Annotated in this window: 63 protein-coding genes, 1 tRNA gene and 1 pseudogene (2 of these 65 only partly in view); 43 read left to right on the top strand and 22 right to left on the bottom strand. The window is 61.6% G+C overall.

All coding sequences use genetic code 11. The annotated features are described in order from the left end of the window. The 4 genes from U1763_RS17320 to U1763_RS17335 all read left to right on the top strand — a co-directional run. A protein-coding gene (locus U1763_RS17320; protein ID WP_332756167.1) for a spore photoproduct lyase family protein crosses the window boundary here: on the top strand, positions 1–71 show its 3' end. Its footprint begins 988 nt before the window's first position; the window shows 71 of its 1,059 coding nt (coding positions 989–1,059); the start codon falls outside the window, past its left edge; the stop codon is at positions 69–71. A 76-nt stretch (positions 72–147) separates the two neighbouring features. Then, positions 148–942, top strand: a complete 795-nt coding sequence (locus U1763_RS17325) for a DODA-type extradiol aromatic ring-opening family dioxygenase (protein WP_332756168.1) — start codon at positions 148–150, stop codon at positions 940–942. 10 nt (positions 943–952) lie between these two features. Then, positions 953–1,525 (top strand): NADPH-dependent FMN reductase, encoded by a 573-nt coding sequence (locus tag U1763_RS17330; protein WP_332756169.1) that lies wholly within the window; start codon positions 953–955, stop codon positions 1,523–1,525. Between the two features lies 1 nt (position 1,526). Beyond that, on the top strand, positions 1,527–2,381 hold the full coding sequence (locus tag U1763_RS17335; RefSeq protein ID WP_332756170.1) for a pirin family protein: 855 nt from the start codon (positions 1,527–1,529) through the stop codon (positions 2,379–2,381). Here the strand turns inward: U1763_RS17335 and U1763_RS17340 are convergent. Continuing rightward, a complete protein-coding gene (locus U1763_RS17340) occupies positions 2,378–3,247 on the bottom strand; it encodes a peptidylprolyl isomerase (protein ID WP_332756171.1) in 870 nt (289 codons plus the stop codon). The two genes, U1763_RS17335 and U1763_RS17340, sit on opposite strands and share 4 nt — an antisense overlap. An 88-nt stretch (positions 3,248–3,335) precedes the next feature. Here U1763_RS17340 and U1763_RS17345 point away from each other — a divergent pair. The 5 genes from U1763_RS17345 (at position 3,336) to U1763_RS17365 (ending at position 6,896) form a co-directional block, all read left to right on the top strand. Then, positions 3,336–3,426: transfer RNA gene (locus tag U1763_RS17345), tRNA-Ser, on the top strand. Positions 3,427–3,590: 164 nt separating this feature from the next. Continuing rightward, complete coding sequence (locus tag U1763_RS17350; protein WP_332756172.1) at positions 3,591–5,015, top strand: tyrosine-type recombinase/integrase; 1,425 nt, start codon at positions 3,591–3,593, stop codon at positions 5,013–5,015. Between the two features lie 73 nt (positions 5,016–5,088). Next, positions 5,089–5,874, top strand: a complete 786-nt coding sequence (locus tag U1763_RS17355) for a hypothetical protein (protein ID WP_332756173.1) — start codon at positions 5,089–5,091, stop codon at positions 5,872–5,874. An 11-nt stretch (positions 5,875–5,885) separates the two neighbouring features. Continuing rightward, a complete protein-coding gene (locus tag U1763_RS17360) occupies positions 5,886–6,431 on the top strand; it encodes a hypothetical protein (protein ID WP_332756174.1) in 546 nt (181 codons plus the stop codon). Positions 6,432–6,449: 18 nt separating this feature from the next. Then, entirely contained in the window at positions 6,450–6,896 is a 447-nt protein-coding gene (locus tag U1763_RS17365) for a hypothetical protein (protein WP_332756175.1), read from the top strand. Between the two features lie 124 nt (positions 6,897–7,020). On the opposite strand, the gene U1763_RS17370 is transcribed toward U1763_RS17365, so the two are convergent. Beyond that, positions 7,021–7,230 carry a helix-turn-helix transcriptional regulator gene (locus U1763_RS17370; RefSeq protein WP_332756176.1) on the bottom strand — a complete coding sequence of 70 codons (210 nt, stop codon included), beginning with the start codon at positions 7,228–7,230 and terminating at the stop codon, positions 7,021–7,023. A gap of 221 nt (positions 7,231–7,451) precedes the next feature. On the opposite strand from U1763_RS17370, the gene U1763_RS17375 reads away from it, so the two are divergent. Further along, positions 7,452–7,703 (top strand): hypothetical protein, encoded by a 252-nt coding sequence (locus U1763_RS17375; protein WP_332756177.1) that lies wholly within the window; start codon positions 7,452–7,454, stop codon positions 7,701–7,703. Between the two features lie 306 nt (positions 7,704–8,009). Here U1763_RS17375 and U1763_RS17380 read toward each other — a convergent pair whose 3' ends face one another. The 6 genes and pseudogenes from U1763_RS17380 to U1763_RS21115 form a co-directional block, all read right to left on the bottom strand. Beyond that, positions 8,010–8,258, bottom strand: coding sequence for a hypothetical protein (locus U1763_RS17380; protein ID WP_332756178.1), 249 nt, complete (start codon positions 8,256–8,258; stop codon positions 8,010–8,012). Then, positions 8,255–8,623 carry a hypothetical protein gene (locus tag U1763_RS17385; RefSeq protein WP_332756179.1) on the bottom strand — a complete coding sequence of 123 codons (369 nt, stop codon included), beginning with the start codon at positions 8,621–8,623 and terminating at the stop codon, positions 8,255–8,257. Before U1763_RS17385 ends, U1763_RS17380 begins: the two co-directional genes overlap by 4 nt. Beyond that, positions 8,620–9,159, bottom strand: coding sequence for a hypothetical protein (locus U1763_RS17390; protein WP_332756180.1), 540 nt, complete (start codon positions 9,157–9,159; stop codon positions 8,620–8,622). Before U1763_RS17390 ends, U1763_RS17385 begins: the two co-directional genes overlap by 4 nt. Further along, the gene (locus U1763_RS17395) at positions 9,156–10,646 is read right to left on the bottom strand and encodes a hypothetical protein (protein ID WP_332756181.1); all 1,491 of its coding nucleotides are present in this window, start codon (positions 10,644–10,646) and stop codon (positions 9,156–9,158) included. The genes U1763_RS17390 and U1763_RS17395 overlap by 4 nt, the downstream gene beginning before the upstream one ends. Positions 10,647–10,787: 141 nt before the next feature. Further along, positions 10,788–11,276, bottom strand: coding sequence for a S24 family peptidase (locus U1763_RS17400; RefSeq protein ID WP_332756182.1), 489 nt, complete (start codon positions 11,274–11,276; stop codon positions 10,788–10,790). Continuing rightward, positions 11,277–11,453: pseudogene (locus tag U1763_RS21115) on the bottom strand (helix-turn-helix domain-containing protein); the annotation flags it as partial. 44 nt (positions 11,454–11,497) lie between these two features. Between U1763_RS21115 and U1763_RS21120 the strand changes: the two are divergent. Further along, positions 11,498–11,764: a YdaS family helix-turn-helix protein gene (locus U1763_RS21120; protein WP_443026933.1), complete on the top strand. Its 267-nt coding sequence runs from the start codon at positions 11,498–11,500 to the stop codon at positions 11,762–11,764. A gap of 83 nt (positions 11,765–11,847) precedes the next feature. Here the strand turns inward: U1763_RS21120 and U1763_RS17405 are convergent, their stop codons facing one another. After that, the gene (locus U1763_RS17405) at positions 11,848–12,108 is read right to left on the bottom strand and encodes a hypothetical protein (RefSeq protein ID WP_332756183.1); all 261 of its coding nucleotides are present in this window, start codon (positions 12,106–12,108) and stop codon (positions 11,848–11,850) included. 90 nt (positions 12,109–12,198) lie between these two features. After that, a complete protein-coding gene (locus U1763_RS17410) occupies positions 12,199–12,429 on the bottom strand; it encodes a hypothetical protein (protein ID WP_332756184.1) in 231 nt (76 codons plus the stop codon). Between the two features lie 20 nt (positions 12,430–12,449). On the opposite strand from U1763_RS17410, the gene U1763_RS17415 reads away from it, so the two are divergent. The 4 genes from U1763_RS17415 to U1763_RS17430 are packed head-to-tail and all read left to right on the top strand — an operon-like array spanning position 12,450 to position 16,214. After that, positions 12,450–12,920, top strand: coding sequence for a hypothetical protein (locus U1763_RS17415; protein ID WP_332756185.1), 471 nt, complete (start codon positions 12,450–12,452; stop codon positions 12,918–12,920). Further along, on the top strand, positions 12,917–13,912 hold the full coding sequence (locus U1763_RS17420; RefSeq protein ID WP_332756186.1) for a DUF7146 domain-containing protein: 996 nt from the start codon (positions 12,917–12,919) through the stop codon (positions 13,910–13,912). Before U1763_RS17415 ends, U1763_RS17420 begins: the two co-directional genes overlap by 4 nt. After that, complete coding sequence (locus U1763_RS17425; protein WP_332756187.1) at positions 13,909–15,333, top strand: replicative DNA helicase; 1,425 nt, start codon at positions 13,909–13,911, stop codon at positions 15,331–15,333. The genes U1763_RS17420 and U1763_RS17425 overlap by 4 nt, the downstream gene beginning before the upstream one ends. Beyond that, complete coding sequence (locus tag U1763_RS17430) at positions 15,333–16,214, top strand: hypothetical protein (RefSeq protein ID WP_332756188.1); 882 nt, start codon at positions 15,333–15,335, stop codon at positions 16,212–16,214. Before U1763_RS17425 ends, U1763_RS17430 begins: the two co-directional genes overlap by 1 nt. 23 nt (positions 16,215–16,237) lie before the next feature. On the opposite strand, the gene U1763_RS17435 is transcribed toward U1763_RS17430, so the two are convergent. Next, the gene (locus U1763_RS17435; protein ID WP_332756189.1) at positions 16,238–16,579 is read right to left on the bottom strand and encodes a hypothetical protein; all 342 of its coding nucleotides are present in this window, start codon (positions 16,577–16,579) and stop codon (positions 16,238–16,240) included. 205 nt (positions 16,580–16,784) lie between these two features. On the opposite strand from U1763_RS17435, the gene nusG reads away from it, so the two are divergent. The 13 genes from nusG to U1763_RS17500 all read left to right on the top strand — a co-directional run bounded on the left by nusG (position 16,785) and on the right by U1763_RS17500 (position 28,137). Next, entirely contained in the window at positions 16,785–17,225 is a 441-nt protein-coding gene (nusG, locus tag U1763_RS17440) for a transcription termination/antitermination protein NusG (protein ID WP_332756190.1), read from the top strand. A 236-nt stretch (positions 17,226–17,461) separates the two neighbouring features. Next, the gene (locus U1763_RS17445) at positions 17,462–18,112 is read left to right on the top strand and encodes a hypothetical protein (RefSeq protein WP_332756191.1); all 651 of its coding nucleotides are present in this window, start codon (positions 17,462–17,464) and stop codon (positions 18,110–18,112) included. Positions 18,113–18,295: 183 nt separating this feature from the next. Further along, positions 18,296–18,913: a hypothetical protein gene (locus U1763_RS17450; protein ID WP_332756192.1), complete on the top strand. Its 618-nt coding sequence runs from the start codon at positions 18,296–18,298 to the stop codon at positions 18,911–18,913. 34 nt (positions 18,914–18,947) lie between these two features. Then, the gene (locus U1763_RS17455; protein ID WP_332756193.1) at positions 18,948–21,020 is read left to right on the top strand and encodes a phage terminase large subunit family protein; all 2,073 of its coding nucleotides are present in this window, start codon (positions 18,948–18,950) and stop codon (positions 21,018–21,020) included. 2 nt (positions 21,021–21,022) lie between these two features. Continuing rightward, positions 21,023–21,247, top strand: coding sequence for a hypothetical protein (locus tag U1763_RS17460; protein WP_332756194.1), 225 nt, complete (start codon positions 21,023–21,025; stop codon positions 21,245–21,247). A gap of 2 nt (positions 21,248–21,249) precedes the next feature. Continuing rightward, positions 21,250–21,867, top strand: a complete 618-nt coding sequence (locus U1763_RS17465) for a phage portal protein (RefSeq protein ID WP_332756195.1) — start codon at positions 21,250–21,252, stop codon at positions 21,865–21,867. After that, positions 21,839–22,186, top strand: coding sequence for a hypothetical protein (locus tag U1763_RS17470; RefSeq protein WP_332756196.1), 348 nt, complete (start codon positions 21,839–21,841; stop codon positions 22,184–22,186). The genes U1763_RS17465 and U1763_RS17470 overlap by 29 nt, the downstream gene beginning before the upstream one ends. Continuing rightward, positions 22,183–22,602, top strand: a complete 420-nt coding sequence (locus tag U1763_RS17475) for a DUF6950 family protein (RefSeq protein ID WP_332756197.1) — start codon at positions 22,183–22,185, stop codon at positions 22,600–22,602. The genes U1763_RS17470 and U1763_RS17475 overlap by 4 nt, the downstream gene beginning before the upstream one ends. A gap of 2 nt (positions 22,603–22,604) precedes the next feature. Then, complete coding sequence (locus U1763_RS17480) at positions 22,605–24,305, top strand: phage tail protein (RefSeq protein ID WP_332756198.1); 1,701 nt, start codon at positions 22,605–22,607, stop codon at positions 24,303–24,305. 17 nt (positions 24,306–24,322) lie between these two features. Beyond that, positions 24,323–26,113, top strand: a complete 1,791-nt coding sequence (locus U1763_RS17485; RefSeq protein WP_332756199.1) for a hypothetical protein — start codon at positions 24,323–24,325, stop codon at positions 26,111–26,113. Continuing rightward, entirely contained in the window at positions 26,113–26,646 is a 534-nt protein-coding gene (locus U1763_RS17490; protein WP_332756200.1) for a hypothetical protein, read from the top strand. Before U1763_RS17485 ends, U1763_RS17490 begins: the two co-directional genes overlap by 1 nt. A gap of 35 nt (positions 26,647–26,681) precedes the next feature. Then, positions 26,682–27,077 (top strand): hypothetical protein, encoded by a 396-nt coding sequence (locus tag U1763_RS17495; protein ID WP_332756201.1) that lies wholly within the window; start codon positions 26,682–26,684, stop codon positions 27,075–27,077. A 439-nt stretch (positions 27,078–27,516) separates the two neighbouring features. Next, positions 27,517–28,137 carry a hypothetical protein gene (locus tag U1763_RS17500; RefSeq protein WP_332756202.1) on the top strand — a complete coding sequence of 207 codons (621 nt, stop codon included), beginning with the start codon at positions 27,517–27,519 and terminating at the stop codon, positions 28,135–28,137. 50 nt (positions 28,138–28,187) lie between these two features. Here the strand turns inward: U1763_RS17500 and U1763_RS17505 are convergent, their stop codons facing one another. Further along, complete coding sequence (locus U1763_RS17505) at positions 28,188–28,325, bottom strand: hypothetical protein (RefSeq protein ID WP_332756203.1); 138 nt, start codon at positions 28,323–28,325, stop codon at positions 28,188–28,190. Between the two features lie 98 nt (positions 28,326–28,423). On the opposite strand from U1763_RS17505, the gene U1763_RS17510 reads away from it, so the two are divergent. The 3 genes from U1763_RS17510 (at position 28,424) to opgC (ending at position 31,774) form a co-directional block, all read left to right on the top strand. Continuing rightward, on the top strand, positions 28,424–28,690 hold the full coding sequence (locus U1763_RS17510; protein ID WP_332756204.1) for a hypothetical protein: 267 nt from the start codon (positions 28,424–28,426) through the stop codon (positions 28,688–28,690). Positions 28,691–28,706: 16 nt separating this feature from the next. Then, entirely contained in the window at positions 28,707–30,317 is a 1,611-nt protein-coding gene (locus U1763_RS17515; protein WP_332756205.1) for a hypothetical protein, read from the top strand. Between the two features lie 299 nt (positions 30,318–30,616). Next, positions 30,617–31,774, top strand: a complete 1,158-nt coding sequence (gene opgC / locus U1763_RS17520; protein ID WP_332756206.1) for an OpgC domain-containing protein — start codon at positions 30,617–30,619, stop codon at positions 31,772–31,774. Between the two features lie 83 nt (positions 31,775–31,857). Here opgC and U1763_RS17525 read toward each other — a convergent pair whose 3' ends face one another. Further along, positions 31,858–33,144 carry a glycosyltransferase family 4 protein gene (locus U1763_RS17525; protein ID WP_332756207.1) on the bottom strand — a complete coding sequence of 429 codons (1,287 nt, stop codon included), beginning with the start codon at positions 33,142–33,144 and terminating at the stop codon, positions 31,858–31,860. Between the two features lie 719 nt (positions 33,145–33,863). Between U1763_RS17525 and U1763_RS17530 the strand changes: the two genes are divergently transcribed. Continuing rightward, positions 33,864–35,144 (top strand): hypothetical protein, encoded by a 1,281-nt coding sequence (locus U1763_RS17530; RefSeq protein WP_332756208.1) that lies wholly within the window; start codon positions 33,864–33,866, stop codon positions 35,142–35,144. 314 nt (positions 35,145–35,458) lie between these two features. Here the strand turns inward: U1763_RS17530 and U1763_RS17535 are convergent, their stop codons facing one another. Further along, positions 35,459–35,689, bottom strand: a complete 231-nt coding sequence (locus tag U1763_RS17535) for a hypothetical protein (RefSeq protein ID WP_332756209.1) — start codon at positions 35,687–35,689, stop codon at positions 35,459–35,461. A gap of 6 nt (positions 35,690–35,695) precedes the next feature. Here U1763_RS17535 and U1763_RS17540 point away from each other — a divergent pair, with 6 nt between their 5' ends. Beyond that, positions 35,696–35,992 carry a hypothetical protein gene (locus U1763_RS17540; protein WP_332756210.1) on the top strand — a complete coding sequence of 99 codons (297 nt, stop codon included), beginning with the start codon at positions 35,696–35,698 and terminating at the stop codon, positions 35,990–35,992. Positions 35,993–36,259: 267 nt separating this feature from the next. Here U1763_RS17540 and U1763_RS17545 read toward each other — a convergent pair whose 3' ends face one another. From U1763_RS17545 to U1763_RS17555, 3 genes are all read right to left on the bottom strand, one after another. Further along, complete coding sequence (locus U1763_RS17545; RefSeq protein ID WP_332756211.1) at positions 36,260–37,435, bottom strand: acyltransferase family protein; 1,176 nt, start codon at positions 37,433–37,435, stop codon at positions 36,260–36,262. Between the two features lie 295 nt (positions 37,436–37,730). Then, positions 37,731–38,030 (bottom strand): helix-turn-helix domain-containing protein, encoded by a 300-nt coding sequence (locus U1763_RS17550; protein WP_332756212.1) that lies wholly within the window; start codon positions 38,028–38,030, stop codon positions 37,731–37,733. A gap of 1,604 nt (positions 38,031–39,634) precedes the next feature. Beyond that, positions 39,635–39,934 carry a helix-turn-helix domain-containing protein gene (locus tag U1763_RS17555; protein ID WP_332756213.1) on the bottom strand — a complete coding sequence of 100 codons (300 nt, stop codon included), beginning with the start codon at positions 39,932–39,934 and terminating at the stop codon, positions 39,635–39,637. Positions 39,935–40,966: 1,032 nt separating this feature from the next. Here U1763_RS17555 and U1763_RS17560 point away from each other — a divergent pair. Beyond that, positions 40,967–41,176, top strand: coding sequence for a hypothetical protein (locus tag U1763_RS17560; RefSeq protein WP_332756214.1), 210 nt, complete (start codon positions 40,967–40,969; stop codon positions 41,174–41,176). 75 nt (positions 41,177–41,251) lie between these two features. On the opposite strand, the gene U1763_RS17565 is transcribed toward U1763_RS17560, so the two are convergent. After that, positions 41,252–41,428: a hypothetical protein gene (locus U1763_RS17565; protein WP_332756215.1), complete on the bottom strand. Its 177-nt coding sequence runs from the start codon at positions 41,426–41,428 to the stop codon at positions 41,252–41,254. A gap of 106 nt (positions 41,429–41,534) precedes the next feature. Between U1763_RS17565 and U1763_RS17570 the strand changes: the two genes are divergently transcribed. Continuing rightward, the gene (locus U1763_RS17570) at positions 41,535–41,696 is read left to right on the top strand and encodes a hypothetical protein (RefSeq protein ID WP_332756216.1); all 162 of its coding nucleotides are present in this window, start codon (positions 41,535–41,537) and stop codon (positions 41,694–41,696) included. A gap of 50 nt (positions 41,697–41,746) precedes the next feature. On the opposite strand, the gene U1763_RS21125 is transcribed toward U1763_RS17570, so the two are convergent. Continuing rightward, positions 41,747–42,082: a PilZ domain-containing protein gene (locus U1763_RS21125; protein WP_443026934.1), complete on the bottom strand. Its 336-nt coding sequence runs from the start codon at positions 42,080–42,082 to the stop codon at positions 41,747–41,749. 1,328 nt (positions 42,083–43,410) lie between these two features. Here U1763_RS21125 and U1763_RS17575 point away from each other — a divergent pair. The 7 genes from U1763_RS17575 (at position 43,411) to U1763_RS17605 (ending at position 50,074) form a co-directional block, all read left to right on the top strand. After that, a complete protein-coding gene (locus tag U1763_RS17575) occupies positions 43,411–43,641 on the top strand; it encodes a Rossmann-fold NAD(P)-binding domain-containing protein (RefSeq protein WP_332756217.1) in 231 nt (76 codons plus the stop codon). 64 nt (positions 43,642–43,705) lie between these two features. Continuing rightward, entirely contained in the window at positions 43,706–43,930 is a 225-nt protein-coding gene (locus U1763_RS17580) for a hypothetical protein (protein ID WP_277982844.1), read from the top strand. Positions 43,931–44,115: 185 nt separating this feature from the next. After that, a complete protein-coding gene (locus tag U1763_RS17585; protein WP_332756218.1) occupies positions 44,116–44,679 on the top strand; it encodes an RNA polymerase sigma factor in 564 nt (187 codons plus the stop codon). After that, positions 44,676–45,530: a FecR family protein gene (locus U1763_RS17590; protein ID WP_332756219.1), complete on the top strand. Its 855-nt coding sequence runs from the start codon at positions 44,676–44,678 to the stop codon at positions 45,528–45,530. Before U1763_RS17585 ends, U1763_RS17590 begins: the two co-directional genes overlap by 4 nt. Positions 45,531–45,611: 81 nt before the next feature. Further along, on the top strand, positions 45,612–48,605 hold the full coding sequence (locus U1763_RS17595) for a TonB-dependent receptor (protein ID WP_332756220.1): 2,994 nt from the start codon (positions 45,612–45,614) through the stop codon (positions 48,603–48,605). A gap of 76 nt (positions 48,606–48,681) precedes the next feature. Continuing rightward, positions 48,682–49,530 (top strand): NPP1 family protein, encoded by an 849-nt coding sequence (locus U1763_RS17600; RefSeq protein ID WP_332756221.1) that lies wholly within the window; start codon positions 48,682–48,684, stop codon positions 49,528–49,530. 61 nt (positions 49,531–49,591) lie between these two features. After that, positions 49,592–50,074: a hypothetical protein gene (locus U1763_RS17605; protein ID WP_332756222.1), complete on the top strand. Its 483-nt coding sequence runs from the start codon at positions 49,592–49,594 to the stop codon at positions 50,072–50,074. Here the strand turns inward: U1763_RS17605 and U1763_RS17610 are convergent. Genes U1763_RS17610 through U1763_RS17620 form a run of 3 tightly spaced genes read right to left on the bottom strand, consistent with a single transcriptional unit; the run spans position 50,065 to position 54,397 of the window. Beyond that, entirely contained in the window at positions 50,065–50,805 is a 741-nt protein-coding gene (locus tag U1763_RS17610) for an acid phosphatase (RefSeq protein ID WP_332756223.1), read from the bottom strand. The genes U1763_RS17605 and U1763_RS17610 overlap by 10 nt on opposite strands. Further along, positions 50,802–51,875 (bottom strand): phosphatidylinositol-specific phospholipase C1-like protein, encoded by a 1,074-nt coding sequence (locus tag U1763_RS17615; RefSeq protein ID WP_332756224.1) that lies wholly within the window; start codon positions 51,873–51,875, stop codon positions 50,802–50,804. Before U1763_RS17615 ends, U1763_RS17610 begins: the two co-directional genes overlap by 4 nt. Before the next feature lie 14 nt (positions 51,876–51,889). Continuing rightward, positions 51,890–54,397 carry a TonB-dependent receptor gene (locus U1763_RS17620; RefSeq protein WP_332756225.1) on the bottom strand — a complete coding sequence of 836 codons (2,508 nt, stop codon included), beginning with the start codon at positions 54,395–54,397 and terminating at the stop codon, positions 51,890–51,892. Between the two features lie 269 nt (positions 54,398–54,666). Between U1763_RS17620 and U1763_RS17625 the strand changes: the two genes are divergently transcribed. Then, a protein-coding gene (locus tag U1763_RS17625; protein ID WP_332756226.1) for an alkaline phosphatase crosses the window boundary here: on the top strand, positions 54,667–55,372 show its 5' portion. Its footprint extends 449 nt past the window's final position; the window shows 706 of its 1,155 coding nt (coding positions 1–706); its start codon is at positions 54,667–54,669; the stop codon falls past the right edge of the window.

A 55,372-nucleotide genomic window follows, 5' to 3' on the forward strand; every position in this document is an offset into this window, starting at 1 on the left:
CGCTCCGCAGCTTCTTCCAGGACGAGATCGCCGCCAAGCTCCCGGAGGCTCGGATCCTCTACTGGACCTGACCGCCAAGCCAACCGGCAACGCAGCGTTGCCATTCGCGGCCTTCCGATTGCCGCCACCGCCGCCTACCTCGAAACCATGACACACACCCGCCAGCCAAGCCTCTTCATCCCGCACGGTGGCGGGCCCTGTTTCTTCATGGACGACCCCGCCGGCAACTGGACCGGCATGGCCGCGTACCTCCGGTCAATCGCCGCCTCGCTGCCCGAAAAGCCCAAGGCGATCCTCGTCGTCTCCGGCCACTGGGAAACGCGCGGCTTCGCGTTCACCGGCGCCGCAACGCCGCCGCTGATCTACGATTACGGCGGCTTCCCCGCGCATACCTACGAGTTGCGCTACGACGCGCCCGGCGATCCTGCCTTGGCCACCCGCGCCGCCGGCCTGCTCGGCGAAGCCGGCCAGACCGCCACCGTGGACCCAACCCGCGGCCTCGACCACGGCGTCTTCATCCCGATGAAGGTCGCGTTCCCCGACGCCGACATCCCGGTCGTCGAGATGTCCGTCGACCGCGATCTCGACCCTGCTTTGCACGCCGCTGCCGGCCGCGCACTCGCCCCCTTACGCGACGAAGGCGTCCTGATCATCGGCTCGGGCATGAGCTTCCACAACATGCGCGGCTACGGCGACCCGCGTTTCACCGCGCCGTCCGAAGCCTTCGACCAATGGCTGACCGCCGCAGTCGAGTCCGAACCGACCGCCCGGACGGCAGCACTAGCCGGCTGGGCCGAAGCCCCCGCCGGCCGCCTCTCGCACCCCCGCGAGGAGCATCTCCTGCCGCTAATGGTCGCTGCCGGCGCCTCCGATCACCCCGGTACGCAGGTCTACAGCGAGCGCGTGCTGCAAACCGCAATCTCCGGCTACCGCTTCAACTAAAGGAATTCCCATGGCTCTTCCCGTCCTGCTCGCTATCTCAGGCAGCCTGCGCCGCGGCTCGTACAATACGGCGATCCTGACCACGCTTGGCAAAGCGATTGCCGACAAGGCTGAACTCACGGTCTTCGCGCTGAACGACGTCCCGCTCTACGACCAAGACGCCGACACCGACACGCCCCCCGCCGCCGTCGCAGCCCTGCGTGCGGCAATCGGCGGCGCCGACGGGATCGTCATCGCCTCCCCCGAATATAATCACGGCATGTCCGGCGTCCTGAAGAACGCGCTCGACTGGGCCTCACGCCCGCACGGCAAGGCGACGCTCACGGGCAAGCCGGTCTTCACGCTAACCTCGTCACCCGGTGCGGTAGGCGGCGCGCGTGCGCACGCGCAACTCAACGAGACGCTGGCGTCGATCGGCGCCCGCACCGTCCTGCGTCCGCAAGCCGTCGTCGGCGCCGTGCACGAGAAGATCGTCGATGGTCGCCTCACCGATCAGCGCACCCTCGACTTCCTGAAAGGCGGCGTAGATGACCTGCTCGCAGACATCGCGCGCCCGACCGCTGCCGACCGCGAGGCGTCCTGACATGCGCCACGTTCTCAACCAGTATCCCGCCCAGCGCGACGACATCGCCGACCTGGTGACCCGACGCCCGCTGCCGGGGCCCGGCCTGTCGCAGGTCGATCCGTTCCTGTTCCTCAACCATCACGGTCCGCAGACCTATCGCCCCGGCAACAACGGCCTCCCGTTCGGCCCGCATCCGCACTGCGGGTTCGAGACGGTCAGCTTCATCCTCGAAGGCGAGATGGCGCATCTCGACAGCGGTGGCCACGAAAGCGTCATCCGCGCGGGCGGCGTCCAGTGGATGACCGCAGGCTCGGGCCTGATCCACGCCGAAATCTCACCCGCCTCGTTCAAGCGCGACGGCGGTCCGCTGGAGATCCTGCAACTCTGGGTCAACCTCCCCGGCCGGCTCAAAATGGCCAAGCCCGCCTATACCGGCCTCCAGCGCGAGGACATTCCCGCCATCCCGGTCGAAGGTGGCACCGTGAACCTGATCTCGGGCAGCTTCGGCGATGATCGCGGCCCGATCGAATCACTGACCGGTGTGGCGATGATGACCGTCGAACTCGAAGCCGGCGCCAAGATCGACCTGCCAGCCCCCAGTGGTCGCGCGGTCTTCTTCTACGTCGTCGCCGGCGCGCCCTCGGCGAACGGCACACCGATCAAGCCGCATCATCTCGCCACGTTCGGCAGCGATGGCGACACGATCACCGTCGAAACCGAAACTCCCGCGACGATCCTCTACGGCCACGCCGACCCGATCGGCGAGCCCGTTGTCTCACACGGCCCGTTCGTCATGAACACGCGCGAAGAGATCGTGCAGGCGATCGAAGACTATAACGCAGGCCTGTTCGGCAAGCCGCCCGTCATCCGCTAGGGCGCTTTACGCACCGGTGGCAGCGCGGCGCAGATGTCCGCGCCGCCCGCCGGTACCGTGAAGAACGGCCCCGCCCGATTCTCCCGCGACGCGATCCAGACGGTAAACCGCACATTGTCCGCCCCGCGATACTGGAAATGCGGGCGCTCGGCGGCGGGCAGGTCGCTTGCAAGGCGAGCGGACACGATCGGGCTACGCTCCCCCTCGGTCTTGTAGAACCCCAGGTCTCCCGTCCCGCGCGGCAGCGACGACAGCCACTCGACCCCGTCGATCACGCGTCCGACCACCGCGATGTTCCGGTCGAGCGCACGCGGCGAATGCCCGATCACGGTATACAGCTCCGCGCCACTCCCCGTGCTCGGCGCCAGATCACGCGCGACGCCCACCATCCCATAGCAATGCGGCACCCACTCGGTGGCACCGTTGCCCGCCAGCGGCCACCCGTCGCGGCTATACCCCGCCCATTCGGCATAGGGATCGCGCTGCGCCAACCGCGCCACGGTGGTCGGCCCGGCGTGCGAGTATTCCGCCGGCGGATTGGCAACGACGCCAGCGACAAGCGGCTTCTTCTCGGTCGCATCGCCCCATTGCGCGACGTAATTATCCTGCACCCGGTAGACGCTGGTCCCCGCATCCCACCAATGCGCGGCGGCGAGCCGGCGGATGTTGGCGACGTGAACGGGCGCGTATCGCGGCGCCAGCCGCACCGTGAAGCGATGCCCGTTGGCCAGCGTAAACACGAGTAGTTCGTCGTCCGGCACCGCCTTCCAGTCAGCCGGCAACGGATCCGAGGGAAGTGTCGCGGCGGCCGGGGCTGGTGCAGCAACGGCCTGCGCGAGCGCGGCGGCAAGAAGGAGATTCAACATCCCCGAAGACTGCCCGAGTGCATCACCGCACGCAATCGCTTGCGCACACGCGAAACCCGCACTAGCAGACCCCCTTCCAGAGCAATGCGGAGCGGTGGCCGAGTGGTCGAAGGCGCTCGCCTGGAAAGTGAGTATACGTCAAAAGCGTATCGTGGGTTCGAATCCCACCCGCTCCGCCAACACTCCATATTTTGCTGTTCTTTGCCGGCCTCCGGGGCCAGTTTTTGGCAGATTTGCGCCGTTTTTGGGTGATTGGTTGTTCGCTGCTGTGCGCTAGCGTCCGCACATCGGTATGGCACCTCGTATGGTATGAACTTCGCAATGTATGGTATGGTTCGCCATCATGCTCAACGATGCCAAGGTCAAAGCCGCGAAGGCGAGGGACACCGCTTACAAGCTGGGCGATTCCGGACAGCTTTATCTCTACGTCACGCCAGCCGGCGGCCGTCATTGGCGGATGAATTATTCGTACGGCGAGCCGACCAAGCCCGGCGGTCGCATGCCCCAGAAGACGCTGTCGCTCGGCTCATACCCTGCGCTGACCCTCAACGATGCCAGGCGGAAGCGCGACGAGGCTAAGGCCATGCTCGCAGACGGACGAGATCCTGCCCTCGAGCGCAAGATCAGCGCTAAGGCTCGTGCGTTTGCTGACGGCAACACGTTCGAGATTGTGGCGCGCCGCTGGCATACGCTGCGCAAGCCTAACTGGTCGACCGTCCACGCGGCCGACGTAATCGAAAGCCTGGAGAAAGACATCTTTCCCGCGATCGGCGACCTGCCCATTCGGCTGGTCCTTGCGCCGAAGCTGCTTGAGGTGCTGAACAAGGTCGAGCACCGCGGCGCGATCGAAACGGCTCACCACCTCCGCCAGCGGGTATCGTCTATCTATGTGTACGGTATCGCGGCCGGTCTCTGCGATACCGACCCAGCGGCAAGCTTGGGCAAGGCGCTGAAGAAGAAACCCCGCGCGACGAAGCAGCCCTCGATAATCGATGGCATTGAGGAACAGGACGAGCGGATCGCCGCTGTCCGCTCTGTGCTGGTGGACTGTGATAACGAGCGCTGCCGTGCGCTGACAAAGTTCGCGCTCCGATTCCTGGCGTTGACGGCGGTCCGGCCGAACGAGGTTCACGGAGCTCGCTGGGACGAGATTGAGGGCATCGACTGGGCAAAGCCTAACGCTCCCGCGCCGGCGGCCCTCTGGCGGATCGCTGCGGCGCGCATGAAGGGCGACGAGGATCGTAAGGCGGACAAGGCTGGCGACCATCTCGTCCCGCTCGCGCCCGAAGCGGTCGACCTGTTGCGCGTGGTTCGGCGGCTGTCGGGCGACCTGCCGATCATCTTCCCCGGCGAGCGTCATGCGCACCGGCCGATGTCAGAGAACACGCTGAACGCGCTGCTCAAGCGGGCAGGGTACCATGCTCGCCACGTGCCCCACGGCTTCCGTGCAGCGTTCTCGACAGTGATGAATGAGCGCGCCGATCGCGAGTGGCGCGAGGCGGGGCACAAGGGCGCGTCGCCGGATCGCGCGATTATTGATCTCATGCTCGCGCACGTTCCGAAGGATAAGGTCGAGGGCGCCTATAACCGGGCTGCCTACATGCCCCGGCGGCGCGAGCTGGCGTGCGAGTGGGCGGAGATTATCGCGGCCGACCTCAGCGCCCCCGAGGCGCATCTCGGCCAGCCGATCCGGTGGGCTGACACGTCGCCGAAGGGGCGACGCCGAGATCGTCTTGACGCGATCGATCAGATCGGAACGGCGGAGTAATGCGTGGGAGCAAGGACTCTGTTAACGGTTTGATTGGCACTGGTGTGCAATTGACACCGCCCACCGGTTGAATATGAAAGAAGCGATGGCAGAGCTATCCGCAGAAAAGGCCCCAGTAGTCCAGCTGCTGCTGACAGCCTCGTTCTCCCCATCGCTCGATTTTTTATCGATCATCGACCTCGCCGACTTGTACGCACTATTCCGCGAAGATTACCCTGTGTTTCGGCAGATTAGCCGCGCAGCCCCTATGACAGCTGACCCGTTTCAAGTTCGAGTCGAGAGTATTCAAGTTGGGGCTCTGCCCCGACTTTCATTTACCGCTGCCGATCCTTCACGGCACATGATGTTCCAAAGCGACCGATTTTCGTTTGGCTGGGCAAGGGTCTCAGACCTTAGCGAGCCCTCGGATTATCCGGGCTTTGATGCATTATATGCGCTTTTCCGTGAGTATCTCGAGCGTGTGCAGGGTTGGGTATTGGCCCGCGGCATTGAGATTTCCCCTCAGGTTGGTGAAATCGTTTACACCGATGCCTTCATGGTCGGGGAAAATGGTATCGTGGCAGGGGCGCCAGCGGCTGATATTTTCACTATCATCAATCCAGAGATACGATTTCCTGTCACCAGCATCGATTGCACATGGGTCGAACCGCTAACGGGCGGCATCGGTGGGTTTGTGCGATCGACCGCGTCGGGGCCGGCGTTATCACCGTCAGGATCGCACATGATGACGCTCGAGACGACGGCAAACTTTGATTTGTCGGGAGGATGGGCCGTCGTGGATCAGGGGTTCGACGTTGCCCACCGGGCGGGCCTCGAAATATTTAAGAGGGTCGTAAATCCCCTCGCGCTGGCTAAATAACGATTATGCACATGCAGTCTCTTTACCGCACGGCGAACGTGATTGGGTTTGCGGCTCTGTCTGCCACGCCTGCAGGGGCGCACGAGAACTCCATAAGGCTCGCACCTTGGGAGCCTGCGGAATGCGTCCAGACACCGCACAACTCGCTGCGCCCGATCGATCCTCGGGTTGTGGTCGGTCTTCAACCGTCGACCCGCCAAGATCTTCGCGAGCAGTTCTCGAAAATACGGGCCCTGCGGGATGGCTGGGACGGTCACGATTCGGCGGCGCCATCTGGCAACCTGATCGCAAAGTCTGCCAGCATTCTTGCGCACAGCCTGCGTGATTTGGATGGCGTGGCGACGCCGACCGTCGTGCCGATTGCCGATGGCAGCCTTCAAGCTGAATGGTATTCACCAGAGTATCGGTTCGAAATGTATTTTTATTCGGACGACACCTACTCGGCGTGGATGCACAATCGCCTAACTGGGCTGGAACTTGAAGCTGATGGCAGCCAAGCTGTCCAGCTACTCGTCCAGTGGGCTGCCCTAGTGAATGATCGGCATTTGAGCGCCTGACGGAACATGCCGGCTGCTTTGATCACGGTTCTGCAGCCGCAACTCCGTGCCTTGCGCGAGGTTCAGGCGCCTCAGCAGATTAGCGCGGCGGCGGACAGGACGAACGGCTATCGTGTCTCCTCCGCAGCATTCAAGCCAGGTCGCGACGGAACCGTTTCTGTCGACTTGGAGGAATCTCTGCTTCGGTCAGGTTTGACGGCCACTGGACGCTACCCCGCCATGGACCGAGCGGTCGCATTGGTCGCCCACCGAATTCAAGCCGTTGTTGACCAGGGCATGACCGTTGCTCACGCCCCGATTGAGGGTAACGAACATCACGCGGAGATCAGGATGGGAGCATTGTCCCGTAAGGCGATCGAGCGAGCAGCGCGAGCGCTTGCCGATGCGTGCGAGTTTCTCGAGCAGTTCAACGTCGCGGAAATCGAACGGATTTCGGCTGCTGCGAAGCCCGGCGCGGCTGCTTGATATGCGCGCCGTCTGTTGCCGGGGTGATCACGGCCTGATTGCTCCGTCCACTTCGATCGGCATCACGACTTCATTGTAGCCTTGCGCGGTCCAGAGGGCTGCAACGGCGTATGGCTCTTCGGTTTCACGCCGCCCGCGCTTCCTTAATCCGCTCTACCCACGCGAGAACCTCAGCCTCACTCCACCGCGATCCCGTACCGCCAGGCTTATACGGCGCCGGGAAGTCGCTTTCGCGGATCAGCTTGTAGATCCGGGTGCGCTTGAGGCCGACGATGTTCTCGACGACCTCGAGCATGATCAGGCGATCGTAGTTGGCCGGCATAGGGTTAGCCATTTGCGGTCTCCACAGCCGGCATCTCGCGCCTTGTGTAAGCTGATATGGGTATGGCTAGCGGGCTCATCCGGCAGGACCGATTGATAGCTGGCCGACTGCGACATCGTAGCAAACAGATTGCTCGCCGCCGCGCGGACGGAACTGAAAAAAGCAGGAAGACCATATTGACCCTGCCGGTCCCGAAATGAGACAGGCTACGGCATGGGTGGGATCTCCGATTTATGATCAAAGATGACGGAAGTTTTGAACTAGAATTCATTGACGATAGCGCGCCCGAGGTTTTTCTACCGATCGTGACGCTCATCCGTGGTCGTTTTTCCAATGCAGCGGCACGGCATTTCGCCGCGCTCATGCGCAACAGTTCTGCTGACCAAGTGGAGGTCTCGCTGCGCAGGGCCGTGTTGATACGGCAGCGAATCGCCGGCCCCAAGGCTAAAGAGATTGTTGTGACCATGTCGGACTTCAAAAAGTAGCGGGCCGTCATTTGGCGATCCGTCGAAACGGTGTGACGTTTGCGGCAGATTGTTGCGCGTGCTCGCCACCATCTGGTCCGCCGCCACTGACTAATAGCGCGACCCACTCGCCGCAGCTGCGGCTCTCGTGGGTCACGGGAAACAGCGACACTGGGAATGGTGCGTTACCCTGGACGACGCTTGGTGCTCGGCGCTCGCACGTTCCCTCGTCGGCAGCGGCCGACGGATCGCGCTGGGCATTGGCAAGCCTCGGTCCCATGCGACGCCAGTGGCGGCACGACGCGCACGAGTTCGCCGATCGGTTCGTCAGCATGTCGGAACCCTCCCATCCCATCGGCCGCACTCGCTTTCCTGGTGCGTGACCGGGAAGGCGCTGGCGACGTAGATATCGCGCTCGATGTCGTCGTACTCGGCGAGCGGCACGCTTAGGCCCGGCAGCATCCGCGCGAGCAATGTCTCGCTGATGCGCGGCGGGTTATACCGGCAGTCGCCGAACTTCTTCGAGATGTCGCTGTCGGCGTAGCGATCCCAGAACCGGCAGGATGCGCAAGTCATGCTACCATCTCCATCTTGCGAGTCATCAGCCGCTCGAGACGCTCGAAATAGTCGAGCCGGCTCTGCGTGCTGTCGTCGTAAAGCCAGAGGCTTCCGTCGCGCTGGTTCCACCAGACGTCCTTCAGCGCGGACGGATCGCGGCTGAAGTACACGGCATGCCTTAGCGCGGTCTTGTCGTAATTGACGAAGCCGTCCTGCCGGCGAAACCCAAGCGGCACGTAGTCACGGTTGAGCGGCAGATATGCGTGCTTGCGACCGGCAACGCCGATGCGCTGGTACAGGTAGGGCATCCAGATCTTGAAGAACGTCGGCGTGTGCGACATCCCATGCCCGCCCGTCAGAGCCGACGCTTGATCGGGCGTCACGAGTTTGCCTCCTCAGCCCGAGCAGCAGCCCGCGCTTTACGTTCGGTCTCGTAGTTGCGCTGGCGACGGGTCTCGCGCTCGATGACCATGGCGACGCTCACGAAGTCCTCGGACTCTGCGTCGTACCCGAACTGATGGATCGCGCCGTTGGGCATCTCCAGGTATTCGGGATACCAGTTGGTTGAGCTGGCAGGATTGAACCCGCGACTAACACCCGCGGGCGTGACCGGGCGGACCTGGCCGTCGACGCACAACGCCCATGCAATGATCGGCGCCTTGTCTACGATCGGCTTCTCGTCCTCAGATAGCCCGCCGAACACGGTGATAAGGCGGGTCCCGGGTTCTGCCGGCATGAGTTGAACAGGTCGCGCCTGCAGGTCCGCATAGTCACATGAGAACAGCTTCACTGGTTCCCCACCTGAATGAAGCTGCAGGAGGTAGTGCTCTGCATGCCTGGGCGTCTGGTAGCGATGCTGGACGGCCTTGATGTCCGACAGTGTACAGATGTCGCCACAGGACTCTACGAGGCCGATCATGCTCCCTGCTCCGCGAGGCTGACACCGGCGATGCGCGCGAGGTCCTCGATCGCCGACCACAGCATTTGATCGTTACCTCCGGCATTGGCCAATCCGGCGCGGAACTCGGCATGCGTCGGGTCGAGAACCGCGCGATCGGACCAAGCTTCACCGCTGATGTGCTGAAAGGTCACCCGGAGACGAGCGAGAACGCCCTCAAGGGTCGTTGCTCGATTCTTCCAGACCGCCTCCTCAAGCTGTTGCACCGCAGCGTCCTTGGCGTCGTCGCGCTCGTCGTTGTGTGCGCCCTGAACGAACCAGTCGGCTGCGCTTGCCCGCAAGCCAGCGTACGCCGCAAGCAGCGCTCCGTCCGTCTGCAGATAGGTGCCATGCCGCCCGAAGCGGCGTGCGTCGAACATCATCTGCTCGAGGATCTCGTTGCGAGACGTCAGATCACTGTCGCGGTCTTCGACAAACAGCTTGAGCTTGATTGCCAGTTCCGCCGCGCTTGGTGCCGGTATGAGGTATAGCCTGACCTTCGCATCGTGCAGCTGATCCCACAGCCCGTCGCAGTGCGCTTCGATCTCCGTGTAATCGACTGCGTCGCACTCGGCCTGCGCGCCCGCATCACTCGTGAAGTCGTAGTCTGTCGGCCACTTATCCCTGACCGCCTTGAAGCGCGCGTCAGCGGGCAGCACGACGTCCTTGTGATACCCATCGGCTTGCGCTTTGATCTCGTAGTAGCTGTCGTACGCCCGCTGCCATTGAATAAGCGGGCCGCGCATGAAAGGATCGTAGCCGTCCATCACCACGGGCTTGAGTGCCGCGTTCTGCGGATCGTCCTCGCCGCGCGCAAAGCTGAAAGCGCTGGTGATCGCGCCGCCGATCGGGACAGAGAACGAAGATTTCGAGCTTGAAAGCGCCCACGCCCGTTTGCTCAACTGTTCGAATGCGTCGGCGATCGGCGACAGCGACGCGAGGTCATCACCCAAGCCCTTGGAGAGAACCTCAAGCGGGTAGACGTGTTCCGAGGTTTCGACCTCGAACGGGCCGAAACACGAACAGTCACCTGCCTCCAGGCCCGTAAGCAACGCCCGGAACATCATGTCGTGCGCGTTCTCGGCCGGGACGGTGGCCACGGCTCGGAGAGCGTCTCCGCTCGCGCGGCAGCGCACCTCGCCTTCCTCGTCACTCCCATAGAAGGACGATAGGTGCGCCGCGGTCTCGCCCCACCGGAGGAACGCTGTGTACATGTGCGGGGAGAGCAACTCGCGCGCAGTTTCGATCAGCGAACAGGTCATGCTCTGAATCAGCTCGACGTCCGCTGCGACTCCCTGGTCCCAAACCAGGTCACCTAGCGCGCCGTCGCGGATGTCCGCTGGCAGCTTCGCCATCGCGTCGTGAATCGCGGTGGTTGCCTCACCTGCGATAAAGGCGACGCGGATGTTCGGGCGTGGAGCCGGTGCCGGAGTGTATGTAAAATCGATGTGTTTGAGCTGCGTTGCCACGTGCGTTCTCCTGCGAGGACGCAGGAGTGCGGCAGAGGCTTCCTATAGGAGCGTGCTGTACCGACCTGCGACAGCGTCTTCGGCCCGGGGGCGATCGGCTGGTTGCTCGGGAGTACGACGAAGCGCATAGCTTGTCCATATCTAACTATGCGTTAGCCGACGCCCCTGCCATATGACTTTTCCGATTAGCCCAATTTCATCCGTTGCCACCTCGACTACGGGCGTAGTTGGGTTATCCCCAGAAATTTGTAGAGTGCCAGTAGGTCGCCTTTGTATCCGCTGAATTAAATATTTATCTCCGTAATAGAATAACCATACAGACCCATTATCATTATCAAAATGCTCGGACACTGAAACCAGTACATCATCTCCAATCATGATTGTAGGCGCCATTACGCTAGAAGCTACTTTATACATTAGGTAGCTTCCATCTTTTCCCGCAGTGATGGCATTGTACCAAGATTTACCGAGTAAAACGCGTCTATGCGGAATGGGAGTATTATCCGGACCAGACAAAACCTCCAGCTCACGATCGAAGTAGGAAATAGTAATCGGCTGAAGATCTTCATCGTGATCGTCTAAAACGAACTCGCGATATTTATGGTCTGATAGGCCTTCTAACCAATCCACTCGTACTCCAAGAGCTTCAGCAATATTACGAATTGACCGCGGCTGTTTTGTAGATCCATTTAATATTTGCTGGATTGCAGCGGGGCTTACCCCCGCATGAGCCGCTAGCGATGCCTGGGAAAGCCCCAGGGATTGCATCTCGTCACGGAGCCTATCTCTATCTATCATGCCTCGCATAGCTTTCTATGGACAATTTGATTTTGTCGTTGGTATAGGAACCTATGCACCAGCATCGTTCATCGCAGCAAACAGATCCGCATCTCGCGTTACTCGCCGCTATTTCGCTCGCCGGCAGTCAGGGCCGGCTTGCTGAGATCTGCGGCTGCACGCCTCCCAACATATGGCAATTGGTCCGACGGGGCAGCGCACTACCCGGTCGATTTGTGTTGGCGGTTGAGAAGGGCACTGGCTTGTCTCGCCATGTCTTACGGCCCGATCTGTATCCGATCGAGCACACATTATGTTCCATGACGACCATTGCCGCATGACCCGGCCTCTGCCTTCGGAGGGCAGCGCCCTCTTATGTGCGCCGGAGCAGAAAGCGTCGGCGTTCTACCTTAGGGCTATAAGCTCACTCCTGCGTCGGCGCTGTCCAATCGAACCCCCTTCGGATTGCTGCCGAGATGTCGCGCTTGATGCTTCGTTCGGCGTCGGTGCCCAAGCGGCCAATGTCGTCGACCATGATGTCGCGAATCCGCCCGGCGGCAGCAGCGGGCAGCACGCCAGCTTGGACGAGCTCCAGGCACAGCGCGATGATGCCCGCGGCCGCAGCCCCTCCGGCAAGGGCAACGGCTTGCACGCCAAGGCTAACATCGGTGTTCGGGTTGGGCACGACTCGGTCCTCCGATCTTGTCTGGTACACGCGGAGGCTACTCTGCCGCCTGCGAACGGCAACCCACTCGGGGCCGTCGTGATCCTGCCCTCAATCATTGATCGGCACCGTCCCGCGCACGACCTCGATGATGTCGTTCAGCACCCGCGCCGGCGTGCCGTGGATCGTCATCCAGTTCAGATGATCCAGCTCGTCGAGAAAGCCGTGCACGACGTCGTTCCCGAGATCAGCGTTGCGCATGGCGTCCGTGACCGCTGCGATCAGATTGGCAATCGCGATGACCGTCAGGTCGATCCGTTGCCGCGCTTTCCTGTCTTTCACCATGCAGAGGCATTTGCCGCATGAACGCACCGTACATCCACGGACGCCGTCGTACGTTCTCCGCGTCAGCCGCGGTCGATACGCAGAACGCCGTTATCACGTCGATCAAGACCGACGACGGCGCAACCTGGGGCGATATGGGTCGCGTGTTGGGCAAGTCGGAGGACCGGGCGGCGGCGTATGCCAACACCGCGTCACCGATTGACCTGCCGACGTTTCTTGCCGGTTGCCACGAGTGGGGAGGGCGGTTCGCGGATCCGTTACTCGCGCTGGTCGGCGGCCGCTGGGCGGATGCCGGATCGGTATGCGCTGGCGACGATCCTGCATCCGTGACGCTCGCGACGCTGCTGCCGTCGATCATTCGCGCCGAACTGGACGGCGAAACGACGGTCGAGGAGGTCGCGCCACACGAGGCGCTGATCCGACGCGCGCATGCGATCACATGCCATTGGCTCGAGATGATCGCAGCCGAGAAGGGCAGGGGGCAATGAGCCGTTCCACTGGACGCGCCGAGCGTGACGCCGCTTTCCGCCAGGCGGTCGACGAGGCCAAGCAGCGGTATAACATCAGCGACGTTGTCGCCCGCACTCGCAAGGTGGTCCGCGCCGGCAAGAACGAGAAACGCGCCCTATGCGCCTTTCACAACGAGCGCACGCCATCGATGCAGCTGAACGATGCCAAGGGCACATATCACTGCTTCGGCTGCAACGCGTCGGGCGACATCGTGAAGTACGTGATGAAGACCGAAAACATCGGTTTCCTCGACGCGATGAAGTGGTTGGGTGCCGCCAGTCTGCCCGGTGTGGATCCGGCGCAGCGGGCTAAGGCGGCGGCGGAAGACGAAGGTGACCGGCAGCGCGCCATCGATCGCGCGCAGTCGGTTTGGGATAGCGCGGTGCCTGCCCCAGGCACGCCTGCAGAGGTTTACCTGCGCGGCCGCGGCATCGTCATGCCGATCCCGCACACGATCCGGTTCGCGAGGACGCCTGCCTGGTACGATGACGATACGGGCCAGTGCGGCCCTGATCTACCAGCGCTAGTCGGAGCGGTGGTCGACGGCGACGACCGCCTCATCGGTCTGCAGCGCATCTTCCTCGCCGACGGTGGGAAACAGAAGGCGCGCATGGAGAAGCCCAAGCGAAGCCTGGGCCGGATCAAGGGTGGCGCACTGCGCATCAATTCGGACGCCGACAGCGTCGGCGACGAGCTGATCGTGACCGAGGGCCCTGAGGATGGACTTTCGCTAGCGCAGGAACTCGGTGCCGAGGTCTGGGTGACGCTGGGCACCGCAATGATGCCGTACATTGAATACCCGCGCCGCATCGTCTCGATCGTGATCGCTGGGCAGAACGATGCAGCCGGTCGCGCCGCTGTCGAGAAGGTCGAGGAGGAGCTGATCGAGCAAGGCTATTCGACCCGGATCATGTGGCCGGCGGAGGGATTCAAGGACTGGAACGACCAGCTCCGGGGCATCAGGGCATGAGCGGCGCGTTCGAAGAGCAGTTCGCCACAGCCGAGACCGCCAGCCCGCTTCACAACGTCGAAGCTGAGATCGGCTTTCTCGGCGACTTGCTGGCGAACAACCGGCTGATCGACGAGGTCGCCGATCGCTGCCGGCCCGCCGACTTCTCGGTCCCATTGTACGGTCGCATCTACGGCAAGATGATCGAGCAGTCGGCGTCCGGCGCGGTCGACGTGGTGACGCTGGCACCGCACTTCGCCGAGGATGGTGAATGGCCCCGCGCCTACTCGGTGCTCGCTGCCGCCAATCTCAATGCGGGCCCAAAGGCGCGAACCAAGGCGTACTTCGACCAGATCACGATGCTGTCGAGCCGGCGGCGGATGGTCGCGGGCTTGAAGGACGTCGTCGCATCAGCGCGCAACCTATCGGTGACGCGCGAGGAGCTCGTCGCGGATGCTGACGAGGCCGTCGCCGAACTGGCGGAGCAGGTCGTCACCGCACAGGCGTCTGTCGGAGAGTATGCGCAGGCCGTCATCGACAGCTTCGGCAAACCGATCATCGGCGTCCGCTGCGGCACCATCAACTCGCTCGACGGCGCGATCGGCGTGCTGCGCCCGTCGAACCTGGTCGTCGTCGGTGGCCGTCCCGGCATGGGCAAGACATCCCTCGTCACGTCATACTCGATCGGCGCGGCCGGAATGGGACACGGCGTCCTGATCTTCTCGCTCGAGATGAGCGCGGACGAACTCACGCGCCGCATGCTTGCCGATATGACCTTCTCGCCCCGCGGAGGCGTCCCCTACGAACACGTCCGCGACGGCACGGTTCGCCCGCACGAGATGGACGCGATGATCGCGGCCAAGGCGCGGTTCGACGACCTGCCGATCGAGATCAACGAAACGTCGGGCCTGACGCTGGCCAAGCTGATCCGCCAGGCGCGCAGCCATAAGCGCCGCCTCGCCGCCAAGGGGGAGAAGCTCGAGCTGGTCGTCGTCGATTACCTCCAGCTGATGGCTCACAGCCGCAAGGGCATGTCGCCGTACGAGCATGCGAGCGAGGTCAGCGTCGGGCTCAAGCAGTTCGCCAAGTCCGAAGGCCTCGTCGTGATGGCGGTGGCGCAGCTCAGCCGCGACGTCGAGAAGCGTCCGGACAAGCGGCCGATGCCGTCCGACCTGCGTGACAGCGGTCAGATCGAGCAGGACGCTGACGTGATCCTCTTCGTCTACCGGGAGGAGGAATACCTGAAGAAGCAGGAACCCGACGACCAGTTCGGCGCCAAATACGAGGCGTGGCGGACCGACATGGAAGCCGTGCGCAACAAGGTCGAGTTCCTCGTGCCCAAGCGCCGTAGCGGCCCCTCCGGCAAGGCGCTCGGCTGGTTCTTCGGCGCAAACTCAGCCGTCCGCGGCAGCGATTTCTACAGTTCCAGGGAAGGTGCATAATGGCGCGTATTCGATCGATCCATCCCGGCCTCTGGACCGACGAGACCTATGTCTCGCTGTCGCCATTCGCGCGGCTTATGTTCCTCGGCATCTGGAACGAATGCGACGACATGGGCTCGTTCGAGTGGTCGCCGGTCAAGCTCAAGATGCGGCTGTTGCCGGCGGACAGCGTCGATGCCGTCGCGCTGCTGAACGAGCTGGCTGAAGCACGCTGCATCATGTCGTACGAGGCTGGCGGCAAACGCTACGGCGCCGTGCGCAACTTCTGCCAGTACCAGCGCCCGAAGAAGCCCAACTCGACCTACCCGCAGACGGAAGCGGTTCGGAACTGGGTGAACATCGAGGCCCGTTCAACACGCGACGGTGGGGAACTCGACACCCCTCCAGCTACGCCCAGTGGGGAACTTACCCCACCTTCAGCCAAGGCGAGTGGGGAACCAAAGGGCCGTAAAGGGGGTGCTAGTGGGGAAGCGGTGGGGAACCAGTTACCCACCGGTGGGGAAAAGTCCCGCCAGAGGAAGGAGGGAGGAGATAGTTCAGTAGATAAATCTACTGACGCTGTCGCGTCGTCGAGCGATCCGAAAAAAGCTCTGTTCGACGCTGGCGTGGCGTTGCTGGGGGCAGGGGGGCTGGCGGCCAAGTCGGCGCGGGCCCTGATTGCCAAGTGGTACCACGCTCACGGCGAGCAGGCGACCAACGCAGCGTTGCTCAGTGCCGCCGGCCGAGCTGAGCCGGTGTCGTGGATCGAGGCCCGGTTGCGGACGGCAGTCGCGGCGCAGGATGAGGCCCGGGAGGCCAGTCGGTCAACCGCCGAACGGTACCGGCGGATGGCGATACCCGGACCGCCGGCCGAGCAGCGGAAGCTGGAGGAGCACGCGTGATCGCTGCGTGCTCCCCGCCCTGGTCATTCCTCGGGACCGCTCCGCGACGTGTCGAGATCGATGTCCTCCCCCGCGTTGCCGCCTCCAGCACCCGATCCGCTGCCGTGAACTTCGCCGGTTTTGTTATCGATGTAGGCACGCTTGCCGGCTTCCGGCGGGATGTCGCGACCGTCGGCAGGCTCGTCGGCTCCGGCGTCGTGAGCGCCGTCCCGATTCTGCAGGTGGCGCTCGGCGGCATGGTCGGCGCTGTCGTACTCGTCTCCGGAGTAGCCTTCGCCTTTGCCAAAACCGTCTGCAGTTCGATCCGCATCTCCGGACTTGATGCTGACGTTGTCGACGGGCTCAGGCGCGTTCTTGTCGGTCATATCGATCTCCATGGTTCGAGACCCGTCAACGCACGACACGCGGCAAATCGGCATTCGAGCGAAGCATCCCATTACATTTTCGAACATAGGCAGGGCTGAGGTTATGGGCCGCGGAAACGATTGGTGCATTCTTCGAACCGGCGCGTCGCGTACGCTGCCGCTAGTAGGTTCGCTTCAGGCAGCCGGCTTCGACGTATGGAGTCCAGTGCAGACACTGACCCGTCGCCGCGGTCGCACCCGAGAGCGGGTCGAATATGCCGCTCCGATCATGCCGACGTTCGTTTTTGCCCGCGCAGATAGGCGGGACGACCTGGCACGCCTTGCCGCTCTGCCCTTCTCTGAGCATCCCGGGTTCTCGGTGTTCCGATACCTCGGCGCCATCCCGACAATCGGTGATGCAGAGATCGCCGAAGCCAGGCGCATCGAAGAGCGGGGGAAGCGCGCCGCCAAGATGGGGCAGCGTCAGGCGTTCACGATCGGTCAGCCCGTCAAGGTCAAAGAGGGGCCTGGCGCTGGGCTGTCAGGTGAGGTGGTGAAAGATGGTGACGGCAAGTTTGTGCTCGTCGCCTTTGCCGGCATCAACATGAAGATCGGGGCTTGGCTACTTGGAACGGATGAGGTACATAGCTCGCCAATCGCCGCATAAGCGGACCGTGACGAGCGCAGTGGCAAGCCACCCTCGTCCTTCACCCGGGAGCAGTGCTCCGGGCAACTGTCCTGCGGTATGGCAAGCTTGTTTCCGTCACCTCTTCGTGCTTTCGAGTAGCTTTGTTTGTGCGGTCTAGATGGCCGTTCCATGCGGTATCGTCTTGGTCTGGTGTGATAGTCCTCGTAATCGTCGCGATCACGGCTTAGCCTTCGATCAGTCGTCGAAGGGGTTTTATGAGCGCGGTCTACCCGATCCCACCATTGATGCAGGAGCGCGGCTTCAGCATTGAGCTTGGTCGTTTTCGTTTCGAGGCGTGGGATCGACGGGTAGTCCAGCGGCACACCGGCGATTGCAACTCCTACGCTGCCAAGCCGCTGATCAGCTGGCGCCTGGGAGCATCTGCTGCAGTCTGTATGTTCGTGGTGGTATCGATCGGCTTAGCCACCCAGCATGCTAGCGCCCGTTCGGTATACTCGGTCGTTGTACCGGTCCCGGACGCCGTACCCAAGGCGCGCGCGGTCACCAGCGCCAAGCCCGAAGTACACCGCGCATCGCTGATCCGCCCCCCGCTGGCGAGGGTGACCTCTCAAACTGTATCCCTGCCTGCTCCGGGTCTGATTGCCCCAACCTCGGCGCACCGTGACGTTGCGCAACCCGCGCAAAGGGGGGACGTGGCGAAGGCAGTGCAGCTGGCAATGGCAACCGGCGAAGTGCAGGAGTGGGGTGATCTCGCAACTGGCGCGCATGGTTTTGTAGTAGCTGGCGCCGCAGAAGATACCGGTCGGGGACAGTGCCGAAATCTATCGATCCTTACCCGCAGGGAAGGCGAGCCTGACACTGTTAAGCCGCAGCGGATTTGCGAGCCGGCATCCGCCTCCAAGTAAACAGACGACTGACGCTAACCCTCTAACCTGACCCGGTTTGCGCGCACGATTATTGCGCTACCGCGCACGATCACGAAAGGGCCGGGGTGGCCCTTTGGGTCCTTCCTGGCATCCTGGGTAATACGGGGGGCAAAGGCGTGAACGATCCCCAGCTACAGATCGTCAAAGGGGTCCGCACCTAAAATGTCCGCACCCTCCGACACCGTAAGCATTCGCGAGTTTGCCCGCATCGATGGGTGCAGCGACAAGCTGGTTCGGCGGGCAATAAGTGAAGGAAAACTGCGGGTTTCAGCTGATGGCAAGCTCGATCGTGCGCTTGCTGGAACCGGCTGGCGCCGGACAAACCGGCGGGCCGCGGAAGGTGCGGACACTGTGCAAATGTCCGCACCTTCTGTCCGCACTTCCAAGCGCGGCACAAAAGTGTCCGCACCCGAGGACCCCGCGCCTGATCCGCTCCGTCTCGACGACGAGGACTTCATCGCCGAGGTGCTCGCCGGCAGGTTCGCCCTCACCGGCGAAGCCGAGCGGGTAAAGGAAAACGGCCTTGCCGCCCGAAGCCTGCTGGCAGCCCGACGCGAGGCCGGCGACGTCGTCGATCTCGAAGTCGCCGAGACCCTGCTGTTCAACATGGCGCGGTCGGTGCGAGATGCCTGGCTCAACTGGCCGTCGCGCGTCTCGCCGCTGATCGCTGCATCACTGGGGATCTCTGTCGAGCCGCTGCTGGAGGCGCTGAACGACCATGTCCAGCAGCACCTCGCGTCTCTCGGCGAGCCGGAAGCCGACTTCGCAAACGCCGAGTAAGGACGAACGGCTAGAACGATCGTGGCGCCGGGGCATGACGCCCCCGCCATGGATCAGCGTTCCCGAATGGGCCGACCGGTTTCGCAAGCTGGCCCCGGAGGCGGGATCGACGTCAGGCGACTGGTCGACCCGAACCGTAGAGATCGCGCGCGGGCCGATGCTCGCGGTGACCGAGCTCGGTGTCGAGACGATCACGGCGATGGTCTGCACCCAGTTGATGAAGACCGCGCTCATCGAGAACGCGGTCGGATTCTTCGTGCACCTTGATCCTGCCCCAATGCTGATCGTGCAGCCGAAGGAGGCCGCTGCCGAGCAGTTTTCGAAGGAGCGCATCACGCCGCTCATTCGTGCCACGCCGGTCCTGCGCAAGCTGATCGGGACGAAGAAGACCCGGTCCGCTGAAGAGACGCTGCTCTACAAGGCGTTTCCCGGCGGCTTCCTCGCCCTCGCGGGCGCAGGCAGCCCGGACAATCTGGCTCGTCGCCCGGTCAAGCGCGTATTCTGCGACGAGACGGACAAATACCCGATTACCCGCGAGGGCGATCCGATCGGTCTCGCCGACGAGCGCATGGCAACCTACGTCGGGTCGCTGTCTGTGCGGGCGTGCTCTCCGACTATCGAGGGCGAGAGCCTGATCGAAAGCAGTTACCTGGAGGGCGATCAGCGTCAGGCGTCAGTTGCATGCCCGGAATGCGGGCACCGCAACTTCCTCGATTTCTTCAAGCACATCGATTGGAACAAGGACTATGACGATGACGGCAACGTCACCGCGCATTATCCCCGGACTGCTCATGTGCTGTGCGAAGCCTGCGGGTGCGGGTGGAACGAAGGGCAGCGGCTCACCGCGCTCGGCACGATCCGCTGGCATCAGACAAAACGCTACCGCTGCTGCGGCAAGCACGTCGATCCGCTCTCGCAATATGCCGAGGTCTGGAAAGCTGATCCTGCTTCTGACGCGGTTGCGCTGACGTGGGACTGGTGGGAAGGGCCGCGTCATGCCGTGTACCGGGCACGCTGCCCGGACTGCGGCAGCTGGCCAGTGTCGAACGAGCATGCCAGCTTTACCGCGGGCAAGGTGTTCAGCCCCTGGCCGAACGACGCGCCGCCCAAGATCGCGGCGAAGTGGCTGGCGAGCAAGAACGATCCCGACAAGCGGGTGAAGTTCGACAACACCCAGCTGGGCAAGCCGCATAAGCGTTCATCGTCGAAGGAGGTTGTCGCCGAGCTTCTGGCTGCCCGCGCGGAGAACTGGGCAGCCGAGGTACCCGACGGTGTAGGCGTCATCACGGTCGGCGGCGATACCCAGGACGATCGCGTAGAGCTCGAGTTCGTCGGCTGGGGTGCCAACGAGGAAAGCTGGTCGCTGCTCTACGTCGTTGTCGAGGGCGATACGTCGAAGAAGGCGACGTGGGACGAAGTTGATCGTCAGCTGCTGCGAACGTTCAAACGCGCGGACGGGCGGGAGTTCGCAGTCGACGCGACGTGCATTGATTCTGGCGGTCACCGCGCCAAGGAAGTCTACGAGTTTTCCAAGGCCCGTCTCGGCCGTAAGGTTTGGGCGACCAAGGGCGCATCGGATCGAACGGGTAAGCGATCGCCGCTATGGCCGACCGTCAAGCCGAGCAACCGGACCCGGACAACGTTCAAGCCGATCATCATCGGCGTTAATTCGGCTAAAGACACGCTGCGCGCCCGGCTTACTTTTACCGATCCCGGGCCGGGCTACATGCACTTCAGCACCAAGCGCGAACTGGCTTGGTACGAGCAGCTGACCGCGGAACGCCTCGTCCCGAAAGTTGCGAGCGGGCGTGTCTACCAGGTCTGGGACTGCCCCAAGGGCAAGGCAAACGAGGCAACCGACTGTCGCGTCAATGCCATGGCGGCGCTGGCCGGCCTTCTCCAGCTGGGGATGAGGCTGAACATGGTCGTTGCCGCGGCCTCGACCGATCCTGAAATCGCCCAGGCGGTTGCGAAGCAAAAAGCCGAAGACCGCGCCGCAAAGCCGAAGCCGGAATGGCTCTCGACTAGCGCCGATCAAACTCGCGAGCCGACACCGAAGGCCAAGCGGGCGAAAACGAACCCGTTCACCAGCAACCGAAGGAGGTAGGCATGGCATATCAGCAATCCGACCTCGATAAGCTGCACCAGTCGTTGCTGGCGGTCGCCATGGGCGCGCAGAAAGTGCGTTTCGCTGACGGTCGCGAAACGACCTTCCAGTCCGTCGAGGCCGTCACGGCGGCGATCGCAGTAGTCGATGCGCAGATCAAGATGCAGGCCAGCGCGAAAAGCGGTGTGATGCGTCGTCGCGTTCCTTACTATCGTAGCGGGCTCTGACCTTGTCCGATCGCACCTTGATCGACCGGCTATTTCGCCGGCAGTCGCAGCAGGCCACGCCCCCCGCCCTGGCAGCGCCGAAACAGCGCATTGCTCGCGGTCGAGGCGCGCGCGCTGAATATGACGGGGCAACCTTCGGTCGCCGTTCGGCGGGCTGGCGGCGTACGCAGCGAGACGCGAACGGCGAGCTTTCGCCAGCAGTCACTGCGGCGCTTCGGGGAATTGCCCGAGATCTCGTGCGCAACAACCCGTTCGCCGCGCGCGGCGTCGCCACGATCGCTAACAACCTCGTCGGCACCGGCATCACGTTCCAGGTCTACCGCAACGGCGTCATCGACGACCGGCTGAACAAGATCGCTCGCCAGCACTTCGATACCAAGTCCTGCGACGCCAGCGGGCGTCATGATTTGTACGGCCTTCAGCTTCAGGCGGCGCGTACGATCGTCGAGAGCGGTGCGGTCGTGTTGCGGCGTCGGTGGCGGCGTCTGTCCGATCGCCTGCCCCTTCCATTCCAGATGCAGGTGCTCGACCTTCGTGCCGCCCAGCGCGGTGGCCGCAGCGGAACTCACCGCTGCAACCGCGCAGGGCGGCTTGGTCAATGGCTGGCTGGCGGTAATTGATCGCGTGACCGGCCTGCCCCTGCCCGAACCGATCCAGCTGTTCGCTGGGGAACTCGATGTCCCGCGCCTGCGCGTTGGCAGAGGCACACGCTCCGTCGAATGGCGGTGCACCTCTGCGCTCGAGCCGTTTCACGATCAGGAGATCGGTGCCCGCCTGTCGGATTCCTGGCATCAGCTGGTCGCGCCTGGTGAGCTTGGTCTCGCGAACATGACCGGCATCGAGCGCACCAGCTACTGGGGCGTTGAGAAGCCTCTTTCGGCGGTCAGCGTCATCACCGGCACCACGCGCGCGGCATTCCTGGGAGCCATGGGTCTATGATCGAGATGATCCGGCGGCAGCAGGCCGCGCAAGCCGCGGTTGACCGATTCAAGGGCGAGCCATGGGAACTGGGTAAGAACGACTGTGTGCGGATGGCCGCGTTCGTGCTGCGTAAGATGGGACATCGTCCGCAGCTGGGGAAAGCCGGATCGTACAAGACTGGCGCGGGTTCGCTGCTCGCTTTGAAACGGGCCGGTTACGACACGCTCGCTGGTGCTTTGGACGGCTTGGGGCTCGAGCGGGTCGCGCCAGCCGCGGCGCGGGTCGCGGATATCGTCATGATCCCTGGGGAGGGTCCCCTCGACGGCGCGCTGACGATCGCCGTCGGCAACGGTCGCGTGCTCGGCTATCACGAGGATCTCGTTGGCGCGGACATCCTGCAGCCGGTTCAGTTCATCGCGGCCTGGCGTCTCTAGGGATGTCGAAGACTCTCAGGACAGCGGCGTTCGTGATCGGCGCCGTCGCGCTGGTTGCGTCCGGTGTCGGCGCCGCAGCAGGCGCAGGCCTGATCGGTGCGACCGCGGGGGCTGGTGCGGCGGCTGGCGCGACGGCTGGGTTCCTCGGCGTTTCGGCAGCGACATTGACTGCGGTCGGTGCGATCGCGGGTGCTGCGAGCGCTGTGCTGACCTTAGCGGCCGGTACGCCGAAAGGCACGATCGGCGGCAGCGCAACCCAGTTCAAGATCGACAAGGATGCGGGCATGCCCGTGGTGATCGGGCGAAGTTACTCCGGCGGCAACGTCGTTCACCGCCAGTATTACGGGCCGAAGAACGGCCTCGAAAGCTGGGTCACGGTGCATAGTATCGGCCCAGTCCGCAGCCTTGGCCCATTGCTGATCAACAAGGTCCAGGTCTCACTGAACGGCACCGCCATCGGTGGCGCGTATGCCGGATATATGTGGCTTGATCAGCAGCTGGGCGCAGCACCCGAGGCGCGCGCGCTGGCGGGCCCGCAGGGTGATTTCCCGGGCTGGACCGCGGCGCACAAGCTTTCCGGCCTTGCGGCCGACCTCTGGACGCTGAAGTTCGACGAGAAGGGCAAGGTCTATCCGAACGGCGTACCCCAACGCGGTCGCGTGGTCGAAGGGGTCTACGTCTACGATCCCCGGCTCGACAGCACCTACCCCGGCGGGAGCGGGTCGTGTCGCCTTGGTAATGAGGCGACCTATGTCTGGTCCGAGTCGCCGGCCCTTCATGCACTGACCTGGGCGTTCGGTCGCATCCAGAACGGAGTGCTCGTCGCCGGTGGCGGGATGAAGATCGGCGGGATCGACATGGCGCCGTTCGTCGACTGGGCCAACGTCTGCGACGCCAACGGCTGGAAGGTCGGCGGGATCGTCTACACGAACTCGGACAACAGCTGGGACATCCTGAAGATGATTGCCCAGGCGGGTGGCGGTGAGGTTATGCCAGTCGGCGCGCAGCTGTCGTGCACCTACTCCGCGCCTCGCGTTTCGATCGGCAGGATCACGTCAGACGACATCACCGGCGATATCGACGCGCCCGGCACTGCCTCGCGCCGCCTACGCCGTAACACCGTGATCGCGCGCGTCCGGCTGGAGACGCATGGGTGGGAAGAGGTCCCGCTGGATGCCGTCGCAATCCCCGCATACGTCACGGCTGATGGTGGCAGCCGTCCTACCGAACTGAGCTTTCCGCTCGTCCAGCAGGTCGATCAGGGCGTGCAGCTTGGTCTCTACGCGATGTGGAACGGTCGTGAACTCGACGGGATCGTGCTGCCGGCCAAGGTCTATGCGATCGGCTATCGCCCAGGCGATTGCCTGACAGTCGACATCCCAGAGGCGTCGCTCAACAACCGCGACGTCGTCGTGCGCAACCGCGAGATCGAAGGCAGCACGATGGGGGTGACCCTTACGTGTCGGTCGGAGACTGCGGCGAAACATCCGTTCTGCCTAGGTAAGACCGGCAAGGCCCCGCCAACCCCGGACCTTACGGTGCCAGAAAGCTACCCCATCACCATCGGCTACGCTGAAACGGCGGGGAGCGCCGCGACTGCCACAGCGGCCGATTCAACGGGCAAAATCAGCAACGGCGCGACGTCGTACACGGCGGCACAAATCAAGTCGCTTGAAGACCGCATCAGGGCGCTTGAACCCTAAAATAATCGGAGACATCGATGGCAACGACAGCTCGCCTGGACCTATCGGCCTGGCGCAACGACAACGTGTATGAGTTTCCGTTGCGCGTGCGTGGCGCGGACTTGACCGAGGCAGGCCTCGTCATGGAGATCCGGCTTGGGCCTGACACGCCGGGCGCTCCGCTCGTGTCGCTCGCGAAGGTCACGAACGGCAACGCCGAGGGCGTCCGCCTCGCCGGGGTGACGATTGTCGACGGGTTGCCGGAAAGCGATGTCCGGATCCGGATCAACAAGACGACGCTGTTCGGGCTGCCCTATGCGGGCGAACGCGGCGACGCGACGGAGCTCGCTTACGCGCTGCTAATTTCGGGGCAGACTCGGCTGGTCGGCAGCTTCATCATCCTGGCGTCGACATATGGGAGCGACGCTGCGCCAGCGAGCCGGGCACCGGGATACGGGGCGCGCTCGGGCGTTCCGGCTTCGGGTGCGCTGCTGACGATCGCAGCTACCGAGGTCACTGTCCTCAATCTCGATGCCGCGGATCTGATCGGCCCAACGCTTGCTGCCGCGGCTGATCTGGTCGGCAGTGTGCAGGATCAGGCGCATGTCTCCGCGATCATCTCGGAAGCGCTTATTCATGCGCCGGCGGCGTTGCCGGTTGATGGCAATCCCAACATCCTGACGGCCGATGTCACAAATGCGGGCGACGGGACCAAATTCGATGTCCTGATCCTGAAGGACAATACCGGGCCTGGGCGTCTCACCGCAGGCGGTCTCGATCGCGGCATGGTTCGTGACGGCGGCGGCACCGCTCTCGCAGCTGGCGACCTTCCGTTCGGCAAGATCGCGACCTTTCAGTACAGCGCCGGCGGCGGAAACTTCGTGCTGTCCGGCACCCGTGACATCGTGACCGAATCGGATCCCGATCCCCTGGCAATGCTGCGGCCGTACCTGATCGCCAACCCATACGGCACCGTCACCAACACCGGCGGCACGATCGCAGCGGCCGTCCGCGAGATCGGCGTCCAGTGCGTAGGCTCGTCGATCGGCAACGGCTTCGGCGGAGTCGCAGGCGACGCGCCGGTCGACATGTTCTGCACCAAGTTCAATGCGCGCCGTCGTCAGGCGGGCGTGCGAGCCGTGGCGGACAATCGGTCGGTGAATGGCCAAGCGATCCTCGACTTCGGATCTCAGGCGGCGGGCTCTACCGCGACGCAACCGCGGAAGATCAAGCTCTACATCCCACTGATGAACGACATGTTCTTCCGGTACCTGACCATGCGGCACACCTTCCCCCTGATGCAGGCGCGGATGGAGTCCTACCTTGACGCTGATGCAGGCGCTGGCGTGCTTTCGGTGGTGCTGGGTAGTCCGCATCCAAACTTTCGCACGGTAGATCTGGCGAGCGAACTCCCGACCGATACGCCTGTAAGCTGGCCATTCTTCAAGCCAGCACCAGCCAGCGCTGCCGATATCCGCAACGCGCTTGGCTCGGACCTGACTGATCCCATCGATTGGACTGGCTCTGGCATCCTTACCCGCGGCGTTCGCACGTTCGCCCACGGCAACACCTGGCTGCGTGATCTCTGCCGCCGAAAGCCGACAGCCGTGTTCGGGGATAGCGACTGGGCTTTCCGTCGGTTTGGTCTGGAGCCCGCGGTACAGCAGGCTGATCCGGCAGCGGCCGTCGATGCTCTCTACATGCCCGGCCAGTTCAACCACTTCAGCCACTCGGGCTACGGGGTGAGTTACGACCGTGTGATTAGTCGCATCGTCGACGCGATCCTGAACGGCGATCTGGGTACCCGCTACTTCCGAGGAGACGAGTGATGGCGACTAGCAGCTTTGCGGCCCAGGCGGTCGCGAACGGACCCGGCACGATCGCTCAACCCAGCTTTGAGGGCATGGGCTGGCTCGTCGTCATCAACCTCGCCGTCATGACGGTCGCGACGCTGATCGGCGTGATGGTCGTCGTGAAGCTGGCGGGCGACGCCTGGAAGCATCGGCGACTGGACGTGTGGCTGTCGCCGGCTTGGATCTACCGCGCGCTCGGCATCCTGTTCGCCTGCGGCATCACGATCCGATGCGGCGCGGAGGCCCTGACGCTGTGGGGCTATGATCCACGCGACCCGGTGATGACGGGCATGTTCGCCACGATCAAACGCCTGTTCGACCCGTTCGCAGTCGCCTGCGGGGTCTCGGGCTTGATGCTCTACATCTGCTCCGAGCCGGGCATGATTGAGCAGCAGCGCAAGGAGCCGTTCCCGATCGATATGTGGCTCGCCTGGCCGATGGTCCGGCGCATGCTGTGGCTCGGTCTCTTCTCATTGATCGCCGCGATCGGCGTGGTCTCCACGCGATGATCGACGGCGGGGGCATCTACAAAGGGGGCGCAACGATGGCGGCTATACTACCTGTTGCCGCTGCTGCGCTGACAGAGAAGGGCGCGACGATCGCGACGTCGGTGCCAGTGATCTGGCACTTCCTCGGCTATCCGTTCGAGGCGGCCGGGATGATTGCGGCGCTGTTCGCGTGTTTCGCCGCGCGGTTTTGGATCGGTGCCGCGCAGTCCGTCCGGCAGGAGCACCGCTGGAGCCTCGACATTCCGGTCACCGGGATGGCGCTGGCGGTATCCGCGGCGATCGTGATCGCGATGCGCCCCGAGCCGCTCGGCGGGCTTCTCTACGGCGCAGGTCTTGGCGTGCTTGGCGAAGGCATCTTCAAGATCGCCGAGAAGTACCTGCAGAAGGCTGGTGCGGTATTTGGCGTCGAGACTGACAAGCCGGCTACGTAAAGATGGCCCTGCTCACCAACCGGGGGGCGTCACGATGAGCAGGGACCGTCCTGTGGGCGACACTAAGCCCGCAGCACCTCTGACAATATAACGTCAATTTTTGGATAACGGCCCGCCTCAAGCGCCGTGTGAACGCGAGGCGGGCCGGCTGGAACAGGTTGGCACGTCCAGCGGCAACCTAACGCGCAATCACAGTAACGGTTCACGTTGAACGGCTACGATCCTGTCGACGGCAGAAAATCCGGCGGCCGCAGCGGAAGCCCTCCGTGGTTTAGGCGGCCAACCTGTCTGAAAAACATGCTGTGAAAACAAACAGGCTGGCCGCCTGCAGGACTAGTCAATGGACCTGCGCCGGCACGGTGGGAGCGTTGCCGGCCACCGCGTCTAGGCCCGCCCTTCAGAGGCGATGTTAACCCTAATCACTATGGAAGGAATAAACATGCCGACGGCATCAAAGCCTGCGACCGCCTCTGCGCGCCTGGCGCATGGGCTGACGTCGCCGGACAAATTCTTCGCGACGATTCGACCGCTGTTCGGGACGATGACGCAAGCGCAGGTCGAGGGCATCCAGGCGAAGCTTACCGCGTTTGCCGCGCAGGGCTCGCCCGTCGCGTACGTGGCGTATGGGCTTGCCACCTCGTTTCACGAGACCGCTCAGAAGATGCAGCCGGTTCCAGAGATCGGACGCGGCCGCAACTATCCATATGGCAAGCCGGGGAAGCATGGCGGCCAAGTCGCGTACGGCCGTGGCGATGTCCAGCTGACGCACGACTATAACTACGAGCGCGCCGACGCCGAGCTCGGGCTAAAGGGCGCGCTGACAGCGAACTATGATCGGGCGCTAGAGACCGAGATCTCCGCGCAGATCATGGTGCTCGGCATGACCGAGGGCTGGTTCACCGGGAAGCGGTTCGCCAGCTACTTGCCGGCGAAGGGTCCAGCGACGGTCGTCGAGTTCACGTCAGCGCGTCGCATCATCAACGGGATTGATCGCGCGGAGAAGGTCGCCGGGTACGCCATGTCGTTCCAGACGGCCCTGGTTGCTGGGCAGTGGAACTAGAATCTTGCCCGAGCAGCAAAACTGTCGCGCTCATCACGGCCATCGAACCGTCAGGTCAGTGCAGAAACGATCAGGCCGATCAACATCCAGACCAACGCGCCAGCGAGTGCTCCAATGACAAGCCCGCTCATTTGTGGCGCTTTCAACGCCTCCCGATGATCGGCACGTTTCTCAGAGTCGTCCAGCATCAAATTCTCCTATCGTGCCGCCATCGATCTGACGCTTGGCTAACCGCCTGTGTTCCCAAAAAATTAACCAACTTTTCCGCTCCCTTGAAAGGACCACGATGAAGAAACTGCTGACCGCTGCGCTCTGCGCGGCGAGCCTATCCGCGTGTGCGCAAACCCCGCACCTCGACGTGTGCAAGGGCGCCGAACTGCGCCGTACCGCTTACTCGACCGCGATCGAGGCTGTCGCGGTTCTCGAGTTCTCCGGCCGCCCGGTGCCGCAGGCCGCGCTGATCGCGCGAGATGCCGCACAGCTGGCGCTATCGATCCTTGATCGGAACTGCCCGCGAACCGCGCTGGTCGCACCCACCACCGCTGCCAACTGATCCAAGGGGCCAATCCATGAAGACCATTCTCCTTTGGGACCCGCGGTTTCCAGACAGGCGACCGGCGCGGCTCGCGGTCGAGGACCCAGTAGCTTCCGCTGCTGTCCGCGCGGGTGTAGCTGCAGCCGCCAACCCTGCCGAAGCTGGAACGCTGTCCGCAGGCGGCGCGCTGGATCCCGGCATGATGACGGAGGTCGTTCTGCAGCACGGTACTGGAAACCTAACCCGCCGACTATTTCTGCCGTATAGCGTCGTGATGGTTGGAGCGGCCGCTGGCGTGCTCGCGTCAATCGGAACACCTATCACTGGCGGCGTCATTCCCACGCCCTCCGACCTTCTGAAATACCCGAACTTCCCCAAGAAGGTTAAGCAACTTCGCGCGCTATCCGATCTGGTGAGCTACAATACGGACGCTACGCGGTTTGCCGTGGTGCAGTCGCCGGACTCGATCGATGGCCGCAACGTCCTGTCGATGAAGGTCAACGGAACGTACAACCGGACCACCTGCCGCGCATCGTTGGGCACGCCCTGGGACATGCGCAACGGCGTCATTGGCCTTTGGGTGAAGCGCATCTCTACCGAAATGACTGTGACGGTTAACCTATGGTCTGCCGGAACTCCTGCCGCACCTTCGCCCAATTATTCGACCGTCGCCTACAACACGGGTACTTTCGCGGAAGCTTTCGATGGTGGCGTGTTCTGTCAGGCTGGCTGGCATTCCAGCCGGGTCGTAATCACCGGCACTGGTGCCGATCTTTCGGCCGTTACGCACATCGAAATCCAAGTTGGCGACGGGCAGGGGGCCGCGTTTGAAGCGCAGATTGGCGACTTCACCTTCACGCCAAACCCGCGGACAAAGGCGGCCGTTATCTTCAAGTGCGCGGACGCTTTCGCTGATCCGTACACGGTGCTCCGTCCGATGGCACAGGCTAAGGGGCTAGTAGTTCCGTATTTCATGACCCCCGGCGCCGTAGAGTCGGGCAACGGGTATGACCGGGGATACCCGGCGCGTATGACCACCGACCAGGTCAATGCATTGCGAGCTGAGGGCACGCAGTCGGGCACGCAGGCTTGGACCACAGAAGCAGCCCAGCCGGACTATCCCTCGTATGTCACCGAATATACTGGCATGCGCGAATACAATAAGCACAAGGGCTGGTACGAGGACGCGGCTGACGACTCGTTCCACTCGGGCGTCAACGCCGGCAGCCCAAACTCGCGCTCGGCCAAGATCGCAACCGGCGCCCGCACCATCCAGCGCTTCAAGAACAACGCGGTCAAGAACACGCTACCGCCAATGTTGCAGCCAGAGACGTTCCCGTTCCGGGATCGGATGTCGCACGTTTGCATGAACGTGGCCGTCCTCGGCACCGGTACGCAAACCGCAATCGCGCAGACGATGAGCCACATAGACGAAGCGATCAAGGTCAATGGCGTTGCCGAGTTCGCGATCCACGGCAACGTACTGAACAACCAGAATACCGTGGACCTGTTCAACGCCATCCTAGACCGCAAAAACAGCGCCAATGACTTCGAGTTCCACACCCCGCTGTCACTTCTTGCGCCATGGCTGGCCCTTTATGGTCCCTCTGATCCTTACGAATTTCCATATTCGATGAAGTCGTGATGAGCAGCACCCTGACCGCCACCTTCGACCCGGCAACCACCAAGTCGGATCGCTGTCGATAACCTCTCACTGGGCACGGCGTCGATCGACGATGACTGAGGCGTTCGTCGGCAAGCCTACAGGTGCTTCAGCGACCCTCGGAGCCGAGCTGACAGTGAAGCACCATACGATATACGTCGATCTCGATTAAGTTATTTACAACTAACCCAGAATGGTACGAGCCAGGCTAAAATAGGTTAGCTTTAGCGGCCGTTTGGGCCCTACGCTTGGATGCTGCAGTGCACCAAAGGGGCTAAGAATTGACCGTCAACTACGCATCAGCTGAATATGCGGAGCCTGTGGTAGGTGCGAGCCATTCGCTGAAACCTGTCCAATCCATGCGGGACCCGCGGCTCGATATTATCCGCGGTATCGCAATGATCACTATGGTCGTTGACCACGTAACCGAGGCGGTATTTCCGCTGACAGATTGGCATAGGCTTTGGCAGATACCGAGCCCGAGCTACTATGGAATTTCGTCGGCCGCAGAAATCTTCGTGACGCTTGCGGGATACATGATCGGAATGGTGTATCTGCGTAAAGCAGATGGTGGACGTCTCGTTCTGAAGCGCGCGGTGAAGATTTATATCGTGGCGCTAGTTACTATCTTACTCGTAACACCGTTCGCTTATCTATCGTCATCGGCCTTAGTCCATTACAACAAACTCGACGGAATGGTGGGCTCCCCGTTCGGCGTGTTTTTGGATGCGGCGATGCTCTATCGCTTTCCCAACCTCATCGATGTTCTGGGTCTGTACGTCATTTTCATGGGGTTCACCCCACTGGCGATGGCATTGGCGAGGTGGCAACCGATCGCGCTTGCGGCAATATCGTTCGCGGTTTGGGCGGTTCTGCATAAGCACTCGCTTCGCGATGCGGTCTCGTTCTTTCATCTTCCGTTCAATCCGCTGGCCTGGCAGCTTCTATTTTTCGTTCCGATGCTGCTCGGCGCGCGTCGTATTCATGAACCGGTATTTTCTTTCTTAGAGAAGCATCCAATCGTGTTTTATGTTCTTCTCGGTGTTATGGCGCTTATTACCGTTCAGCGGGTTAGCCGGTGGGCAGGGTATGGTTACGGCATCCCTTGGTCGAGCCGCTACTTCCTCGGAGGGGCGCTTCTGATCGGGAATGCGCTGCTCATTTCGTTCTATGCCTCGGCGCTCGCGGTGCTTCGAAATTGCCTAACCTCACTTCCGCTATTGATACTGGCATCCATTGGCCGGAACAGCTTGTACTGTTTTGCTGCCAGTATCGTTGCGACGTACGCTTTGGTTTGTCTGTGGGAATACGCGGTTCCAACCTATGCCGGCTACCTCGCGGTGAATGCGATGATCTTGGCGATCGTCGCGACGCTCGCGTGGGTGCTGGATCTGTTGACGGAGCAAAGGGCTGTCAGAAAGCGTACGTTGATCGTTTGATGGTGGCAGGTATCGCGGCGTCCCTCACCAAGGCAGAGATGGCGCCGTGACGGACGCCAGCCTCATTCCTTTTCCTGACCGTTTCAAGCGGACACGATGACATCTGAAGATGGGAGGCAAGCGATACCATCGTGCAGCTCGGCACGATCTCGGCCAGCGTTACCTTTTTGGGTGTTCGAAACGATAAGGTTATAAACTTTACGCGCTTCCACGCTTGCGTTGTGACGCTCGCGAACCAAAGATTTACCAGCTTCGCCCATTTGAGCGCAGACTTCGATTGGCGCTGCCATGCATTCAGCCATTGCTGCTGCTACCGCATCAACCGATCCGGCTGCGAACAGCCACCCGGTCTTGCCTGGTATCACCAATTCCGCGATAGCGGCGATATTCGACGCGAGTAGTGGTCGACCTAATGCTAACGCTTCCATCAGTACGACAGGCAAGCCCTCGGCGAAGGTTGGCATCACCATAGCTCTCGATGCAATGATATGATCGCGAACTTGAGCTTCGCTAGCCCAACCGGCAAGCGTAACATAATCAGCTACCCCCAACCGCTCAATAGACTTCTGAATTTCACCCTTCAGAACCCCGTCTCCAACGATTGTTACATGCGCGGGTGTCCCCCTATCGCGTAACCGCGCTATTGCCTCGACCAACACGAGATGCCCTTTTTCAGGATCAAGGCGGCCTATATTTACAAAATGGGGAATGTCTCGAATGGGTTTAATACCCTCATCAAAAAACACGTCAGATAATCCGCAATGGACGATATTAATTTTCGTCCAGTCTGAGATTTTTGCCCATCGGTATAGCTGGCTTGCGCAATATTCCGATATGGCGATTACGAATGCCGCATGTGTAATCTTTAGATTTAATTTCATACCTATCGGCGCGTCGAACTCACCCGGGCCATGTACAGTCAAACTATATGGAATACTCGATATCGCGCTTGATATCATAGCTATTTCGGCCGCATTGGTACCGAAATGAACATGTAAATGCTCTATTTCCGAATTTCGCAAGCTTTTCGCAAGATGACATGCCTCAAAAAAGGATATTAAATGCAATAGAGAACTACGGTCCGATCGTTTCATCATTTTTAAAGAAAGCGACAGCGCCTTCAGCCATCGTTTAGGTGCTCGCACTAATTCGGATGCGGTCGCGGTAAGTAACGGAATAACGCCGCCGCCTAGAATGTACCTAGTGCGTTTCAGCTCTTCCATGTCCGACGGGTCCGCTAGCTCAGCATCCCACCCTCTGATCGCCCATCGGGTTACATCGATTCCCAGATATTCGAGCGCGATGATTTCTCGTCGAATAAACGAATGGCTGATCTTGGGATACTGGTTCGTAAAATAGCCGATTTTCATGCGAAATCCCCCTCAACATTCTCCGAACGATCGTAATTAACACATGGTTAAGATGCGCAGAGGAGATGTCAGTGGCGATTGCAAATTCGTGCTAAGCAGTTGCGCAGAACGCAATCAGACCATCGGGTTAGCCAACGACGAGATACTTCCGAGGCCTTCACGGTCCGCATCGTTTTCGTGTCATCCGAGACGGAGATGACGCCACGTAAGCTTTCATTTTAGCTGCTGGTTGAGAACCATCATAGCGAAATGTCGAAGAGGCCGAAACTCCCCAAGCTTTGGCTAATGTACGTTATCCATACGCTTTTACCGAGGATAAACTTGGCGATTTGTATTTGCTTACCTGTGAATCCCGTCGTGTCAGAGATCTAGGTTCACGGTGAGCAAAGGGGTAATTTATGATCGCGGTAGACCACGACGAAAATTTTAGCGATTTGAGCTCAACCACAGAGCTGCCCGGGTTCGACCGACGACGCTTACTCGCTTTTCTCGCGAGCGCACCAGTTTTTGCAGCGGGAGCATATGCTAGTAGCTATGCCACTGGCAGTGAGAGTGACACTGGCAGTGCAACGGTTGAATCCAACGGCATCACAGTCGTAGACGGATCAAGCAGCACGCAACCCGAGATCACGGCATCGGGGTCGGAAGCTGTTACGGCGCCAACGGCCCTACGTACGATCCCAGCAGCCAACCTATTCTCTGCGCAATCACCGTGGAATTTGACGCCGATCAAACCCAAGCTTGGGAACAATACTCTGCCTGTCGCGAAACAGATACCTTGGATCGAAGAAAGTGCCTACTCGTCTAAAATTTTTCACGCTGCGGCAAACGATAGTCCAATGACAGTCGTTGCGGACGAAATAGCTAACCAGTTTAAGGCCGGTGCGGTTACGATTCCTAGGTTTCCGGCGGCAACCATGCCAGCGACTGGTCAGGACGGTCACTGCGAAATTCTGGACCTGTTTGACGGTAAGCTACATAGCTTTTATCAGCTTCGTCGTACGGCGGGGACTTGGCGAGCGTGCAAATACGCTTGCACGTCAGCGCAGGGGAGTGGCTGGGGTACGGTATCAAATCCTGATAATGTACGAGCCGCCGGTTGCTCAACGGCAGGTGGTCTTCTCCTCGCGTCGGAGTTAGGCCTCGAAATTGTGCCACATGCTCTCGCGATTGGCATGGATAAAAATGCTTTCATGTCCGGGCCTGTTTGGCCTGCAACTTTACAGGATTACACCGGCGCCAGCACCTACAAGGGACTGACGGGGCAACGCTTCGCTATGGGCCGGCTGTTAATGCTCCCAGCCTCTTTCGACGTTGACAAGCTCGGCTTACCGGAATCGAGGACTATCGCCCGGACACTTAAAAAATATGGCGGGTATATCGTAGATGCAACGGTCGGTTCGTTGAACTTCTACGCTGAGATCGGGAGTGGCTGGAACAAAAGCTACGTCAACGGGAAGTACACGGCTGCATTTAGCCCTGATATGCAAGCGATCAAAGCAAGCTTGCGGCAAGTTATAGCACAAAGTGGATTTTTAGATCGCGATGGTAAGCCCTATGCTCCCCTACCGTTTCGCTCAACGAACCTATTGTCGATGCGCGGTCCATGGCAAGGCTACGGCGGCTCACGATCGTTTGGCGAGTACGACGCATCGACCGATCTATTTCGGGCCGAGCCGACCGGAGAGCCACGCACAATCCGCCAGTTGCTAAACACACATAGTGAGGCTGACCTATTCGGGTACAAGCAACAGAACTGGAACCTGAACCCTGAACCCGGCGTCCGGTATATCGTACGAGCGATCGGCTCGGGAAGCATCACAGCGATGCTCGCGGTGAACAGCAAAGGGTTTAAACGGTACGGGGCGACCAGCAAACTGGCGCCTGGTGGTTTCGTGGATTTCACTTGGCCAACCGATCCGCAGACCGTGACAGAGGTATTTGTCGACAAGTCCGCAGGCGCAGCGGCAAACATTCGGTTGGAACTGGTCAAGGCGTAGGTGGGTGTCGCGGCGTCCCTTACCAAGGCAGAGGTGACGCCGCAGGTCGCGTGACCGAAGATCTATCTGATGTGATAACGCTGTCATGGGGCTCGCGTGGCTACCGCTTGGGCAGGCTTTGGACCACCGTCACTATTCCGAGCATGATAAATAACAGTACCGAGCAGGCAAGCCAAACGATGAGCACTGTCATGACAAGGGTTTGCATAGGAATCCCCTTCGGTACGCTAGGGGTAGGCTCAACAAGCGCGCCAAACTTATCGTAAGTTAACGAACCATGAATTTTATTTTGAGTCGCGTTCTCGCATAGCGCGTCAGTTGGAAATGGTGAGTGCTTGGCGGGCGGCAACCGCCATCTCGCGAAATGCCGTTTTCCATGCCGCTCCGGCATCGGCTGATGGCGTGCGATCCTCGACTTGCCCCATTCGGCTTTCCCACATGTAGGCGGCGACGTGCTCGATCAGTGCGTCGTCGTAATTGCTTGTGCAGAGTTGGCATCGCCAGCCATATCGAATTCTTGCAACCTTGTTCCCGTTGCGTTCCATAAGCGGATGCACCGGCAAACGCGAATCACTGTCGATCTGGCCGTACAGATCCTGCGGTCGACGCTTGATCAGAAGAGCGCCGGCCGGGTCGACACCGTTGCCGTTCGTCTAGCACTGCGGTGCCTCTGGTCGCATTGTCCTGAGCGCTGGCCATTGGTGATGTTCTGGGAGGGGGCGATGCAGGACAACGAGATCGGCCGCAGTCAGAGCGTTACCGCCTCGTTCAACGGGATCGTTCGCCAGCTACGACGATCCGGGGCCTATGCAGAAACCAGTGACACGCTACTGCGGGAGCGCAAATAAGATCCTATCAACGGCATCCGCGACGCGACGCCAATCGTCGCAGCCCTCCGGCGTCAATACCATATCACCAAGGGAGTCGAGTACGGCTCTGTGAGCAGCGTGGCCATGCGCTTCGACGATCTCAGCCGCTTTTAGCCAGACCTGTACGTTTGTCAGCCTCGGGGGGCTAGCCAACGACTACCACCGTTAGCTGCTCACTCGTTCCGTCCTTGAAGTGGACTAGCACGCCATCTGGCAGAGTATTGACTCTCAACGGCCATCGTTTCGTCATTCCGCTTGCGCTGCCTCGGGGCTGACGAAAATCGCCTGGTATCGCCGATAGGTTCTAACCGAGAACAGGATGACAAACCCGGTCGCCATTATCGATACTGCCGCCAGGTGCGAGATGCCGGCCTGTGCAAGAATGTTCCCCAGGGGAATGACCAATGTGTGCCCGACATACGCACTCAACGACAAGGTGCCGAAGACGCAGAGCATTTTGTATGACCGTCGCGGGAGAGTGTCCGGGCCAAGCCTCACATTCGCTTCGGCCGCGACCGCGATCAGCATGAAGAAGACGCCGATATACGCAATCAGCATCGGATGGGCGGGATCATAGGCCCAGTTGGTGAACCAGCGGTCCACCATGCCGGTCGATATGCTTATCGTAATGCCGGCAATGAGCAGGCCGGCTCCAGCGATTCGCATCGACTGTAGTGACGTGTGAAGCTGCTTGCTCCGCTCGAGCCATATTCCCGTTGCGAACCCGACGAGAACGTACGACATCATTTCGAAAAAGCCGTATTTGTCGAGCGTCAGAGACTGCAGCAAATGGAGCCAACCGATCGCGTGCGTGGTCCAAATGCTCCGGAGCAATGTCGATGTCAGCAAGCACATCGCTGCACAGATTAGCGATATACCAATGGCGTTTTTGCTACGCATCAGCTTGGGAAAGATTTCTGGGCCCACAAAAGCCGTGACAAAGTAAAATGATAGAACCGAATAAAAAGCTTTTTGAGGCCAGTCACCGGCAGGAACACCCTCCGCAGAAAGGGCAAAATACTGCACAACCGCAAAGGCTATTATGCCCTGACCCAGAAGCCGAAGCGATCGTTTCATCTGTGCCGCAATATACCCCTTGCTCTTGGCTTCTCTCGACGTGAGATTGAACCCAATTCGCAGACCGAAGATTAGCGCGAACCCGGGGGTGCCCAAACGGAATATCGGGTTGGTCAGCATATCAAGGATCGGCTTTAGCCGCCCGGCATGATCAATGAAGAAGGGGCCCCAATGCGCAGCAATGACGAGCAGAACCATCAGACCGCGCACCGCCTTGATCGATTGTCTGGTGCTCGCAGCCCAGTCGACCTCGGTGGTTGCGGATGCCTCTAAATTAATTTGAGTGAGAGGTGAGAATATTTTCGATCCCGCGTTCTCCGTTATGTCGTCTAATTTACCATCCACGGGGTTATTTACCGATCACTGTAAAAACTAGAAAGAGCTTAAGATGCGTATGCTCGGCAATCGTCGGTGTCCAGACTTGCTGGAGGCTCCCCATAAAGGTGCGGACGACGTGCACCAGTCCGGGACGAGAAGCACCGGCGCCGGGCTGGCTGCCGCGTCCCGTCGACCAGCGCTAGGCTTCGGCTTAGGCTTGTCCATTAGCGGAGCCTATGTACGGTCAACCGATTCGGGCAAACTACCCGCGTGAACGAAAAAAACCGCTCTATGCACTGACGCTCACCGTGAGAAAACGGTTCTAAACTTTCATCAGCAGATACTGACCGTTTTGTAGGACTATAACTTCGCGTTTGGGCGGTTCTCCGAGTGTGTGCAGATGTTTCACAGGCCTTTTTCCGCGCTTGACGTTCAACGTCGGAATTTTGAACGCCTCAACGTGGCGATACAGCGTCGATCGACTGCACTCGAGACGTTTAGCAGCCTTTGCGCAGCAGTAATGACAATGTTCTAGCGCATCGACGATCGCTGCTCGTTGTGCCCAGTCGAGCGTTCCTGGCCTCATCCAGCTTTCAGATAAGTTTTGCGATTCGGCTTCCATATCGGAAGGCTATGGCATCGGATTATTAAGTCTACGTCGCATTCTGACGATCGTCCCGAAAAGACACCCTAGAGAATCGTATACTCACTCGCGACTTTACAGTTTAAACGCTAAACGCGCCCCGCTTTTGTAACGCCGATCGAAATCGTCGATATCCAGCCATCTACTAATTTCGATAATAATTAGAGTATCCAATCATGCGTCGCCGGCTTCGAGTTCGGTATGCCCAAACGGACAACGCCAGTCCCATAAGTGCCGGAATTATGGCCACAAAACTTAGCATTGTCGGTTTCGACGCGACAGCGGCTAGCGAAAAAAGACAACCTCCCAACGCGTAGATAAAGCAGGCGGCGGTAATTCGATTACGCCTACTGGGAGTATATGCTCGGAGAGGCAGTGTCGCGATCAGCACGCAGGTCCCAAATATGAGTGGTCCCACCGCGGTGATTTGGAATCCGCGGGTATGGAATATAACAACTATCGCAACGGATATCACGGCCGCCAAAATGCCGAATGCTCGCAAGTGGCCCATCATTTATCCCCCTCTTTTTCAGTGGGGGCATGACCTGTAAAATACCGCGTTAGCAAGTGCTGCTTTCTCCGCAGGCGCATACCAAGCCCTGTTCTGGTTCAGCGGTGGCTCCAAATTAGGGCGGCCACTTGCTGCTCGAATACGTGAGAGCCTGGCATGGACGAACCCATCACTGCAAAGTCGGCATCGACTTCCCGAACGACGACGCGCATGATAAATAGGCGGATGGAGTGCTTGACGTGCGCCCGAGTGAAGTGGTGAAATTGGGTCTCGAGCTGAAGAACCCGTTCGACGAAAACGCGATCGCCGCCGCCTTGATCGGTTCAAGCAAGCTATCTGGATTGGCGAACATACCGCCTACGACCTACCAGGGTCCTTCTCACCGACAGCCTCGGCTGTGGGAAGTGGCCGAAGATCGTCTCTTGTCATTTTACCCAACTGCTGCGCGTTCAGTTCGATCGTCCGCTGTTTATCGATGACAAGCGCAGCGGCTAGCGCGTCACCTGACAGCGGGTCAAGGATCCAGCCAGACGACCCCTTTCGTTCAGGAACGGGTTTTTCTAACTCTGGTACAGCCCTAGTTCGATAACCTGCTACGATTGTGCTCCGCGGCGCTATCATGTGTTGGGCTGGCACCGGCAAAACGCGTGCGGTCGGAGCCAACTGCTCTGCCGCCGGCACCGCTGAGGATACTTGAATCTTTCTATTACCAGGAGTCGACTTTAACGTTTGTCCTGCCGTCAATACGTATGCCGCTCCGCCTAAAAACGCCGCTGTGAGTGCGGCAACTCCAATAACGATGCCTGAGCGATCAGGGACCAAGCTCCTAGGCTCAGGCTGAAGATGTCTGGGCGCATACCGGTCGCGCAAATCCGCGGCTGCTGCGTGTGCAGGCGATGGATAAAGCCGATCGAACTTATCGATGTCCATTACTGGCTACCCGGATAACGATGTGGAAAGTTGGTCACCCGTTCAGTAACGCGCAAGTGCGGCATATGGACGAGCTTGCCCCCGCAAATTGTCGGAATTGAACCGGGCCCATTCGCAAAGGCAAGACCGGCGCCGTGAAACCCTAGCCTTTTGCCATAAGATATTGCCCATCCCTGAAGGTCACAACTTTGGCTAAATCGGTGTTTTGGGCGGCAGGTTGACGACGTACCCTGGTTTGCTTCCGCGTGATTTTCTTGAGGGGGATTTCGTAGTTTGAGATATGACGATAAAGCGTGCTGCGGCCACATCCGAGCCGCTTGGCTGTTCGTGAACAACAGTAATTACAATGCTCTAAGGCGGCGATGACGGCGCAACGTAAAGCCCAATCCAAAGTATGGGGCTTCTCCCAGTTTGCCCCGTTGTTTTGCGCGTCGTTCACCATGAGTAAATCTAGCGCGACAAATTGACGAGTCTAGCGAAGATTTATTAACTTGCGTGAAGGCGCTGCATCCTAACGCCGGTTTTGGTATTTCGGGCGCCAGCACTCAGGCAGCGTCCGTGCGAAGCTCCCGTATGACGACCAAGCATGGCACGCGGTAGGGGGAAATTCCGCCCGTTGAGGCCTAATCTCTACCATGTCGCAAATCGGCAAGCATATGAAGGAAGGCGGCGCGACCGCGGTCTTCCAAGCATGCGTTCTATCTCAACGAAGAAGGCCTTAAGTTCGGCGTTTAACATTAGGTCTACAGCACGGCATAACCTATGTTCGGATGATGAAGCCCAGCAAATTCGTCGCCCACTATGAACGAATCCTAGAGCGGCCACTTGGATTGGATGAGCTCGCGGCCGTCGCAGCGGCCCGGGGGAGCAGCGCTGGAAAACGAGATGCAGTTAAATCAATGCGCCGCGCGTTGCTCGAGCTGGTGCCCAACGCGCATGCCGTCCACCGAAAGCCTAATCCAATTTGACTGCCGGTGTACGCCCTTGCCCCGATGGAGAAGGGCCCTAGGTTGGAGCGTCGGGAGGGCCGATCGCCATCTCATCCGTAAGGTCAAAGTAGGCTGCGCAACCTTCCCGAAAACCTGCCATCCAATCGTCAAAGGCTCTCGACCCTTTGAAATAGCGGCAATCCCGGAATGTCCCACCGCCGAGCCCAACGTCTTCCCCCTCGATAAAATATCGCGACGAGCGCAATCGAACGTTTGGATCGGGAGGAGCCGGCATATCGCAATATACCGACGACGCCGACGGGATGCATAGAGCGGATTTGGCGATGTTCTCACAGAACGCGGAATAGCTTAGTGTTCACGCGTCTATCCGGATGAGGGAGGGCCGGGCGTACGGGTATTGGTCGAGAATGGCGCCTGTTCCGGCCGACACAGTTTGCTTACAATTCCACTCGTTTTGACCCGAAATACGCTCAGACTGAGGCAAGGTTTTTGCAGTATAAACCTAGGTCCTGCAAAGCGCCAACATGCTGTTCCCGCCCGATTTCAACCTGATCGACCTTGAGGCCTGCCGGCGCCGTCACATCATGCTGGCGACATTAGCCGTCACCGTGCCGGTGATGGAACTTCATATGAGTCTCGCACAATTTTACGAAGAGCGAGTGATCGCGGTTCTGCAGGCTACGGGGCGGCCAGCGCATTACGGCGACTGGCGTTTGGAGCTCGTTGACGGCTGAACCAACGCAGCCGCGTCTACGCTTCCCCAATCTACACGGGTTCTATCCTGATGAGGAAGGGCCGGAGTTCGGGGCTTAGGGAGTTTTCCCGTATTTGTGCAGGCGAGCAGAGCCGCACGCTTCGAGCAGCTGGTCGGCGAGACACTGAGCAGCTTCGGGTTCCAGTGTGGCCGCTAACCCTGAAGCTTCAATCAGAACTGTTCCGTCAAAAACAGTAACCTTGAAGGCGTCCGGTCGCAGTAGGTCAGCCATTCTGTTTCTCCCGTCGTCGGGAAACGGCCAGCGGTCGGAAACGGTCCCGCGCGCTGCGTTCGCGATCGGTCACTCCCTAGAAAGGCTCGCCCGCTATCTAGTCCGGATGACCAAGACACCGGAGCAAACGCGCCAACAGGCTCGGGAATACCGCGACCTTCACTCGCATATGACAGGAACCGTGCTCAGCGATGCGATCGAGCAGGTCGCCTTGGCACTCGATCGATCGGCTTACGCCCTCGAGGCCGAACTGGCAGTCACTGCCTAACTGCACTGCGTTCTGTCGTGATGACGAAGGGCCCGAGTTCATGTCTGACGTTAGTCGGCAGCGGCCAGCCGCTGCAGATGGTTCACCACTTCGTCAGGGAGCGGATTAGCCACGTCAAAGCCAAACTCAAATTGGTACGCCCAAGCTACCCATCCTGAGTATCGAGCGAACGCAGGGATATCAACCGCTAGAAATCGGCCGATCGTTGTCGGGTATCCGGAGCGGATCCGAAAGCCATGCGTAGAAACATCAAGTAGGGTCGCAGAAAACCGCTCACCCCCAGAGGCGACCAAGAAGGCAGGCAGGTGAATAGGACGCCGGACGGCGACTCGCTCGTCGGTCGGGTACCGGCCGGGCTTGAGGGCTGCGTGTTGATGCAAATTCATTAGCCCGTCGATCGCAGAAATGCCTGAAAGCTCGGTTAACTACGTCCCACAGTGAAGCCGGTTTAGGCTCTCCACGCGTTCTATCGTGATGAGGAAGAGCCGGAGTTCGATGCTTAGACGCTGCGGCTGCCCTCAGCTGTGCATCCGTCGCTAGGTATCGTATCGTCAGCTCGTTTCGTAGAGGTCAAATAGCCGGGCTTTTTGAACAGCCAACCGGTGATCCTGGGCTGAAGTTCGAATATGGCTATACCAGTCACACATGCAAAATTCATCGGTATGGTATATTGCATGGTATGTGGCGGAGGCGGCCCATAAACTATTGGGTAAATTGAACAGCTAACGCCGCTCAATATGATGGCCACCCGCTCCGCCAACTACTTGAGTTTTATGCTGAGAGATCAGCGACTTAAAGCTCTTTGCTTCGGCTGGCCCACTCGTTGCCCCACCAGCTGAATTTGCCTTGGGTTGCGTGATGCAGTCCGTCTGCTCTCTTGAACGAGCGCTTCATCCCAGACCAAGGTGACGGCAGGCATGTTCGCGCACAGCTTTCGTCGTTGATCGGGAAGGGAACATTATTCTTTGTCGGCAGCTGCTGGCCACGTGTCGCATCCTGCCGTCTTAAAGTTTTGGGCTGGTGTGACAAAGGTGAGAAAATTCCTTCTGCAGGACAGTCCACAGTCAGGCATCGATGTTCACGACAGAACCGCCATAATTCACAGTTGGCCTTGTAAATGGAAGCCGCACGTGGGGTGCTGAAGTCGATGCGCACCATCAGGACGCCAAAGCGATCAAAGATATCATCGAATCAAAATTGTTCTTCGACCTTCTAAAGCTTTGCATGAAATGAGGGGCCGGATTAACGGCGTCTTCAAGCAGACCAGGGCGGTCCGCGTCCGCTGAGTGTTGATCCCCGCATATCCGAATGATCCAGACAGCCCATTGCCTGAATACGCGCCGCGCAAAGACAGCGGCCAATATGGTATGTCGTGCGGCGTCGCAGCCGCGGCGTAGAATGACTAAACTTGCCAGCTGGTCAGTGCCACCCGCCTGGTACCAGCTTGATGGTTGAAGGTGCCCCGAAAGAATACGCGTCGTCGGAAAATGGCCGCCGGTCTTTTGCGAATTTGGTGGAAAGCTGCCGGGCCGCTTTCGGTCGACGATCATAGCCTGCCGTTCGTTCAGGCGGGGAGGGCGGGCGCCACCGGCACATCACGTAGGACCCGGCTTGACCGTTTTGGAACAGGGTTTTCGAGTCACCGTCGTCTTCGCAGAAGCCGGCGGCTCTGCCAGGAGAGTCCGGAGGCAACGCTCTGGGCACGGGCGAGCGTGTGGTATTTATCGGCAATCTTTACCAGCTTGGGCCCAAGACGGCACCGCGTACCGCGGGCATGCCGCTGATCCCGACCGGCGCGAAGCGCGCGATCCTCGCCAAGGTGGTGCGCGACTGGCAGGACGCGACCCCGCGCGTGCGTACCGCGACCTTGCGGGGCTCCGACTTCTACGGTCCGGGTGTGGCAGGCGCGCATCTCGGTGCGAGTGCCTCTGGCGAGTTGGCTTAGAACAAGCCTACGCAGGTGCTGGTCGCAGCCGATACGCCGCACGACTTCGCCGAGGTTTTCGACATTGCCCGCGCCGCGGCCCTTCGCGCTGCTGCGGCCGATCGGGCTGGTGTATCGTTTTGCCAAGGAGGTCGACGATGACGGCTTAACCAGGGACCGTCCCTGCATCGTCGACGGCGGCGAGTTCACCCTTCGTTTCGGTTTCGTACCGACCCCGTTCGAGCTTCGCGTGCCGACGATCGTCCACGCCTTCGTCAAGGCCGCCGGTGCGCCTGGAAGCCGGACATAGGCCCGCGCGGCCGTAAGTCAGCGACCGCGCCGACGTCTTTCCAACGGGACGAGCTGTTCGCCAAGCCGAAGCTCGGCGAAGGGAGCGGAGGGGTAGTCCCGCATACCGACGAGCGATTTCGGTCGCTGTCATCCTGCCTTCACGATCGTCCCATAAGCCGCTCCGGAACTGCAGACGGGGGCGTGGTGAGCAGCATAGCATTTCTTGCCGATGGTATCGGCAACGGCCCGTTACCCGAGCACGGGCTGGCACTGGAATATCCGGATGCCGAACTGGCGGGCGCGTTGCGGCGCTTCGTGCGAGGTCGGCTCGATCACCATGCCGATGGCGACGATGTGGTGCAGGAAACGTATCTGCGACTGTTCGCGTATCAGGCGACCGCACGGGTCAACGATATGAAGGCGCTGTGCTTTGCGATCGCGCGCAACCTGCTGCTCGACCATCACCGTGCGGTGCGGCGCTCCACGCATGTCGAACTCGACGAGGCGATCGTGTGCCAGCAACCCACTGCCGACAGGGTATTGGCGTTCCGTCGTGCTGTCGTAATCATGGCGGAGGCGCTCGAGCATATGCCGCCGCTCCGCCGCGAGATCTTCCTGCGGAAAAGGCTCGACGGGCTTAGGACCGACACGATCGCCCAGAGCCTCGACATGAGCATGGCGGCGGTGGAGAAACACGTCGTCCGCGCCTTTCAGGACCTCCGCGGCGCACTGGCCAAGCGCGGATTCACGATGGAGGCCGGCGCGTGACCGCCGCCGGCAGTGGACCATCGGTAACCGATGCTGCGCTCGTCGACGCGTTGCAGGCGGCGGCGAAGCGCTGCGGTCGCCTCTCGGACGAGCAGGTCCGGTCGCTCAGGCGTCGAAGGCGTTCCGCCATCGCGGCGATTGCAACGGCGCCGGTCGCCATCGCCCTGCTGTTCGTGGGCGCCGGCTCGTTTAGTGGCAAACCGACCGCAGCGCCGGTTTCGACGCGTATGTTCGCGACCCGAGCGGGAGAGCGCACGACGGTGACGCTGGCAGATGGCTCCACCGTTTCGCTCAACGGCGCGACACGGCTTCGGGTTATCTATGCGGACGGACAGCGCCGCGCGGAATTGCTTGCGGGACAGGCGTTCTTCGACGTGCGGCATGACGTTTCTCGCCCCTTTGTCGTACGCGCCGGTGCCAGCGAGACACGCGTCCTCGGCACCGCGTTCGACCTCGATCTGACCCGGACTCAGGTTGCACTGGCGGTCTACCGCGGCGCGGTCGGCTTCGATCCGGTCGGGGCGCCGCGCGGCGTCGTGGTCCGGGCCGGGTACCGCAGCGCCGTCCGTGGCGGTGTGGCGGCAGCACCGACCCGGTTCGATCCGGTGCTGCCCGACTGGCGCAAGGGCTGGATCGACACGGCGGGTATGCGCCTGGACGATCTGGTCGAAATTCTCGACCGCCAGGGGGGTGTCAGGATCGCACGCCCGGCGGAACCGCTGGCATCGACGACCGTGTTCGGGCGGTTTCGCACCGACCATCCGGATCGGCTTCTGAACGCGATCGGCAGCGGGTTCGGCTTCACCGTAATCCAGCGGCAGGGGACGTTGACGCTCGAAACCGCGCACTGACGAAAAACACTGTCCGGATTTGGCGGCACCGGCCGTCTTCCCTCCGGGTGGCGTCTGATGGCGCCAAGACGGGGGAATATGATGACGCGGTTTCACGGAACGTCGGCACTGGCCTTGGTAGCGTTCGCTCTAGCCGCACCGACGGTGGCGGATGCGCAGTCGACGGGCGCACGGATGTTTGCCATTCCCGCGGGCGATCTCGCACGGGCGCTGTCAGCCTATTCGAGCGTCACCGGCATGCAGGTCATCGCCGCGCCCGCGCTCGTTCATGGGCAGCGGACCAAGGGCGTCAGTGGGCGGCTCACCACGTCGGCCGCGCTCGCGATGCTGCTACGCGGCACGGGTTTGCGTCCGGTCGAGAGCAACGGCGTGACGATCCTCCGCCGGGACCAGGCACCGCCGCCGCCAAGCACTGTTGGCGCGCACGCGCCAGTCGTTGCGGCCGCCGCTAGCCAAGCGACCACACTCGCGCGTGAAACGCCGGAGACCACCCCGGACATCGTCGTCAACGGCTATCGCAGCAGCCTGCTGGCGGCGCAGGACCTGAAGCGTCGCGCCGTCGGGACCGAGGACAACATCGTGGCATCCGACATCGCGGCGTTTCCGGACATGAACCTCGCCGAGGCGCTCCAGCGCGTCCCCGGTGTCGCCATCACGCGCGACACGGGCGAGGGACGCCAGATCGCGCTGCGCGGTCTCGGCCCCGATTTCACGCGCACGCAGCTGAACGGCATGGAAGTCCTCGGCAACACCGCCTCCGGCATGGACAACCGCGGCAACGTCAGTCGCAGCCGCGGCTTCGATTTCAGCCTGTTCGCGTCCGAGCTGTTCAACCGCGTGAGCGTGCAAAAAAGCTACGCCGCCAACCAGGACGAGGGCGGCATCGCCGGCACGGTGCAGCTCTTCACCGCCAAACCGTTCGACTATGACGGCCAGAAGATCGTGCTGTCCGCGAAGGCTCAGACCAACGATCAGACCAGCGGCGTCACTCCGCGGCTCGTCGGCCTGTTCTCGCAGCGTCAGGGCGATTTCGGTGCGCTTGTCTCGGTCGCCTATTCGAAGGTTCGCAACAACGAATATGGCTATCGCAACTGGAACTGGGGCAAGGTCACCTACGGCGCGAACAATATCGGTCCGGAGATCGACGCACCTACGCGGGCACTGTTGCGCGGCGGCACGATCTTCGCGCCTCAGGCGCAATCGCCATCGACCTGGTACACCGATCGTGAGCGGATCGGCGTCACGAGCGCGCTGCAATATCATCCCGGCGACAATTTCAAGATCGATGTCGACCTGCTGTACGGACACCTTGCCGACAAGCGCGACGACTGGGCGATCGCGGCGGGCGGCTATAACGCGCTGACCGGCAACGTCAGCGGCACGCAGGTGATCCAATCCGCGACGATCCAAGGGAATTCGCTCGTCGCCGCCAGCTATACCGGGATCGATCAGCGCACCGAGCATCACCGTGTCGAGAACCAGACCGACTTCTACCAGGCGGTGGCGAATGTCAGCTGGGACGTCGGCGATCGGCTGAAGCTGACCGCGCTCGGCGGCTACCAGAAGTCGAATTTCGTCCAGCCGACGTTCGACAAGATCTTCCTGCAGGCTCGCAACACCGCGTTCAGTTTCGACATGCAGCCGACGATCCCGGTGAACACCTACGGCTTCGACCTCGCCAACCCCGCGAACTGGAACGTCCAGCGGCTGGTGACGCAGGAGAACATGATCAAGAGCGACTATCTTAACGGTCAGCTCCAGGCGGTCTACGATCTCACGCCGATCCTGAAGCTGGAGGTCGGCGGTGAGTACAAGCGCTTCACCAACAGCGGGTATCAGTATCTCACCAACATCTTCTACGGCACCGCGGCGACCAGCGATCGCGCGATACCCGACGCGCTGAAATACGTCATCAACCGCGACAGCCTGCTTCCGTATATCGGCGGCGACGTCGCCGGGATCTACGCGCTGCTCGGCAACAACCGGGACCTGACCGCCGCCAACCTGACCGCGGGCAGCGACTTTCGCATTCGGGAGAAGACCTGGGCGGGCTTTACGCAGCTCGATCTCGACACCGACATCGGCTCGATGCGGCTGCGCGGCAATGCCGGCGTCCGCTACTATCATACCGACCTTGTCTCGAGCGGTTCGCTCGCCACCGCGACCAACGGCGTGACCACGCTTCAGCCGGTGACGGTCGGGACCAGCAACGATGATTGGCTGCCCGCGCTCAACGTCGCGCTCGACATCACGCCGAAGCTGATCGCGCGCGCTTCCGCCAGCCGCAACGTCAACCGGCCTGGCCTCCCTCAACTTGCCGCAGCGGGGACGCTGACCGTGGCGCCGTTCGGCGGGTCCGTTTCCGTCGGCAACCCCAATCTTCAGCCGTTCCGTTCCACTTCGGCGGAGGCGGGGCTCGAATATTATATGGATCGCAACGGCTTCGCGTCGGTCGGGTTCTTCTGGAAGGACCTCAACAGCTTCATCACGTCGGAGACGTCGCAGGTTCCCTACAGCGCAACAGGCTTTCCGGTCTCGCTGCTGTTGCCGGGCCAGGACGGTACGACGCCGTACAACTACACCCGCCCGATCAACGGGGACGGTGCCAGCATCAAGGGTATCGAGGCGGCGTTCCAGCACGACTTCACCTTCCTGCCCGCGCCGTTCGACGGGTTCGGCATCGTCGCGAACGGCACCTGGATCGATGGCGACCAGACCGCGGTCTACAACGGCGTCGTCAAGAGCATCCCGCTCTACAATCTGTCGAAATGGGCGGCCAACGCGACGCTGTACTTCGAGACCGAACGCTTCGGTGCACGTGTCTCGACCGCCTATCGCAGCCGGTATCTGACGGGCGCAGGCGGCAACGCCAATGTCGGCGACGGCATCCGCCCGACCAACAACGTCGATTTCCAGGTCCGCTACAGCCCGGCCAAGAACCTGCGTTTCGTCGTTGAGGGGGTCAACGTCACCAATCGGCCGATCGAGCAGTTCACCGATCTCTCGACCGACCGGACGCTCGTCTACACCCGCAGCGGCCGCATCTTCACCTTCGGCGTGACGACCAGTTTCTGAACTCCTCGTCCGCGGCGGCAACGGCGCGGACGAGAGCGTACGGCGTACCTCACGACATCCTGCAACGGGAGTTTGTATGAAAAGCCATGTTTCGACGAGCCGGTTATCCCTGATGATCGGCACCGCCGCCGCCATGCTGGTGGCGCAGGCCACGCCTGCATTCGCACAAGGCTGGCCGGCGCCGGTCTCGCCGCTGCCCGAACGTGCCACCGCGCTCGACAAGCGTTTCCAGCCTGCGATCGATTTCGACACCGACGTCTGCTTCAATGTGCCGGCCGTGGACGCGGCAGGCGCGATCAGCCCGGCGGCATCCACTTACGCCACGCGACCACCGGCATCGTGTCGCAGCGGTAGCTATCGCACGCAGAGCAACGTCTATGCGCGCAGCCGCTGCAACAACGGCTATTGCGGGCGGGTCTACAGCTATTTCTGGCAGTCCGATTTCTCGCACGCCTATGACTGGGAATCGATCATCGTCTGGACCACCGACCAGGGCACCGGCAGCCGCGTCGTCGGCGTCACGCGCGGCGATCATGGCAAATGGGATACGCGCAACGGCGACCAACTCCGCTTCGTCAGCGACTCGAGCGGCGAGCACGCGAAGCTCGTCTTCCATTACGAGACCTGGGGCTTCTCCCATCTGTGGCGCTTCTCCAAGACCGATGGCGGCGACGAGCCTGCCGAGAACGGCACCGGGCAATGGCTGATCCAGCCGCTGGTAAGCTGGAACGGCTACCCGTCGGTCGGGGTCAGGAACGCGGTTTCCAACTATGATTTCAAGGGCGCGAATTTCGATAACAAGGACGCCCGGTTCGCAGGCACGCTCGCGGCGGCCAACGCGAGCGGCATCGCCCCCGGGTTCGACGCCAACCTCGATGCCGGCGGTGACTCGCCGGGATGCCCATCGGGCTCCACCATCTGCTGATCGATACCCTGCGCCGCCGGTCACTCGGTAGCGCAGGGTCCTTCGGCGCTGTGGAGGCCGTATGCAAAGCGTTCGTTTCCGATCCGGTGCGGTGTTGCTCGGCGTGACGTCGATGCTCGCCGTGAGCGGGATAATCGCCGGATGGCATCCTCGTGCGCGTTCGGATCCGGCAACGGGTATCGTCGTGGTCCGCGGCGCGCCTATTACCGCCGCCAAGGCCGTACCGCTCACCCCGATCAGGCCTACCCGCGTCGCACCGACCGCAATGCCAGTCGAGACTGCGGTTGCGGACCTCCGCCGTGCGTATCCCCTGCTATCCGAGGTCGCAATGGAATGCCGGGCCAGGCAATGCTCGCTGACCGCGACGATCCGCCCGCTGGTGTCGCAGAATGATCTGGATAGGCGACAGGAAATGTTGCTTGGCGGACTGGCGGCCGCGCTTGCCGAGGACGGCTATCGCATGGCGGTCCCGTTCGACATGGATGAGGTGGCGGACAACACATTCCATATCCGTGCGCACGTGACGGCCGATGATCATCCGTGACCGGCGCCCTTTGCTTCGGCCCTGCACCGCTCCGCGTCCGGTGCAGGCGCTTTGATCTCGGCGAGTTCCGATTGCGCCACGTCCATCTCACGCCTGAAGTCCGGCGAGGTGTGGAGCATCGAGACCAGCACCGATCCCGCCATATACCCCGCCTCGACCGCGCTTCGGCTGTGCGATCCGCAGATGTAGCGGCTCTCGCCATATTGGCGTCCACGGCGCAGGATCTGCGTGGCACGGTCCGGCATGAGTTCGGCGAGGATCAGCGCGGCGGACCAGCCTGAACTCGTGTGCCCCGACGGATAATCGCCATTGCCCGCCAGATGCGCGGTCTTGGGTTCGCAGATCGGCAGGTCGTCCTTCAGGTACGGACGCTTGACGGCAAAGCCATCCTTGGCGCGGCCGACCATGCCCTGGTCGCTGATCCGCGCGAAGATGCGGGTGAGGGCAGGGGACGACGTCGTATCGAGCTTGCGGCCGATCGCGCAGGCGAAGACGGTGAAGCGGTCGTCGGTAACGTCGCGGGTCGCCATCTCGCCCCGCGGCGTACCGAGCAGCGCGCGCGTTTGCTGGAAGGTTGCGCGGTCGTCGGCATCCTGCGGCGAACCGGGCCTGGGCGGGGCGGGCAGGACCTGCATCAGGTCCGGCATCGGCTGGTTCGCGAGATAAGTCGCGGGACGATCCGCCGCGCCGGTCAGCGCGAGCACGGCGAGCAGCGACAGGCTCCGGATCACTTTGCGGCTCCTTCCAGATCGCCGCAGCCCTTGGGATGGCGCACGGGGTTGCAGCGCGCGACCAGACCGCCGGGCAGCGCAACGTGATAGCCGCCGGGCAGCCGCGGATCGGGCCAGAGATAGTCGGTCGAGACATAGTGCGCGCCCCCCGCCAGTGCGGTGTCGCGCGGGACGATGTCGTTGGCGCGGGCCTCGCGCGTGTTGGCATCGGCCCGCGTGCGGACGATGAACCCGGTAGCGACGTCGCGGCGGATCCGGTCGGCATCGCGGACCGGGTCGTTGAGCGTCAGATAGGCGGCGGCAGGCGAGGCTTCGTCGGTGTTGATGAAGAACACCCGCCCTTCGAGCGAACGCCGCTTGCCCCGGTACACTGCGACCTTGGCGGGCGGCTCGTCGAGCGCGAACAGGAATTTGCCGCGCGAGGACTCCAGCAACGGCCAGTTGTCCGCGAGCACCGCCTCCCGCAGAGTCGGATAGCGGCCCTGCACATCGTCGGGCACGATTAGCTTGGCCGGCGCCATCACCGAGCGAATTTCCGCATCGAGCGCATCATACGCCGTCTCGTCGAACGGCAGCGCGTCGATCCCACCCCGCGCGGCGTTGCGCTCGTCCTTCGCGTTGAACATCAGCAGGATCGGCACGTGACGCGGATGCTTGGCCGACCAGTCGCGGATGATCGTCAGGCATTCGGTCAGCAGGACGCAGCTCGATGCGTTGTCGATGCCGGGAATGTGCAGCACCTTGAAGCCCGGCCGTCTGAGCTTCGGATCGTCCGAGCCGCGCGCGTAATGGCCGCCTTGCGGGTCGTAGTTCACGTCGATCTCGAGTTGCCGGGCGCCGGCATCGAGTTGTTCGGTCAGGCTGCGATGCGAGTAATCGAGCGCATCCGCCATCGCCGGATCGGCCGCACGGACCTTCGCCATCGTCGCGGCGGGCATCGGCTGTTTGTAGCTGTTATGCGTGCCGATCACCGCCACGTCGTTGATCCGCAGCGGCGGTGCGGTATCGCGCGCCACTGCCGTTTGGGTAAGAAGGCCGAGGGTCAGCCCCGCCACGATCGATCGCTTCACAGCTATTCTCCCGATCAGAATTTGAACAACACCGAACCCTGCACCGCGCGGCCGAAGATCGGTCGGGCGAGGATCACCGCACCATCCGCCGCCCCCGGCACGAGCTGCTGTCCGCCGCCCTGGCCCAGCCCGAGTGCATTCGACAGGTTGGTGCCCTTGACCTGCACGGTGACGTTCTGCGTCACGTCCAGCTCGGCACTGGCATTGAACACCGAGAACGCCGGCAGCTTCACGAGGTTGGAATCGTCGTTGAACTTGTCGCCCTCATACCGCCATTCGCCCAGCACGCGCAGGCGGCCGCCGATCAGCGATACGCGCGGGCGGATGCTCGCCATCACCTTGGGCATGCTCGAAGGACGGTTACCGTCGAACGAGGTGGTGACGGGCGCGCCGGCGACGATCGTATTGTAGGTATAGTTCTTGAACTTCGGCTCCTGGTACGTCGCGGTCGCCGAGACGTCGAACCAGCGCACCGGCTTCAGGTTCGCTTCCAGCTCGACCCCGGTCGTGCTGACGTCCCCGTAATTGATCTCCTGGACGATGCGTAAGCTGGCCGGGTCGATATACGTGTTGGTGAACTGCACGTCCTTGAACGAATTGTAGAACAGCGTGGCGTACAGGCTGCCCCAGGGCTTCTGGAACTTCACGCCCGCTTCGGCCTGTTCGATCGACTGGCTGCGGATGCCCGTCGGCAGCACGTTGTCGCGGTACTGGCCGATCTGCGGCAACCGGTAGGTGCTGGTGTAGCGACCGAAGATGCCGGCCTCGGGCATGAACTGCCAGTTGGCACCGATCGTGTAGCTGTGGTCGCTGAACTTCGGGTCGAAGCGGTTGAACACGCCCGAGCCGTACAGGACGTTGTCGTCGGCGAGCGTGTCGGCATTGCCGAGGTTGAAGCTCTTCACGCCCTCCGAATAGCCGTGGATCCAGATCGTTTCGTAGCGGAAGCCGCCATCGACGCGCAGCTTGGGCGTGACCTGCCATTCGTCGGAGATGTAGAACGCGACGTCCTCATACCCGCCATAGGAATGCGCGAACCGTGCCTCGTAGCGCTGGATACCAGTGTCGGTGACGCGCCCGACGACCTGTCCGCCCGCGTTGACCGCGACGATATCGAGCAGGCGTGCGTTCGGCACGACCTCGGTCAGGCCGACGCCGTCGTTGCGGTCGTGCGCCCAGTCGGCGGTGGTGCCGTACAGGCCGAGCTTCACGTCGTGACGACCGATCCCGGTCTCGTACACATGGCCGAGTTCGATCAGGCCCATGGTCTCCTTGATCGGATTCTGGATCGACTGGAAGGTGTTGACCCCGACCAGGCCGTTGCCGTTCGCGTTGGCGCCATACGCACTGCCGTCGTCGTTATAGACCAGCCGCACGTCGGTCGCGCCGCGGCCTGCGAACGCCTTGACCGCGTTGGCACGGACCGAGGACAATTGCGCCGCCTGCGTGTTGAGGCTGTTCAGTCCGCGCGCGTTGCGATCGGTGGTGGAGTCGCGATAGCGGAACCCGCCGCTGATCGTCGTGCCGTCGTCGAACTCGGTATTGCCCTTCAGCGTGAACTGCAGGTCGCTGGTCTGGTTGAACAGGTTGAACTGCGCCTTGCGGATGCCGTCGGGCGTCTTGATCTGGACGCGACCGTCCTGCGGTCCGGTCAGCGTATCGTCATGGCCGTTGAACGGCGCGAGCGGCTTGAGGTCGTCGCCATTGCGCACCAATGGGATGGCGTCGAAGAAGAAGTTGTTGTCTTCCATGTATTTAACGCCGAACGAGATGCTCCCCCGCGCGAAATCCTTAGAGATCAGCACGCGGCCCTGGCCGCCGTTGTTCGCCGCCGGCCCCGGATCGCGGATGCCCTGGTCCTTGTTGTAATAGCCGCCGACCGAGAAGCGCCAGCCGTCCGCGATCGGCCCGCCGAGCCACGCATCGCCGCGGATCTGGCCGTAGTCCGATGTTGTCAGCTTGAGCAGGCCGCTGAGTTGCGGCGTGCCCTTGCGCGGGATGAAGTTGACGAGGCCGCCGGGGGCGTTGGCGGCGAAGATCGAGGACGGGCCGCCGCGAACCGCCTCGATCCCCGAATAGGTCTCGTCGATGCGGAGGAACTGGTCGACGTTGATCCAGTTGATGCCAGGATCGTGCTGGATCGGCAGGCCGTCCTCGTACACCGCGAGCGACTCGTATCCGCCACGCGGGATGCCGCGCACGCGCGTGTTGTTCGCACCAACGCCGCCTGAGGAGTCCGCCCACACGCCCGGGATCTGCTGCATCGCCTCGGCCAGATTGCCGATCGCGCGTTCGCGAAGGTCCTTCTCGCTGATTGTGGTGATCGAATAGCTCGCATCCACCTTCTTCTGCGCGACGGTGCCGAGGCGGCCGGTAACCAGGATCTCGTCACCGGAACCGGCATCGGGCGCCGACATAGTGTCTTTTTGTGCGATCGGCGCTGATTGTGCATCGACCGGGCCGGTGGCGACGGCAATGGCCATCAACGCCGCGGTCCCCCGCAGTATCGTGATCGTCTGCATGGTAACTCGAACCCCAATGTGTCCCGGCCTTGCCGGCCGACGTGTCCACAGCGCTATGGGGCCGGACGATGACGGCGGGACTACGGTAACATTACTGTCCCATGATGATTGCGTGACTGGACGATGACCGGTGTCATTCCTGCCGCCTTTATGGGGCGCCGTTTCGCAGCGGGATTGCAAACGCTGCTGTCACAAATGGGTAAGATGCTCGCTGTAGCGACAACTCACAAATCTTCGCTCGAACGCGTTACCAGTCTGGGACTCGACCAATGACAAGAACCGGAAGCACCTCCGAACGCACGTTGCGTAAGGATGTATTGGCAGCGTGCTGTCTGGCCGCCGGTCTGGTGGGGAGCGGCGCAGCGTCCGCTCAAGCGCGACCCGTAAAGCCCCGCAACGTCATCGTGTTCCTGGGCGATGCAGGCGGTCTGCCGACGCTTAACGCCGCAGGCATCCTTGCGCACGATAAACCGCAATCCCTATTCATCCAGTCGATGCCGCATGTCGGCTTATCGGACACTTCGTCGCTCAACCGCTGGGTCACGGACTCCGGTGCGGGCATGACCGCGATCATGACCGGGCGGAAGACGAACAACGCGATGGTATCGGTCGTGCCGTCGGGCTCGGGCGGCGAAGTGAAGCCGATCAAGACGTTCCTCGAATACGCCGAGCAGCACGGTCTATCGACCGGGGTCGTCACGAACATGCCGATCTGGGATGCCACCCCGGCAGCGTGTTACGCGCATGTCGCGTCCCGCAAGGACAAGGACGAGATTTTCCGTCAGATGTTGGCGCCCCGCTTTGGCAACGGTGTCGACATCCTGATCGGCAAGGGCCGCAAGGACGCGGTCGCGTCCTTTGGCAAGATCCAGCAGACGCCCGAGCAGGCCTTTACCCAGGCGGGGTATCGCTACGGTTCGGATCCGGCGCTCGTTCGCACTGCCGCACGGGCCGCCGTTCTGCGCGACGACGATT

It is taken from the genome of Sphingomonas sorbitolis (assembly GCF_036663875.1).
Classification (GTDB): Bacteria; Pseudomonadota; Alphaproteobacteria; order Sphingomonadales; family Sphingomonadaceae; genus Sphingomonas.

Coding starts and splice junctions, on each gene's coding strand:
- U1763_RS17600 (WP_332756221.1), top strand. CDS start 48,682: ATGAAAAGCCATGTTTCGACGAGCCGGTTATCCCTGATGATCGGCACC.
- U1763_RS17605 (WP_332756222.1), top strand. CDS start 49,592: ATGCAAAGCGTTCGTTTCCGATCCGGTGCGGTGTTGCTCGGCGTGACG.
- U1763_RS21120 (WP_443026933.1), top strand. CDS start 11,498: ATGCACCAGCATCGTTCATCGCAGCAAACAGATCCGCATCTCGCGTTA.
- U1763_RS17330 (WP_332756169.1), top strand. CDS start 953: ATGGCTCTTCCCGTCCTGCTCGCTATCTCAGGCAGCCTGCGCCGCGGC.
- U1763_RS17350 (WP_332756172.1), top strand. CDS start 3,591: ATGCTCAACGATGCCAAGGTCAAAGCCGCGAAGGCGAGGGACACCGCT.
- U1763_RS17480 (WP_332756198.1), top strand. CDS start 22,605: ATGTCGAAGACTCTCAGGACAGCGGCGTTCGTGATCGGCGCCGTCGCG.
- U1763_RS17495 (WP_332756201.1), top strand. CDS start 26,682: ATGGCGGCTATACTACCTGTTGCCGCTGCTGCGCTGACAGAGAAGGGC.
- U1763_RS17515 (WP_332756205.1), top strand. CDS start 28,707: ATGAAGACCATTCTCCTTTGGGACCCGCGGTTTCCAGACAGGCGACCG.
- U1763_RS17595 (WP_332756220.1), top strand. CDS start 45,612: ATGACGCGGTTTCACGGAACGTCGGCACTGGCCTTGGTAGCGTTCGCT.
- U1763_RS17565 (WP_332756215.1), bottom strand. CDS start 41,428: ATGGCTGACCTACTGCGACCGGACGCCTTCAAGGTTACTGTTTTTGAC.
- U1763_RS21125 (WP_443026934.1), bottom strand. CDS start 42,082: ATGAATTTGCATCAACACGCAGCCCTCAAGCCCGGCCGGTACCCGACC.
- U1763_RS17560 (WP_332756214.1), top strand. CDS start 40,967: ATGCTGTTCCCGCCCGATTTCAACCTGATCGACCTTGAGGCCTGCCGG.
- U1763_RS17355 (WP_332756173.1), top strand. CDS start 5,089: ATGAAAGAAGCGATGGCAGAGCTATCCGCAGAAAAGGCCCCAGTAGTC.
- U1763_RS17540 (WP_332756210.1), top strand. CDS start 35,696: ATGCACCGGCAAACGCGAATCACTGTCGATCTGGCCGTACAGATCCTG.
- U1763_RS17550 (WP_332756212.1), bottom strand. CDS start 38,030: ATGGAAGCCGAATCGCAAAACTTATCTGAAAGCTGGATGAGGCCAGGA.
- U1763_RS17340 (WP_332756171.1), bottom strand. CDS start 3,247: ATGTTGAATCTCCTTCTTGCCGCCGCGCTCGCGCAGGCCGTTGCTGCA.
- U1763_RS17360 (WP_332756174.1), top strand. CDS start 5,886: ATGCAGTCTCTTTACCGCACGGCGAACGTGATTGGGTTTGCGGCTCTG.
- U1763_RS17555 (WP_332756213.1), bottom strand. CDS start 39,934: ATGGTGAACGACGCGCAAAACAACGGGGCAAACTGGGAGAAGCCCCAT.
- U1763_RS17445 (WP_332756191.1), top strand. CDS start 17,462: ATGAGCGCGGTCTACCCGATCCCACCATTGATGCAGGAGCGCGGCTTC.
- U1763_RS17490 (WP_332756200.1), top strand. CDS start 26,113: ATGGCGACTAGCAGCTTTGCGGCCCAGGCGGTCGCGAACGGACCCGGC.
- U1763_RS17505 (WP_332756203.1), bottom strand. CDS start 28,325: ATGCTGGACGACTCTGAGAAACGTGCCGATCATCGGGAGGCGTTGAAA.
- U1763_RS17325 (WP_332756168.1), top strand. CDS start 148: ATGACACACACCCGCCAGCCAAGCCTCTTCATCCCGCACGGTGGCGGG.
- U1763_RS17460 (WP_332756194.1), top strand. CDS start 21,023: ATGGCATATCAGCAATCCGACCTCGATAAGCTGCACCAGTCGTTGCTG.
- U1763_RS17525 (WP_332756207.1), bottom strand. CDS start 33,144: ATGAAAATCGGCTATTTTACGAACCAGTATCCCAAGATCAGCCATTCG.
- U1763_RS17435 (WP_332756189.1), bottom strand. CDS start 16,579: ATGACCGACAAGAACGCGCCTGAGCCCGTCGACAACGTCAGCATCAAG.
- U1763_RS17450 (WP_332756192.1), top strand. CDS start 18,296: ATGTCCGCACCCTCCGACACCGTAAGCATTCGCGAGTTTGCCCGCATC.
- U1763_RS17380 (WP_332756178.1), bottom strand. CDS start 8,258: ATGACTTGCGCATCCTGCCGGTTCTGGGATCGCTACGCCGACAGCGAC.
- U1763_RS17620 (WP_332756225.1), bottom strand. CDS start 54,397: ATGCAGACGATCACGATACTGCGGGGGACCGCGGCGTTGATGGCCATT.
- U1763_RS17420 (WP_332756186.1), top strand. CDS start 12,917: ATGAGCCGTTCCACTGGACGCGCCGAGCGTGACGCCGCTTTCCGCCAG.
- U1763_RS17570 (WP_332756216.1), top strand. CDS start 41,535: ATGACCAAGACACCGGAGCAAACGCGCCAACAGGCTCGGGAATACCGC.
- U1763_RS17415 (WP_332756185.1), top strand. CDS start 12,450: ATGAACGCACCGTACATCCACGGACGCCGTCGTACGTTCTCCGCGTCA.
- U1763_RS17485 (WP_332756199.1), top strand. CDS start 24,323: ATGGCAACGACAGCTCGCCTGGACCTATCGGCCTGGCGCAACGACAAC.
- U1763_RS17370 (WP_332756176.1), bottom strand. CDS start 7,230: ATGGCTAACCCTATGCCGGCCAACTACGATCGCCTGATCATGCTCGAG.
- U1763_RS17430 (WP_332756188.1), top strand. CDS start 15,333: ATGGCGCGTATTCGATCGATCCATCCCGGCCTCTGGACCGACGAGACC.
- U1763_RS17335 (WP_332756170.1), top strand. CDS start 1,527: ATGCGCCACGTTCTCAACCAGTATCCCGCCCAGCGCGACGACATCGCC.
- U1763_RS17390 (WP_332756180.1), bottom strand. CDS start 9,159: ATGATCGGCCTCGTAGAGTCCTGTGGCGACATCTGTACACTGTCGGAC.
- U1763_RS17510 (WP_332756204.1), top strand. CDS start 28,424: ATGAAGAAACTGCTGACCGCTGCGCTCTGCGCGGCGAGCCTATCCGCG.
- U1763_RS17475 (WP_332756197.1), top strand. CDS start 22,183: ATGATCGAGATGATCCGGCGGCAGCAGGCCGCGCAAGCCGCGGTTGAC.
- U1763_RS17375 (WP_332756177.1), top strand. CDS start 7,452: ATGATCAAAGATGACGGAAGTTTTGAACTAGAATTCATTGACGATAGC.
- U1763_RS17535 (WP_332756209.1), bottom strand. CDS start 35,689: ATGGAACGCAACGGGAACAAGGTTGCAAGAATTCGATATGGCTGGCGA.
- U1763_RS17455 (WP_332756193.1), top strand. CDS start 18,948: ATGACGCCCCCGCCATGGATCAGCGTTCCCGAATGGGCCGACCGGTTT.
- U1763_RS17500 (WP_332756202.1), top strand. CDS start 27,517: ATGCCGACGGCATCAAAGCCTGCGACCGCCTCTGCGCGCCTGGCGCAT.
- U1763_RS17425 (WP_332756187.1), top strand. CDS start 13,909: ATGAGCGGCGCGTTCGAAGAGCAGTTCGCCACAGCCGAGACCGCCAGC.